The sequence below is a fragment of the Saccharopolyspora soli genome, assembly GCF_022678645.1.
In the GTDB taxonomy this organism is placed as follows: domain Bacteria; phylum Actinomycetota; class Actinomycetes; order Mycobacteriales; family Pseudonocardiaceae; genus Saccharopolyspora; species Saccharopolyspora soli.
The window spans coordinates 56,765-112,789 of the sequence record NZ_JALBWV010000020.1; the positions used below are offsets into that span (position 1 = coordinate 56,765).

General features: G+C 69.1%; 59 protein-coding genes (2 of these 59 only partly in view). 13 read left to right on the plus strand and 46 right to left on the minus strand.

Features of this window, described 5'->3' with window-relative positions; all coding sequences use genetic code 11:
- The 5 genes from MOQ72_RS17125 to dxr all read right to left on the minus strand — a co-directional run.
- Nucleotides 1-686, minus strand: the start of a protein-coding gene (locus MOQ72_RS17125; protein ID WP_242184701.1) for a penicillin-binding transpeptidase domain-containing protein. The gene continues 1,102 nt to the left of window position 1, outside the view; only the first 686 of its 1,788 coding nucleotides appear in the window; it begins with the start codon at nucleotides 684-686; the stop codon falls past the left edge of the window.
- A 110-nt stretch (nucleotides 687-796) separates the two neighbouring features.
- A complete protein-coding gene (locus MOQ72_RS17130; RefSeq protein WP_242184702.1) occupies nucleotides 797-1,633 on the minus strand; it encodes a GNAT family N-acetyltransferase in 837 nt (278 codons plus the stop codon).
- 193 nt (nucleotides 1,634-1,826) lie between these two features.
- Entirely contained in the window at nucleotides 1,827-2,981 is a 1,155-nt protein-coding gene (gene ispG / locus MOQ72_RS17135; RefSeq protein WP_242184703.1) for a flavodoxin-dependent (E)-4-hydroxy-3-methylbut-2-enyl-diphosphate synthase, read from the minus strand.
- Nucleotides 2,982-3,540: 559 nt separating this feature from the next.
- Nucleotides 3,541-4,824 (minus strand): M50 family metallopeptidase, encoded by a 1,284-nt coding sequence (locus MOQ72_RS17140; RefSeq protein ID WP_242184704.1) that lies wholly within the window; start codon nucleotides 4,822-4,824, stop codon nucleotides 3,541-3,543.
- Nucleotides 4,825-6,066 carry a 1-deoxy-D-xylulose-5-phosphate reductoisomerase gene (gene dxr, locus MOQ72_RS17145; protein ID WP_443706317.1) on the minus strand — a complete coding sequence of 414 codons (1,242 nt, stop codon included), beginning with the start codon at nucleotides 6,064-6,066 and terminating at the stop codon, nucleotides 4,825-4,827. It lies immediately after the preceding gene.
- Nucleotides 6,067-6,191: 125 nt separating this feature from the next.
- Between dxr and MOQ72_RS17150 the strand changes: the two genes are divergently transcribed.
- Nucleotides 6,192-6,467: a GlsB/YeaQ/YmgE family stress response membrane protein gene (locus MOQ72_RS17150; RefSeq protein WP_242184705.1), complete on the plus strand. Its 276-nt coding sequence runs from the start codon at nucleotides 6,192-6,194 to the stop codon at nucleotides 6,465-6,467.
- A gap of 180 nt (nucleotides 6,468-6,647) precedes the next feature.
- Entirely contained in the window at nucleotides 6,648-6,932 is a 285-nt protein-coding gene (locus MOQ72_RS17155) for a DUF2631 domain-containing protein (RefSeq protein ID WP_242184706.1), read from the plus strand.
- A gap of 64 nt (nucleotides 6,933-6,996) precedes the next feature.
- Here MOQ72_RS17155 and MOQ72_RS17160 read toward each other — a convergent pair whose 3' ends face one another.
- The 7 genes from MOQ72_RS17160 to MOQ72_RS17190 form a co-directional block, all read right to left on the minus strand.
- Nucleotides 6,997-8,430 carry an aldehyde dehydrogenase family protein gene (locus MOQ72_RS17160; RefSeq protein WP_242184709.1) on the minus strand — a complete coding sequence of 478 codons (1,434 nt, stop codon included), beginning with the start codon at nucleotides 8,428-8,430 and terminating at the stop codon, nucleotides 6,997-6,999.
- 12 nt (nucleotides 8,431-8,442) lie between these two features.
- On the minus strand, nucleotides 8,443-8,817 hold the full coding sequence (locus MOQ72_RS17165) for an arginase family protein (RefSeq protein WP_242184711.1): 375 nt from the start codon (nucleotides 8,815-8,817) through the stop codon (nucleotides 8,443-8,445).
- Between the two features lie 67 nt (nucleotides 8,818-8,884).
- Nucleotides 8,885-9,826, minus strand: coding sequence for an agmatinase (gene speB, locus MOQ72_RS17170; RefSeq protein WP_242184712.1), 942 nt, complete (start codon nucleotides 9,824-9,826; stop codon nucleotides 8,885-8,887).
- 57 nt (nucleotides 9,827-9,883) lie between these two features.
- On the minus strand, nucleotides 9,884-11,182 hold the full coding sequence (locus MOQ72_RS17175; protein WP_242184713.1) for a flavin monoamine oxidase family protein: 1,299 nt from the start codon (nucleotides 11,180-11,182) through the stop codon (nucleotides 9,884-9,886).
- A gap of 28 nt (nucleotides 11,183-11,210) precedes the next feature.
- Entirely contained in the window at nucleotides 11,211-12,665 is a 1,455-nt protein-coding gene (locus MOQ72_RS17180; protein WP_242184714.1) for a purine-cytosine permease family protein, read from the minus strand.
- 181 nt (nucleotides 12,666-12,846) lie between these two features.
- On the minus strand, nucleotides 12,847-14,259 hold the full coding sequence (locus MOQ72_RS17185; protein WP_242184715.1) for a PucR family transcriptional regulator: 1,413 nt from the start codon (nucleotides 14,257-14,259) through the stop codon (nucleotides 12,847-12,849).
- A 13-nt stretch (nucleotides 14,260-14,272) separates the two neighbouring features.
- Nucleotides 14,273-15,733, minus strand: coding sequence for a PucR family transcriptional regulator (locus MOQ72_RS17190; RefSeq protein WP_242184716.1), 1,461 nt, complete (start codon nucleotides 15,731-15,733; stop codon nucleotides 14,273-14,275).
- Between the two features lie 121 nt (nucleotides 15,734-15,854).
- Here MOQ72_RS17190 and gabT point away from each other — a divergent pair, with 121 nt between their 5' ends.
- Nucleotides 15,855-17,192 carry a 4-aminobutyrate--2-oxoglutarate transaminase gene (gene gabT, locus MOQ72_RS17195; RefSeq protein WP_242184717.1) on the plus strand — a complete coding sequence of 446 codons (1,338 nt, stop codon included), beginning with the start codon at nucleotides 15,855-15,857 and terminating at the stop codon, nucleotides 17,190-17,192.
- A gap of 87 nt (nucleotides 17,193-17,279) precedes the next feature.
- On the opposite strand, the gene MOQ72_RS17200 is transcribed toward gabT, so the two are convergent.
- The gene (locus MOQ72_RS17200; RefSeq protein ID WP_242184718.1) at nucleotides 17,280-17,840 is read right to left on the minus strand and encodes an SRPBCC family protein; all 561 of its coding nucleotides are present in this window, start codon (nucleotides 17,838-17,840) and stop codon (nucleotides 17,280-17,282) included.
- Between the two features lie 168 nt (nucleotides 17,841-18,008).
- Here MOQ72_RS17200 and MOQ72_RS17205 point away from each other — a divergent pair, with 168 nt between their 5' ends.
- Together MOQ72_RS17205 and MOQ72_RS17210 are read left to right on the plus strand one after the other, a co-directional pair.
- Nucleotides 18,009-18,536 (plus strand): MarR family winged helix-turn-helix transcriptional regulator, encoded by a 528-nt coding sequence (locus tag MOQ72_RS17205; RefSeq protein WP_242184720.1) that lies wholly within the window; start codon nucleotides 18,009-18,011, stop codon nucleotides 18,534-18,536.
- Nucleotides 18,533-19,804 (plus strand): MFS transporter, encoded by a 1,272-nt coding sequence (locus tag MOQ72_RS17210; RefSeq protein ID WP_242184722.1) that lies wholly within the window; start codon nucleotides 18,533-18,535, stop codon nucleotides 19,802-19,804. Before MOQ72_RS17205 ends, MOQ72_RS17210 begins: the two co-directional genes overlap by 4 nt.
- A 140-nt stretch (nucleotides 19,805-19,944) precedes the next feature.
- Here the strand turns inward: MOQ72_RS17210 and MOQ72_RS17215 are convergent, their stop codons facing one another.
- The gene (locus MOQ72_RS17215) at nucleotides 19,945-20,934 is read right to left on the minus strand and encodes a CE1 family esterase (RefSeq protein WP_372495428.1); all 990 of its coding nucleotides are present in this window, start codon (nucleotides 20,932-20,934) and stop codon (nucleotides 19,945-19,947) included.
- 173 nt (nucleotides 20,935-21,107) lie between these two features.
- The gene (gene rlmN, locus MOQ72_RS17220; RefSeq protein ID WP_242184724.1) at nucleotides 21,108-22,220 is read right to left on the minus strand and encodes a dual-specificity RNA methyltransferase RlmN; all 1,113 of its coding nucleotides are present in this window, start codon (nucleotides 22,218-22,220) and stop codon (nucleotides 21,108-21,110) included.
- A 218-nt stretch (nucleotides 22,221-22,438) separates the two neighbouring features.
- Here rlmN and MOQ72_RS17225 point away from each other — a divergent pair, with 218 nt between their 5' ends.
- A complete protein-coding gene (locus MOQ72_RS17225; protein WP_372495438.1) occupies nucleotides 22,439-23,116 on the plus strand; it encodes a metal-dependent transcriptional regulator in 678 nt (225 codons plus the stop codon).
- Here MOQ72_RS17225 and MOQ72_RS17230 read toward each other — a convergent pair.
- On the minus strand, nucleotides 23,093-23,581 hold the full coding sequence (locus tag MOQ72_RS17230) for a hypothetical protein (protein WP_242184727.1): 489 nt from the start codon (nucleotides 23,579-23,581) through the stop codon (nucleotides 23,093-23,095). The genes MOQ72_RS17225 and MOQ72_RS17230 overlap by 24 nt on opposite strands.
- Before the next feature lie 337 nt (nucleotides 23,582-23,918).
- On the opposite strand from MOQ72_RS17230, the gene MOQ72_RS17235 reads away from it, so the two are divergent.
- The 3 genes from MOQ72_RS17235 to MOQ72_RS17245 are packed head-to-tail and all read left to right on the plus strand — an operon-like array spanning nucleotide 23,919 to nucleotide 26,414.
- Nucleotides 23,919-24,683 carry a VOC family protein gene (locus tag MOQ72_RS17235; protein WP_242184728.1) on the plus strand — a complete coding sequence of 255 codons (765 nt, stop codon included), beginning with the start codon at nucleotides 23,919-23,921 and terminating at the stop codon, nucleotides 24,681-24,683.
- Nucleotides 24,684-24,728: 45 nt separating this feature from the next.
- Entirely contained in the window at nucleotides 24,729-25,196 is a 468-nt protein-coding gene (locus tag MOQ72_RS17240; RefSeq protein ID WP_242184729.1) for an RrF2 family transcriptional regulator, read from the plus strand.
- Nucleotides 25,197-25,244: 48 nt separating this feature from the next.
- Nucleotides 25,245-26,414: an MFS transporter gene (locus MOQ72_RS17245; RefSeq protein ID WP_242184730.1), complete on the plus strand. Its 1,170-nt coding sequence runs from the start codon at nucleotides 25,245-25,247 to the stop codon at nucleotides 26,412-26,414.
- A gap of 16 nt (nucleotides 26,415-26,430) precedes the next feature.
- Here the strand turns inward: MOQ72_RS17245 and MOQ72_RS17250 are convergent, their stop codons facing one another.
- Entirely contained in the window at nucleotides 26,431-26,583 is a 153-nt protein-coding gene (locus MOQ72_RS17250; protein WP_242184731.1) for a hypothetical protein, read from the minus strand.
- Between the two features lie 4 nt (nucleotides 26,584-26,587).
- Nucleotides 26,588-26,926 carry a Scr1 family TA system antitoxin-like transcriptional regulator gene (locus MOQ72_RS45580; protein WP_372495431.1) on the minus strand — a complete coding sequence of 113 codons (339 nt, stop codon included), beginning with the start codon at nucleotides 26,924-26,926 and terminating at the stop codon, nucleotides 26,588-26,590.
- A 57-nt stretch (nucleotides 26,927-26,983) separates the two neighbouring features.
- Between MOQ72_RS45580 and MOQ72_RS45585 the strand changes: the two genes are divergently transcribed.
- Entirely contained in the window at nucleotides 26,984-27,184 is a 201-nt protein-coding gene (locus MOQ72_RS45585) for a hypothetical protein (protein ID WP_372495432.1), read from the plus strand.
- A gap of 3 nt (nucleotides 27,185-27,187) precedes the next feature.
- Here MOQ72_RS45585 and MOQ72_RS17260 read toward each other — a convergent pair whose 3' ends face one another.
- Together MOQ72_RS17260 and MOQ72_RS17265 are read right to left on the minus strand one after the other, a co-directional pair.
- On the minus strand, nucleotides 27,188-27,703 hold the full coding sequence (locus tag MOQ72_RS17260; protein WP_242184734.1) for a CGNR zinc finger domain-containing protein: 516 nt from the start codon (nucleotides 27,701-27,703) through the stop codon (nucleotides 27,188-27,190).
- Nucleotides 27,704-27,995: 292 nt separating this feature from the next.
- Entirely contained in the window at nucleotides 27,996-28,532 is a 537-nt protein-coding gene (locus MOQ72_RS17265) for a winged helix-turn-helix transcriptional regulator (RefSeq protein ID WP_242184735.1), read from the minus strand.
- A 61-nt stretch (nucleotides 28,533-28,593) separates the two neighbouring features.
- Between MOQ72_RS17265 and MOQ72_RS17270 the strand changes: the two genes are divergently transcribed.
- The gene (locus tag MOQ72_RS17270; protein WP_242184736.1) at nucleotides 28,594-29,997 is read left to right on the plus strand and encodes an MFS transporter; all 1,404 of its coding nucleotides are present in this window, start codon (nucleotides 28,594-28,596) and stop codon (nucleotides 29,995-29,997) included.
- 87 nt (nucleotides 29,998-30,084) lie between these two features.
- On the opposite strand, the gene MOQ72_RS17275 is transcribed toward MOQ72_RS17270, so the two are convergent.
- Nucleotides 30,085-30,558, minus strand: a complete 474-nt coding sequence (locus MOQ72_RS17275; protein WP_242184737.1) for a pyridoxamine 5'-phosphate oxidase family protein — start codon at nucleotides 30,556-30,558, stop codon at nucleotides 30,085-30,087.
- Between the two features lie 774 nt (nucleotides 30,559-31,332).
- Between MOQ72_RS17275 and MOQ72_RS17280 the strand changes: the two genes are divergently transcribed.
- Nucleotides 31,333-31,938: a dihydrofolate reductase family protein gene (locus MOQ72_RS17280; RefSeq protein ID WP_242184738.1), complete on the plus strand. Its 606-nt coding sequence runs from the start codon at nucleotides 31,333-31,335 to the stop codon at nucleotides 31,936-31,938.
- Between the two features lie 123 nt (nucleotides 31,939-32,061).
- Here MOQ72_RS17280 and MOQ72_RS17285 read toward each other — a convergent pair whose 3' ends face one another.
- From MOQ72_RS17285 to rpsB, 6 genes are all read right to left on the minus strand, one after another.
- Nucleotides 32,062-32,793 (minus strand): class I SAM-dependent methyltransferase, encoded by a 732-nt coding sequence (locus MOQ72_RS17285; protein ID WP_242184739.1) that lies wholly within the window; start codon nucleotides 32,791-32,793, stop codon nucleotides 32,062-32,064.
- The gene (locus MOQ72_RS17290) at nucleotides 32,793-33,635 is read right to left on the minus strand and encodes a phosphatidate cytidylyltransferase (RefSeq protein WP_242184740.1); all 843 of its coding nucleotides are present in this window, start codon (nucleotides 33,633-33,635) and stop codon (nucleotides 32,793-32,795) included. The genes MOQ72_RS17285 and MOQ72_RS17290 overlap by 1 nt, the downstream gene beginning before the upstream one ends.
- Nucleotides 33,636-33,671: 36 nt before the next feature.
- Nucleotides 33,672-34,229 (minus strand): ribosome recycling factor, encoded by a 558-nt coding sequence (gene frr / locus MOQ72_RS17295; protein ID WP_242184741.1) that lies wholly within the window; start codon nucleotides 34,227-34,229, stop codon nucleotides 33,672-33,674.
- Between the two features lie 100 nt (nucleotides 34,230-34,329).
- Complete coding sequence (gene pyrH / locus MOQ72_RS17300) at nucleotides 34,330-35,079, minus strand: UMP kinase (RefSeq protein ID WP_242184742.1); 750 nt, start codon at nucleotides 35,077-35,079, stop codon at nucleotides 34,330-34,332.
- Between the two features lie 264 nt (nucleotides 35,080-35,343).
- On the minus strand, nucleotides 35,344-36,159 hold the full coding sequence (tsf, locus tag MOQ72_RS17305) for a translation elongation factor Ts (RefSeq protein ID WP_242184743.1): 816 nt from the start codon (nucleotides 36,157-36,159) through the stop codon (nucleotides 35,344-35,346).
- Nucleotides 36,160-36,350: 191 nt separating this feature from the next.
- Complete coding sequence (gene rpsB, locus MOQ72_RS17310; RefSeq protein WP_242184744.1) at nucleotides 36,351-37,169, minus strand: 30S ribosomal protein S2; 819 nt, start codon at nucleotides 37,167-37,169, stop codon at nucleotides 36,351-36,353.
- Nucleotides 37,170-37,575: 406 nt separating this feature from the next.
- Between rpsB and MOQ72_RS17315 the strand changes: the two genes are divergently transcribed.
- On the plus strand, nucleotides 37,576-38,118 hold the full coding sequence (locus MOQ72_RS17315) for a M23 family metallopeptidase (protein ID WP_242184745.1): 543 nt from the start codon (nucleotides 37,576-37,578) through the stop codon (nucleotides 38,116-38,118).
- Between the two features lie 325 nt (nucleotides 38,119-38,443).
- Here the strand turns inward: MOQ72_RS17315 and whiG are convergent, their stop codons facing one another.
- The 19 genes from whiG to MOQ72_RS17410 form a co-directional block, all read right to left on the minus strand.
- Nucleotides 38,444-39,397: an RNA polymerase sigma factor WhiG gene (gene whiG / locus MOQ72_RS17320; RefSeq protein WP_242184746.1), complete on the minus strand. Its 954-nt coding sequence runs from the start codon at nucleotides 39,395-39,397 to the stop codon at nucleotides 38,444-38,446.
- On the minus strand, nucleotides 39,372-40,346 hold the full coding sequence (locus MOQ72_RS17325) for a tyrosine recombinase XerC (protein WP_242184747.1): 975 nt from the start codon (nucleotides 40,344-40,346) through the stop codon (nucleotides 39,372-39,374). The genes whiG and MOQ72_RS17325 overlap by 26 nt, the downstream gene beginning before the upstream one ends.
- A 169-nt stretch (nucleotides 40,347-40,515) precedes the next feature.
- The gene (dprA, locus tag MOQ72_RS17330; RefSeq protein WP_242184748.1) at nucleotides 40,516-41,673 is read right to left on the minus strand and encodes a DNA-processing protein DprA; all 1,158 of its coding nucleotides are present in this window, start codon (nucleotides 41,671-41,673) and stop codon (nucleotides 40,516-40,518) included.
- Nucleotides 41,673-43,190: a YifB family Mg chelatase-like AAA ATPase gene (locus MOQ72_RS17335; protein ID WP_242184749.1), complete on the minus strand. Its 1,518-nt coding sequence runs from the start codon at nucleotides 43,188-43,190 to the stop codon at nucleotides 41,673-41,675. The genes dprA and MOQ72_RS17335 overlap by 1 nt, the downstream gene beginning before the upstream one ends.
- Nucleotides 43,191-43,592: a YraN family protein gene (locus tag MOQ72_RS17340; RefSeq protein WP_242184750.1), complete on the minus strand. Its 402-nt coding sequence runs from the start codon at nucleotides 43,590-43,592 to the stop codon at nucleotides 43,191-43,193. It abuts the gene before it with no gap.
- Nucleotides 43,593-43,929: 337 nt separating this feature from the next.
- On the minus strand, nucleotides 43,930-44,253 hold the full coding sequence (locus MOQ72_RS17345; protein ID WP_010305976.1) for a DUF2469 domain-containing protein: 324 nt from the start codon (nucleotides 44,251-44,253) through the stop codon (nucleotides 43,930-43,932).
- Nucleotides 44,254-44,286: 33 nt separating this feature from the next.
- Entirely contained in the window at nucleotides 44,287-45,039 is a 753-nt protein-coding gene (locus tag MOQ72_RS17350) for a ribonuclease HII (protein WP_242184751.1), read from the minus strand.
- A gap of 7 nt (nucleotides 45,040-45,046) precedes the next feature.
- On the minus strand, nucleotides 45,047-45,961 hold the full coding sequence (gene lepB / locus MOQ72_RS17355) for a signal peptidase I (RefSeq protein ID WP_242184752.1): 915 nt from the start codon (nucleotides 45,959-45,961) through the stop codon (nucleotides 45,047-45,049).
- Nucleotides 45,962-46,209: 248 nt separating this feature from the next.
- The gene (gene rplS, locus MOQ72_RS17360; RefSeq protein ID WP_242184753.1) at nucleotides 46,210-46,569 is read right to left on the minus strand and encodes a 50S ribosomal protein L19; all 360 of its coding nucleotides are present in this window, start codon (nucleotides 46,567-46,569) and stop codon (nucleotides 46,210-46,212) included.
- A gap of 190 nt (nucleotides 46,570-46,759) precedes the next feature.
- Nucleotides 46,760-47,554, minus strand: a complete 795-nt coding sequence (gene trmD / locus MOQ72_RS17365) for a tRNA (guanosine(37)-N1)-methyltransferase TrmD (protein ID WP_242184754.1) — start codon at nucleotides 47,552-47,554, stop codon at nucleotides 46,760-46,762.
- A gap of 145 nt (nucleotides 47,555-47,699) precedes the next feature.
- Nucleotides 47,700-48,233 (minus strand): ribosome maturation factor RimM, encoded by a 534-nt coding sequence (gene rimM, locus MOQ72_RS17370; RefSeq protein ID WP_242184756.1) that lies wholly within the window; start codon nucleotides 48,231-48,233, stop codon nucleotides 47,700-47,702.
- 9 nt (nucleotides 48,234-48,242) lie between these two features.
- A complete protein-coding gene (locus tag MOQ72_RS17375) occupies nucleotides 48,243-48,482 on the minus strand; it encodes an RNA-binding protein (RefSeq protein WP_010305954.1) in 240 nt (79 codons plus the stop codon).
- Entirely contained in the window at nucleotides 48,479-48,922 is a 444-nt protein-coding gene (rpsP, locus tag MOQ72_RS17380; protein WP_242184758.1) for a 30S ribosomal protein S16, read from the minus strand. Before rpsP ends, MOQ72_RS17375 begins: the two co-directional genes overlap by 4 nt.
- Before the next feature lie 310 nt (nucleotides 48,923-49,232).
- Complete coding sequence (locus tag MOQ72_RS17385) at nucleotides 49,233-49,973, minus strand: CPBP family intramembrane glutamic endopeptidase (RefSeq protein ID WP_242184759.1); 741 nt, start codon at nucleotides 49,971-49,973, stop codon at nucleotides 49,233-49,235.
- 111 nt (nucleotides 49,974-50,084) lie between these two features.
- A complete protein-coding gene (locus MOQ72_RS17390) occupies nucleotides 50,085-50,906 on the minus strand; it encodes a CPBP family intramembrane glutamic endopeptidase (RefSeq protein WP_308197897.1) in 822 nt (273 codons plus the stop codon).
- Nucleotides 50,907-51,030: 124 nt separating this feature from the next.
- Nucleotides 51,031-52,104, minus strand: a complete 1,074-nt coding sequence (locus tag MOQ72_RS17395; RefSeq protein ID WP_242184761.1) for an amidohydrolase family protein — start codon at nucleotides 52,102-52,104, stop codon at nucleotides 51,031-51,033.
- Nucleotides 52,101-53,645, minus strand: a complete 1,545-nt coding sequence (ffh, locus tag MOQ72_RS17400; RefSeq protein WP_242184762.1) for a signal recognition particle protein — start codon at nucleotides 53,643-53,645, stop codon at nucleotides 52,101-52,103. Before ffh ends, MOQ72_RS17395 begins: the two co-directional genes overlap by 4 nt.
- A gap of 123 nt (nucleotides 53,646-53,768) precedes the next feature.
- Nucleotides 53,769-55,499, minus strand: coding sequence for a DEAD/DEAH box helicase (locus MOQ72_RS17405; protein WP_242184763.1), 1,731 nt, complete (start codon nucleotides 55,497-55,499; stop codon nucleotides 53,769-53,771).
- Between the two features lie 301 nt (nucleotides 55,500-55,800).
- On the minus strand, nucleotides 55,801-56,025 hold the 3' end of the coding sequence (locus MOQ72_RS17410) for an AAA family ATPase (RefSeq protein WP_242184764.1). The gene runs 312 nt beyond the window's last position; the window shows 225 of its 537 coding nt (coding positions 313-537); its start codon lies beyond the right edge, outside the window; it ends in the stop codon at nucleotides 55,801-55,803.

Here is a 56,025-nt window from a genome sequence, read left to right on the forward strand (position 1 = left end):
ATCCGGGATTTGACCTGTTCGTAGTCGCTCTGCCGAAGGGTGACCACCGCGTACGGCTGGCCCGGCGGCGTCCTCCCCGCGCCGTCCAAAATGGACTGCTGGGTGATGCCGGGGTCGACGGTGCTCAGCGCACCGGCCAGCGACGCCGCCACGCCCGGCACATCCCCGGCTTCCGACGGGCTAAGGCTCACGGTGACCAACTGCTCCGGCCCCATCAGCTGCTTGCCGTCGCGGTCCAACACCGGCGCCGGGTCGGGCCGTTGTTCCTGGAAGGACAGGGTCTGCCCGGCACCCAGCTGCGGCTGCAGCACCGACGGTGCCCAGCGGACCTTCCAGCCCTGCTCCTGCTCGACGAGCTTCAACTCGTTCGGGTAGTTCCAGACCTTGCCGTTGCCGAAGTCCCAGGACATGTCGAATCGGGCGGTCGGCACGCCCTGGGCGTCCTCGGCCACCTCCCGAACCGTCGCGTGCACAGCCGTCGGCGAAAGATTGCGGCGCGCGGCCTCCAGCACCTGCCTGGCCTGCTGCGGCTGATCCGTCTGGTTCGCCGCACCCGCCGCGTCCCCGGCCGCCACGGCGTTCACGAAGGACCTGGCCACATCCTCCTCCGAAGGCCCACTGCTGCACCCAGCCAACGGCACCAGCACCAACACGGCCAACCCGACGAAGATCCGCAACGAACCCATGCCCGCGAGTATGCCGTCAGCTCACGGGTGAAGGGCACCTTTTGCCAAACAACTTGGTAAAAGGTGCCCTTCACCCGTCACACGTGCGGGTGACCATCCACTGTGGGGGGTCAGAGCAGAACCGTGCCGAACGATCCGACGCGGCGGAAACCGACCTTGCGGTAGGCCAGCCGGGCCGCGATGTTGTAGTCGTTGACGTACAAGCTCGCGGTCCGGCCCAGCCCGCGCACCAGCCGGTCGGCGACCGCGGCGGTCCCCGCGGTGCCCAGTCCGGTGCTGCGCCGATCCGGATGCACCCAAACCCCCTGGATCTGGCCCACGGTGCGGGAAATCGCACCGATCTCGGCCTTGAACACCACCTGGCCGCCTTCGAAGCGGGCGAACGCCCGGCCACCGGCGATCAGGTCCGCGACCCGCGCCCGGTAGGCGGCCGCGCCGCCGTCGCTGGACGGGTCCACCCCGACTTCCTCGGTGAACATCGCGACCGCCGCGGGCAAGTAGCGGTCCAGCTCGTCCGGGCGCACCGGGCGCACCAGCGGATCCGGGGTCATCCGGGGCCGCTCGGAAAGCACCATGAGCGGCTGTTCCGCGCGGATCTCCCGCGCCGGGCCCCACTGCGCCGCGACCTCGTTCCACAGCGCTAACACCTGTTCGGCCGGGCCGACCAGCGACGAGCACACGCGGCGGCGGCGCAGCGCCCGATCCGCGAAAGCGCGCATCGCATCGGCCCCGCCGCGCAGCGGAATCAGGTTCGCGCCGGAGAAGCACATACCGGCGAGCTTGTCGCCATAACCCCAGAGTTCGCCGCCGAGGCGCAGCGGATGGATCCCGGCCTCCTCGACGCGAGCGGCCACCATGCAGGCCGCTACCGGGGCGGAATCCAACACGGAACGGACCAGCAGCGCGTCCCGTTCCTCCAGTAGCCGTGCACCGGCGAGCTTGAGCACCTGCCAAGACTGCCAGAAACCCCGGGCAGCGAGCCTCCTCGGCCGAGATGCACCACACCGACCCGACCCGCACTCACCCGTTCGGAGTAGCTCAGTCGGCGGTATCCGGCGAATTCAGCGAGTCGCCCCACGCTCAAGCCGATGCTGCGGCGCAACCGGCCGCCCCGAAACGGGGACGGCCGGTCGGGCAAGATCAGCTGACGGTGACCATCGGGGCGGCGGTCCCGGCCTCCACCGGTTCCATGTCCTCGGCGATGCGCATGGCTTCTTCGATCAGGGTCTCGACGATCTGGTGCTCGGGCACGGTCTTGATCACTTCGCCCTTGACGAAGATCTGCCCCTTGCCGTTGCCCGAGGCGACGCCGAGGTCGGCCTCGCGGGCCTCGCCCGGCCCGTTGACCACGCAGCCCATCACGGCCACCCGCAGCGGCACCTCCATGCCCTCCAGCCCGGCGGTGACCTCCTCGGCGAGCTTGTAGACGTCGACCTGCGCGCGACCGCACGACGGGCACGACACGATCTCCAGTTTCCGCGGCCGCAGGTTCAACGACTGCAGGATCTGCGTGCCGACCTTGATCTCCTCGACCGGCGGCGCCGACAACGACACCCGGATCGTGTCGCCGATGCCCTGCCGCAGCAGCGCGCCGAAGGCCACCGCGGACTTGATCGTGCCCTGGAACGCCGGGCCCGCCTCGGTGACCCCGAGGTGCAGCGGGTAGTCGCACTGCTCGGCGAGGATCTCGTAGGCGCGCACCATCACGACCGGGTCGTTGTGCTTCACCGAGATCTTCAGGTCGTGGAAGTCGTGCTCGGCGAACAGGCTCGCCTCCCACAACGCCGACTCCGCCAGCGCCTCCGGGGTGGCCTTGCCGTACTTCTGCAGCAACCGCGGGTCCAGCGAACCGGCGTTGACCCCGATCCGGATCGGGGTGCCGTGGTCCCTGGCGGCCTGCGCGATCTCCTTGACCTTGTCGTCGAACTTCTTGATGTTGCCGGGGTTCACCCGCACCGCCGCGCACCCGGCCTCGATCGCCGCGAAGACGTACTTCGGCTGGAAGTGGATGTCGGCGATGACCGGGATCTTCGACTTCTGCGCGATGGCCGGTAGTGCTTCCGCGTCATCGGCGCTCGGACACGCCACCCGGACGATGTCGCAGCCCGCCGCGGTCAACTCCGCGATCTGCTGCAGCGTGCCGTTGATGTCCGCGGTGTTCGTCGTCGTCATCGACTGCACCGAGACGGGGTACTCACTACCGACACCGACCGCCCCGACCTGCAACTGGCGGGTCTTGCGCCGCTCCGCCAACACCGGAGCTGGCGCCGCGGGCATGCCCAGATCGACGGTCATCGATACCTCTCCACCTCTTCTGGTGTGCTTCGGACGGCTCGCGCCGCCCGCGTTCCACGATACCGGCGACGGTTCAGCCAGCCGGTCCCTGCGGTGGCCGGTCGGATCACGTCGCGTGATCGTCCCCGCCCGTTCACTTCTCGTTCGGCCCAGCGCCGCGCTGCGCCCAACACCCCATCAGACCAGCCGATGCGGCGCACCCCGAAGCCTCCTCATCGCGGCCGAGCCCGCTTCTGCCTCGTCGCAAGCCGTCCACCCCGCGAGTGAAATTCCCATTGCTCGCTGTGCGGAACGGCCACGGATCCTAGTCCGCTCTTTGTTCTTGTTTTGAAGCGGCGCAGCCGCTTGGCCCACCTAAGCAACTCGCACCGCCGCGGGTTCACGGTGCCCACCCCTCCGGGGTCCTCCCCGCGAGGACAGCCCCGACGCCGCGTATCGGACATGCAGAAGTCGGGGATCCCGGTGTCGAGAAAGCCCGGGGTGCGGGGTGTCCCCGCATAGCACTGTTGAGGTTCCGCTACCCGCACCGCAAAGCAAAACGAGTTTGGAACACAGCTTTCTAGAACAACTGCACCGGGTTCACGATGTCGGCCACCAGCACCAGCAGCGAGTACGCGATGAAGATCAGGCTCACCCCGTACGCCAGCGGCATCAGCCGCGCCGTGTCGAACGGTCCGGGATCCGGCCGCCGCACCAGCTTGGCGAACCTGCGGCGGATCGACTCCCACAGCGCACCCGCGACGTGCCCGCCGTCCAGCGGCAGGATCGGCAGCAGGTTGAACACGAACAGCGACAGGTTCACCCCGGCCAGCAGGTTGAACATCAGGATGATCCGGTCGTCCACGCCGAATTGGTCCGAGGACAGCACCTCGCCGCCCAACCGGCTCGCGCCGACTATGCCCACCGGCGAGTCCAGGTCTCGCTGCCCGCCGAAGATCGCGCTGACCAGGTCGGGTACCCGCTGCGGCAGCTCGACGACCTTCTGCACGGTGAGGTTCACGAAGCCGCCGATGGTGTGCACCACGCCGCCCACGTCCTGCTTGACCAGCACCTGGGTCGGGGTGAGGCCGAGGAAGCCGACCTTCTCGAACTCGCTGGTCGAGTTCAGCTTCGGCATCTCGTTCTGCATCAGGGTCGGCTGCAGGGGCACCCGCTGACCGTCGCGTTCGACGACCACCGGCACCGGACCGCTGGACTCGCGGATGGCCAGCTGCAACTGGTCCCACGAGGTGTAGGGCCTGCCGTTGAACTCCACGATCCGGTCGCCGGGCCGGAAGCCAGCCGCCGCGGCCGGGGACGGCGGGGCGCCAGCCGGGCATTGTTCGGTGTTCTCGACGTTGGCGGGCACCACGCACGCGCTGACCGATTGGACCGTCGTGGTCGGGGTCAGCAGGCCGTGGCCCATCAGGATCGCGGTGAAGATGGCCACCGCCAGGATCAGGTTCATCACCGGCCCGGCCAGCATCACGATGACCCGCTTCCACGGGCTGCGCTGGTAGAACTGCCGGTGCTCGTCCTCTGGAGTGATTTCCTCGGCGGACATCTGCCGGGCGTCCTCGATCATCGTCCGCCACGGCGAAGACGACGCGGTGCGCCCGAACTTCTCGTCCTTGCCCGGCGGGAACATGCCGATCATCCGGATGTAGCCGCCGAACGGGATGAGCTTGACGCCGTACTCGGTGTCGCCCTTCTTCCGCGACCAGATGGTGCGGCCGAAGCCGACCATGTACTGGGTGACCTTGATCCCGAACAGCTTCGCGGTCGCCAGGTGACCCAGCTCGTGCCACGCGATGGAGAACAGCAGCCCGAGGAAGAAGATCACGATGCCCAGGACGACCAGCATCTATTCCGCCCTCCCCGCGAGCTCGCGCGCCCGAGCGCGTGCCCACTCCTCCGCCGCGAAGACTTCGTCCAAGCTCGCCGGATCGCTGCGCCACTGGTCAGCGTCGGCGAGCACCTCACCCACAGTTTGCACGATCTCGATGAAGCGCAGGCGGCCGTCGACGAACGCCGCCAGCGCCTCCTCGTTGGCCGCGTTGTAGATCGCGGGCAGGCAGCCGCCGCCGGTGCCCGCCGCGCGGGCCAGTTCGACGGCCGGGAAGGCTTCGCCGTCGAGCGGCTCGAAGGTCCATTCCTGGGCCTGCTCGAAGGTCAGCGCCGGGGCGGCCTTCGGCACCCGGCGCGGCCAGTCCATGCTCAGCGCGATCGGGATGCGCATGTTCGGCGGGCTCGCCTGGGCGATGGTGGCGCCGTCCACGAAGGTGATCATCGAATGCACGATCGACTGCGGGTGCACCACGACCTCGATGCGGTCGTAGCCGATGCCGAACAGCAGGTGCGCCTCGATCAGCTCCAGGCCCTTGTTCACCAGCGTCGCGGAGTTGATGGTGATCACGTTGCCCATCGACCAGGTCGGGTGGGCCAGCGCCTGCTGCACCGTGACATCGGCCAAGTCCTCGCGCTTGCGACCGCGGAACGGGCCGCCGGAGGCGGTCAGCACCAGGCGTTCGACCTCGTCGATGCGGCCGCCGAGCAGGCATTGCGCCAGCGCCGAGTGCTCGGAGTCGACCGGCACGATCTGGCCGGGCGCGGCCTTGCTGAGCACCAGCGAGCCACCGGCGATCAGCGACTCCTTGTTCGCCAGCGCCAGTTGGGCGCCGGTCGCGAGCGCGGCGAGGGTGGGTTTGAGCCCGCGCGAGCCGTCCACGCCGTTGAGCACCACGTCCGCCGGGACGGATTCGATGAGGTCGGCCACCGCATCCGGTCCGGCCAGCAGCCGGGGCAGGCGGAACTCACCGGCGGCGTAGCCGCGCCGCTGGGCCTCCGCGTAGAGGGCGAGCTGGACGTCTTCGACTGCGGTGCCCTTGGCGACCGCGACGGCCGGGACGTCGAACTCCAGCGCCTGCGCCGCCAAGGTCTGCGGGTCGCTGCCGCCCGCCGCCAGTCCGGCGACCCGGAACCGGTCGGGGTTGTGCCGGATCACGTCCAGGGCCTGGGTGCCGATGGAACCGGTCGAGCCGAGCACCAGGACGGTGCGCGGACCGGTATCGCTCGGAGTGCGCTTTTTCGGGGTGTCGGCGTGCATCACGGCCATTGTCCCCGAAGCAGGTGAGCAGCGGTCGCTCGCGGTGCGCAAACCGCCATCGAGGTCCACGATCGGGTGGTAAGCCATGTGGCCCGGTGCACCGGGGGGACGTGAGGAGGCCAACCATGGGCATCATCGGATGGATCGTTCTCGGGCTGATCGTGGGTGCCATCGCCAAGCTGATCATGCCCGGCAAGGACCCGGGCGGGATCCTGGTCACCCTGCTGCTCGGCGTGGTCGGCGCGTTCGTCGGCGGGCTGATCGGCAACTGGATCTTCGGGATCGGCATCGAACGGTTCTGGTCGCTGAGCACCTGGCTCCTGGCCATCGTCGGCTCGGTCATCGTGCTGGGCATCTACCGGGTTATCGCCGCCCGCCGCCGGGCGGTGCGCGGCGGATAGCCGCCGGAGTGTTGCGGAAGTCGCTTCCGCAACACCCTTTTCGCTGCTCGGGCGCGAGCAGCCGGGCGTCCGGGTGCCAACGCCGTGTGCGAGGATGAGGGCAATGCGGATCGCCGGATGGTGATCCGCGGTCAACGATGTCGTCCGGTCCGCGTGGCCGGTGTGGCGCAGGAGGGGAACGTGGCGAGCACCGAGCTGGAGAAGAAGCCCAGCCAGGCCATCGACCCGGCCGAGGAACCGTCGGTCGAGTGGGGCTGGCACGGCGGTTTCCCGAAGGGCACCCAGATCGCCGGTTGGTTCTCCGTCGTCGCGGTCCTGGCCATGCTCATCGGCAACCACCAGGGCATCCTCAGCGGCGGCGGGCACTTCAAGACCGAGGACGCCTACCTGGTCTTGACCGCGGTGATTCTGGTCGTCGGCCTGCTCATCGACCTGCGCAAGAAGCGGACGGCGTGGCGCCGCTGACCCCGCACTGCTGAAACGCCGCCTCCGGACCATCGGAGGCGGCGTTGTCGTTTCGGGGACTCGGTCACACGGTGATGCCGGTGAGCACCGTGACACGTTCCTCGGTGAGGTCGGTCATCGCGGCTTGCACGCCTTCGCGACCGAAGCCGGAGTCCTTGACCCCGCCGTAGGGCATCTGGTCGGCGCGGAAGCTCGGCACATCACCAATGATCACGCCACCGACCTCCAGTTCCGCGGACGCCCGGAAGGCCAACTGCAGATCGTGGGTGAACACCCCGGCCTGCAGGCCGAAGCGGGAGGCGTTGACCTTCTCGAACGCTTCGTCCATCGAATCGACCGGTGCGATGGTCAGCACCGGCGCGAAGACCTCCTCGCTGGAAACCTTCGCGTCCTCCGGAACATCGACCAGCACCGTCGGCGCGTACGTCGTGCCTTCGCGGGTGCCCCCGGTGAGCACGCGGGCGCCCGCGGCGCCTGCTTCGCCGACCCACTGCTCGATTCGCTCGGCGGCTGCTGCGTCGATCACCGGTCCGACCTTGGTAGCCGGGTCCTTCGGGTCGCCGGTGCCCTGTGCCTCGACCGCCTTGACCACCCGATCAACGAGGTCGTCGTAGCTGTCCCGGTGGACGTAGACGCGCTGCACCGAGATGCACGACTGACCCGCCTGGAACGTCGCGAAGGTCGCGATCCGGTCCGCCGCGTAGTCCAGGTCGGACCAGTCCGAGTTGACGATCGCCGCAGCGTTGCCGCCGAGTTCTAGGACGACGTGCTTGCGCGGCACCGCTTCGCGAATGCTCCAGCCGACCGGCACGGAACCGGTGAACGACACCACCGGCAGCCGCGGATCGGCGACGAGATCGGCGGCCCTGTCGTTGGGCGTGATCAGCACCGACCAGGAACCGGCGGGCAGGTCCGTCTCGGCGAGGATTTCGCCGAGCAACAGCGCGGACAGCGGTGTCTTCGGGGAGGGCTTCACCACGATCGGTGCGCCGACCGCCAGCGCCGGAGCCACTTTGTGCGCCACCAGGTTGATCGGGAAGTTGAACGGCGAGATGCCCAGCACCGGCCCGCGCGCAACCCTGCGGACCAGCGCCATCCGACCGGTCGCGCCCGCGTCGGTGTCCAGCCGCTGCAACTCGCCGGAGAAGCGGCGGGCTTCTTCGGCGCCCCAGCGGAAGGTCGAGATGGCACGCGTGACCTCGACGCGCGCCCAGACGATCGGTTTGCCGCTCTCCGCGGTGATCAGCTGCGCGAGCTCTTCGGCCCGCTCGGCGAGGCGTCGGCTGACGTGGTCCAGCGCCGCCGCACGCGCGTGCGCGGGCAGCGAAGCGAACTCGTGCCGAACCGCGTGCGCCGCGGCCACGGCGCGCTCGACATCGGCGTCGGTGGCGTAGCACGTGGTGGCGACCGATGACCCGTCGAAGGGGTGCCGCACCTCGAACGTCACATCGCTGGTGCGCGACTCGCCAGCAACCCAGTACCCGGTGACCGAAGACATCGGTCCCTCCTATCAACGTCGTTCCTGCCCCGACCCTACGGGCCCGCACCTGCCGCCCGGAGTGGCAATCCGTCCATCAGCACCACTACCGACTCGACGGATTGGCACTGCGGTCACGGCTTTTGGGCGGATTGCGGTGTCGCAGTCGTCAAGCGCGATCCGGGACGCCTCGGTCAGCACCTCGTCGAGCCCGCGTGCGACGACCTCGGTCATCTCGAACGACCGCATCCGCTGTTGCGCCATCCAACGCAGCGTCTCCGGCTCCGGCCAGTAGCCGCGCAGGCCGATCTGCAAGAACCGGTCGCCGCGGCAGGCGCCGGACTCCAGCAGCCGCCGCATCGGCGTGCCGTGACCGTAGAGCTCGCCGTGGTGGTGGGTGAGGGGCACCTGTGACCCAGTTACTTGGTCACAGGTGCCCCTCACCTCGGAAAAATCACCGGCAAGTTCTGGCGCATCAGTGTCCTCCGGGCAGGATGCACAGCAGGTCGTAGATCACGTGCGCGGCCGCTATGCCGGTGATCTCGGCGTGGTCGTAGGCCGGGGCCACCTCCACCAGATCGGCGCCGACCACGTTCAGGTCGGCCAGGCCCCGCACCAGCTCCAGCAGTTCGCGGCTGGACAGTCCGCCCGCCTCGGGCGTTCCGGTGCCGGGCGCGAAGGCCGGGTCCAGCACGTCGATGTCGATGGACAGGTAGACCGGACGCGAGCCGAGCCGGGCGCGGATGCGGTCGATGATGGTGTCCAGCGGCGTGCGGGCGAACTCGCGGCAGTGCAAGGCCGCGAACCCGAGCCGCTCGCTCTCGCCCAGGTCCAGCTTCGAGTACAGCGGCCCGCGCAGGCCGACGTGCATCGAGTGCTCGAAGTCGATCAGCCCTTCCTCCGCCGCGCGCCGGAACGGGGTGCCGTGCGTGTAGGGCGCGCCGAAGTAGGTGTCCCAGGTGTCCAGGTGGGCGTCGAAGTGCAGCACCGCGATCGGCCCGTGCCGCTCGTGCTGCACCCGCAGCAGCGGCAGCGCGATGGTGTGGTCGCCGCCGACGGTGACCAGCGTGCGCCGGGTCCCGGACAGCTCCCGCGCCCCGACCTCGATGGCGTCGATGGCCTCCTTGATGTCGAACGGGTTCACCCCGAGGTCCCCGGCGTCGGCGACCTGCCGCAACGCGAACGGTTCGGTGTCGTTGGCGGGGTTGTAGGGCCGCAGCAGGCGCGAGCTCTGCCGGACGTGGTTGGGGCCGAACCGCGCGCCGGGCCGGTAGCTGACGCCCGTGTCGAACGGCACGCCCCAGATCAGCACGTCCGCATCGGGCACGTCGGCCAGCCGGGGCAGCCGGGCGAACGTGGTGTCCCCGGCGTATCGCGGCACCTGCCTGCCGTCCACTGGACCGATCGGGTCGTTCATGGTGCTCCTCCCCTTGTGCTCGTGAGTGCTCAACCGGGCTGGAACCCGGTTGTGCACTCACGACTCCTTGGCCGCAGTCAGGATTTCCGCTGCGGCGCACTTGCCGGATTCGATCGCGCCGTCGATGAAAGTGCGCCAGCGGCGCGCGGTGTGCGAGCCGCTGAAGTGCACTCTTCCCTCGGGACGCCCCACGCACAGCTCGTACTTGGCGAACTGCCCGGCGCGGAACGTCGCCCACAGCCCCTTGGAGAACTCGTCGTGCACCCAGTCGTGCGATCGGGCGTCGACAACGTCGGCCTCCGGGGCGAACTCGCGGACCGCGCGCTGCACGTCGGCGAGGTCCCCGGCGTCCACGCGGTCGTGTTCCGGGGCGAAGCAGACCAGCACCACGCCCCGCTCGGTGGTCTCCATCGCGCCCACGTAGTCGAAGCTGGTGCCCCAGCCGAAACCGCTGATGTCGTCCGGGACGTTGCGGGCCAGCGCCCAGATCTTCTGGCCCTGCCCGGCGTGGTTCTCCTTCGACATCGCGAGTTTGTCCGCGGGCAGCGCCGGGGCGAACTCGATGTCCTGCCACACACCGACCGGCGTCGTCATCAGCACGCGGTCGCCGCGCACCACTCCGCCGTCGTAGATCACCGTGACGCCCTCGGCGTCTGCGTCGACCCTTCGGACCGGGCTGGACAGCCGCAGGTCGGCACCGCCGTCGGCCAGGATCGCCTGCGCCAGCGACGCGGTGCCGTTGACGAAGGTGAAGCCCAGCACGCTGGCCTGCACCATGCCCCACAGCGAGTTGTCCATCGACGCGCACCAGCGGATCGCATCCAACGCCGAGCCGATGTCCTCGTTGGCGTTCGCGCAGCCGCAGAACCAGGAGATCATCAGCTCCCTGGCGTTGCCGGTCAGCCCGACGTCGTCGGCCCACTGGCGGATCGGGACGTCGAGATCGGCGACGTCCTGCTCGGACAGCGGGCGCAGCGGGTCGAACCGGGAAGCCGCCTCGATCAGCGACCGGACCGCGTGCTCCAACTGCCCGTACTCCTGCGGCGGGACGGGCAGCAGGCTCTCCAGCACCTTGCCGTGGTCGGACCAGGTCATCCGGCTGGGCAGCGCGCTGTCCTTGATCGGGACGCCGTATCGCTGCACCTCGGCCCAGACGTGGGTCTGCTGCGGCACGATCCAGGTGCCGCCCATCTCCAACCCGTAGCCGTCGAAGGCGTCCGGCTGGTACCAGGTGGAGCCGCCGATGCGGTCGCGGGCCTCCAGGACAAGCACGTGCTGACCAGCCGCGCGCAGTTCGCGCGCGGCGGTCAGCCCGGCGAAACCCGCGCCGATGACCACGACGTCGTAACGATCCATTTCGTGCGCTTCCTTGATCGGTGGGAGTTCAGACGTTCGCGACGACCCGAACGTCGGGTTCGCGGGGCATCGGCTGCGGACTGCCGATGTTCAGCAACAGGTAGGCGGCGGCGGTCACCGCGGCGGCCAGCAGGAAGCTCAGGTCGATCCCGCCCGTGAGCGCCAGCAGCGGCCCCTTGTACAACGCGGTGTCCACTGCGGACAGACCCACGACCGAGCCGAGCGCCCACGCGGCCGCCGCGCGCAGGTTCCAGCCGCCGGTGTACCAGTAGATCCCGCCACGGGATCGGCGGTTGTAGACCTGCAACGCGTCCGGGTCGTAGACACCTCGGCAGCGCGCGAACCCGATCAACGTGATCACCGCCCACGGCGTGCCCACTGCGGTGAGCAGCAGCACGAACGCGGTCACGGCGTCCTGCGCGTCCCAGACGAAGTAGCCGAGGAACACCAGCACCGTCGCCAGCACCGAGGTCAGCACGGTCGCCTTGACCCTGGACAGCGGCGGCACGATCGCGTCCAGGTCCAGCCCCATGCTGTAGATCAGCACACCGGAGTTGCCGATCGTGCCGAATACCCCGTTGAGCAGCAGCGGCAGCAGGAACCACAGCGGCGCGGCGGCCACCAGCGGGCCGACGTAGTCGTCGGCGGCGCGAGCGGCGTACGCGGTGAAGGAGCCGAACAGCTGCGGGATCAGCAGCCCGAAGACCATGCCCACGCAGGTCGCCGCGAACACCTGCCAAGCCGAGTACCGGCGCGGCGAGACGTAGCGGCTGTAGTCCCCGAGCAGTGTGATGAACGCGATCGGCCCGCTGAGCCCGGCCGCCACAGTGGACAGTGCCCACGTCGTCCAGAAATCCCCGAGCAGGTATCCCGCGTCGGTGACCGGCCCGGTCTGGAACTGGTCGGCGAAGCCGACCACGCCCGCCGCCATGAGCACCACGGTGCCCAGCGCCACCCACTTGCTCATCCGCGTCAGCAGGTGGTACCCGAAGATCGCGACCAGCACAGAAAGCACGGCCAGCAACGCGTAGGTGACGCTGTAGCTGACGCCGCCGTCGGGCAGCCCGAACAGCCGGTGCAGCGGGCCGACCACCGCAGCTCCGCCGGTCCAAACGGTCAGCGCGGCGTAGCCCAGCGACAGCAGCAGTCCGATCACCGAGCCGATCAGCCGACCGCGCACGCCGAAGTGGCCGCCGCTGCTGGTCGACAGGTTCGTGCCGGTCTTCAGCGACACCAGGGCCAACGGCGCGACCAGCACCGTGCCCAGCAGCGTCCCGGCGATCATGGAGGTGACGGCTGGCCAGAACTCCAATCCGAACGAAGCGGGCAGCCAGCCGAAGATGACCACGCCGAGGCACATGTTCGAACCGAGCAGGATGCCGACGACATCGCGCGGCCGACCGGTGCGGTCGGCGTCGGGGATCGTGTCGACGCCGTGCGCCTCGATGCCGACGCGCGCGGCCGGTGACGGATCCGGGGGCATGCGGTGACCTCCTTGTCGGCGCCGCGGAAGGGGGAGTTCGGCAGCACCGACAAAGAGTGGTCCTGGTCACCAGCGGGAACTAGTCACCGATCCTCCGAAGTCCCCCACCGCTGTTGGACGATCGCACAACGCCGGAGGACGATCCCCCGGAACGATGAGGGGATTCCGATTGGTGGAAAGGTTAGGGCTGGTGGAGGGCTCGGAGGGCTAGGTAGAGGTCCACCCGGTCCGGGGTGCTGAACAGGCTGCGGCCGGTGAGGTCTTCGACCCGGCTCATCCGGTGCCGCAGGGTGTTGATGTGCACGTGGAGGCGTTGCGCCGCCTCCTGCCAGCGGCCTCCCGCGTCGAGGAACACCGCCAACGACGGCAGCAGGTCGCTACCCCGCCGTTCGTCGTGGTCGAGCACCGGTCCGAGCAAGGCGCGCGACGTGGCCGCCAGCAGTTCCGGATCCTGCGCCGAAAGCAACAGCGCCGGGCTGCTCAGCTGCTCGTGCGTCATCCAGCCGCTCTCCGCCCGCGACGACACCGCCTCGGCGGCGTGCGCCGCCTGCAACAGGCTGACGCGCAGCTCCGCAGCAGTGCCGGGCTGCCCGACGCCGATGTGCACCACTCCGCTGGCCAACGCCTCATGGATCCGCCGCGCCAGCCCCACGACGCCGTCCCGCACCCGCGCGAACGCGACGACCTCGCTGCCGCGCTGCGCCACGACGCCCTCCGTGCCCAGCAGGTCGCCCAACCGCACGGAGTCCGCGTCGGGACTCGACGTGCGCAGCACGACTGCGGCCAGCGGCCCATCCGGCGGCAGGCCCAGCGAGTGCAGCCGGGTGCGCACCGTCTCGATCCCGGCCGTTCCACTGTGGACCCATTCGAAGAGCTCCCACGCGTAGCGCAGTTCCGTCGCCCGCACCGCTCGGGTGCGCTCGATCTCCAATGCGATGAACGGCATCGCCTGCACCACGGACGCGTGCTGCTCCACGTCGAGTTCCGCCAGCGGTCGGGGCAGCAGCAGTTCCGCTTCGGCCAGCCCCTCGCCCACCAGCGGAAGCGGCTGGTTCGGCTGCGGTGCGACACCCGCCACCAGACCACCGGAGACCCGCACCGCGACCGGCTCGCCGAGTTGCTTGGCCAGCGTGTCCAGCACGGTCTCGACGCCGCGATTCACCCGCAGCGCCGCGACGATCGCGTCGTGCTGCGCGACGTGCCGACGCAGCGGGCGTTCCCACTCCGCCCGCTTGGTGTTGACGAATGCCTCCACGATCTGCAGGAACGCGACCTCGACCGGCACCACGAAACAGGTCAGGCCGTGCTCGCGCGCCGCGTCGACGAACTCCTCCGGAACCCGCGTTTCCGGTGGCACCAAGCCGAATCCGACCGCAGCGACGTCGGCGGCGACCAGATCGGCGATGAACGCCTCCGCGGTGATCCCCGCGGTGCGCCACACCCCGGCGGTGAGCACGACCTCACCACCGCGCAGGAATCGGCCGGGCGCCTGGATTTCGATGGTGTGCACCCAGCGGATCGGCCGGTCCACCTGGCCGCGCACCCGCACCCGCAACGCGAGTTCCGGCAGGTTCAGCAGATCTTCGACGAGCACCGCGCCACCTCCCTCACTCGCCAGGCCGATCGATGACCTGCAGGGCCAGCCACAGTTCCGCGCGCACGCCGGGCTGGTCGAGGCTGCGCCCGAGCAGTTCCTCCACCTTCCGCACCCGGTTTCGCAAGGTGTGCCGGTGCACGCCCAACCGGCTCGCCGCCGGATCCCACTGCCCGTGGTGCGCCAACCAGGTCCGCAACGACTCGACGAGCACGTCCTGTCCGCGCAGCGGCGCGAGGACGGCATCCGCGAACGCCCGCGCATCATCCACTGGAACCAGGTTCAGCAGGCCGTACCCGGCGAGGTCGCGGAAGTGCACGACGGTGTCGGCGCGTTTCGCCGCACGCGCCGCCTGCTGAGCCTGCCGCAGACCTTCGGCGAGCCCGGCGATCCCGGACGGCTCGGACACCCCGATGGCCACGCCGGGTTGACCGGTGAGCCACGGCAGTCCGCCGTCCCCGACGAGCCCCACCACCACGTCGTCGTGTTCGGCCAGGTAAACCGGGGCGCTCGGGAGATCCGCCGCCAGCCGGGACAGCAGCTCGTCGCGGTCTCGGGCACCGGCCAGCGCCACGACCCGGAACGGCTCGGGCGGCAGCTCCGCGTGCAGGTCGGCGAGCACGTCCCGCACCGGCTCGCCGCGCAGCATCAGCTCCAGGAACCCCGACCGCAGCCGACGCCGCGCGGCACCGAGCGCCTCGACCTGCTCCAGGGCCAGGGTGAGCAGCGACGCCGCCGAGTTGATCACGTGGTGGTCGGTGGTGGCGAACGGTCCGCGGCGACCGACCACCAGGAATCCGCGCGCCCGGCCGCCCAGCGCCTGCATGCTCACTTCCTGGTCACCGAGCGAGAACCCGGCCGCGGCAAGACCCCGCTTGGCCCGCATCTTGTCCACTTCGGACTCAAGTTGTCCCAGCCGGGCGCTGGCGGCAGCGGGCGCGCTGTGCAGCAGTCGACCGCCCGCGTCGAGCAGCAGCACCCAGACGTCCAGCAGCCTCGCGAGTTTGCGGACCAAGGCGGCCAGTCCGTTGCTGGTGCCTGCCGCTTGCGCGAGTTCGTGCTGCGCCCGGCTGGTGCGGCGCAAACTCGCGTACTCGTCGGCGGCGACGGCCCGCGAAACCGCCTTGCTGATCGCGATGAACGGGGTCGGCCGGGGCACTTCGAGCAGCGGCAGCGCGGCTCGTTCCGCGGCCGCGACGAGTTCGGGCGGGATCCTCCGGTGGCTCAACCCGACGCCGAATCCGAGACCGGCAACCCCGACCGCGGTCAGCCGCTCGACGAGTTCTCGGCTGTCCTCGGCGCGCAGCGCCAGGCCGGTGCTCAGCAGCAGCTCGCCGCCTTCCAGGAACGGCGTCGGATCCGCCAGCTCACTGGTGTGCACCCAGGAAACGGGCCGGTCGAGAGCCTGCGCCCCGGCCCGCGCGACGAGCCCCAGCCCGGCATCCGCTACCAGGTCCCGCAACGTCAACGGCACCGGCCGCCTCCTGACATTGTGTCGAATCCTGGCAACCGAGTTAACCAGATCGTCCACTGTTCGGATACCGGCGGCCAGCACGAGTCTGGTCACAGCGCTACCCGACCAGGAGGACCGCATCGTGACAGCTTCCCCACCGCAGGCACCTACGGCGCGCGTGCTGCGCACCGAAATCCCCGGCCCGCACTCCCGCGAACTGCACCGCCGCCGCGCCGCGACGGTGGCCAGCGGAGTGGCCAGCGTGCTGCCGGTCTACATCGCCGAAGCCGCCGGTGGTCTGCTGCACGACGTCGACGGGAACTCGCTGATCGACCTGGGTTCGGGCATCGCGGTCACCAACGTCGGCAATGCCGCGCCGGAGGTCGTCGAGCCGGTGCGCCGCCAGGTCGCCGAGTTCACCCACACCTGCTTCATGGTGACGCCGTACGAGAACTACCTGCAGGTCTGCGAAGAACTCGCGGCGCTGACCCCAGGCGAGCACGAGAAGCGCAGCGCGCTGTTCAACTCGGGCGCGGAAGCGGTGGAGAACGCGGTCAAGATCGCACGACGGGCCACCGGACGACAGGCGATCGTGGTGTTCGACCACGCCTACCACGGGCGCACCAACCTCACCATGGCGCTGACCGCGAAGTCCGTGCCGTACAAGCACGGATTCGGCCCGTTCGCACCGGAGATCTACCGGGTGCCGATGTCCTACCCGGCGCGGGACGCGCGCACCGGAGCGCAGGTGGCGCGGGAGGCGATCGAAAGGATCGAGAAGCAGCTGGGCGCCGACTCGGTGGCGGCCGTGCTGATCGAACCGATCCAGGGCGAAGGCGGATTCATCGAGCCCGCAACGGGATTCCTGCCTGCCATCGCGCAGTGGTGCACCGACAACGGCGTGCTGTTCATCGCCGACGAGATCCAGACCGGCTTCTGCCGGACCGGCGAGTGGTTCGCCTGCGAGCACGAGGACGTGGTGCCCGACCTGATCACCACGGCAAAGGGCATCGCCGGTGGACTGCCGCTGGCCGCGGTGACCGGCCGCGCGGAACTGATGGACGCGATGCCGCCGAGCAGCCTGGGCGGCACCTACGGCGGCAACCCGGTCGCGTGCGCGGGTGCGCTCGGCGCGATCCGCGCGATGCGCGAGCGGGATCTGGCCCGCGCCGCACGAGCCATCGGCGACCTGATGCTGCCGAGGCTGCGGGCGCTCGCGGCGAGCAGCGACGCGATCCTGGACGTGCGCGGCCGTGGCGCCATGATCGGCATCGAGTTCGTCAAACCGGGCACCTCCGAACCGGACCCCGAGGTGACCTCGCGGATCGCCGGGACCTGCCACGCCCAAGGCGTCGTGATCCTCACCTGCGGCACCTACGGCAACGTCATCCGCCTGCTACCGCCGCTGGTCATCGAGCAAAGCGTCCTCGACGAAGGTCTGGCCGTCCTCGAAGCAGCCATCCGCGAGCACACCAGCTGACCAACCGTGCCGCGGGCGGCTGCCAGGAATCCACCACCCGCGGCACGACACACGGGAAACGCCCGAATTCAGGGAGAGTTGGCGAGTTCAGGACTCCAGGTGATCTGGCCATCCGGTGTTGGGCAGGCCGAGCTTGTCCGCGTACGCGGTGTGCAGCTCCTCCCACCCGTAGTTGCGCGCGTCCGCGCCGCGAATCGGACTGATCGGCTGCCCATCGAGGAGGTGCTCGGCGACGACCAGGCAGAGGTGCCAACCCGCGGCCACCGCGGCCACCCAATCCTGGCCGTCGACCGTGTGCCGCAGGGTCAGCCTCGTCCCGGTCCCGGTAGCGGCGAGTTCCCAGCGCAGCACGTCGGTGCCCCACGAGTACTCCAGCAGCGTCGGGGGCTCGGCGCGGTGCACCGCCCCGGCCAAGTCCTGCGCGACGTCACCGTCGATCATCGTCAGCGTCGCGTCGCCAGTGCTGCCGAGGTCGCGGTTCGCGGTGTAGGGAGCCCACTCGCGCAGCTGGGCCGGATCGGTCAGCGCCGCCCAGACCTTTTCCGGCGGGTGCCGCAGCTCGCGGACGAGCACCAGTGCCCATCGGTCGTCCGCGGCGAGGCAGTCAGCCTCGAACAGCGGCCCCGGCTCGAAGCGCGAGTCGTTCATGCCTGCTCCAAATGGTCGAAGACGAACATCCCGACCGACAATATTCCCCATCAATCATATTCCTGTCAAGGCATATTATCGAGCCAGACCGGAAGGTCAGCGGACCGAAGCGGCGGTGACTGACTTTGAAACAACAGTGCTTATATAAGTGCTGTTATAGTGACGCTGGTGATCACTCCGGATCCATCGCGCCACGGCACCGGGACGCCCGGCTCGGACCCGACTGAGCAGGCAAGCGTCTGGCAGCCGCTCCGACACTTGTTGACCGCGCTGGACGACGACATCGCCCGCCTGTACCGGGAGCGCGATATCGCTGGCGTCCGACCGCGGTTCGTCATGCCGCTCATCAGGCTCGGGCGGCGCGGCGCCATGACCATTCAGGAGCTCGCCGCCTGTCTGGAAGTGACCCACTCGGCGATGAGCCAAACCGTGAGCGCGCTGCGCCGCGAGGGTTTGGTGCGCAGCGTTGCGGGCTCCGATGCACGAACCCGCCAGGTGACGTTGACCAAGCAGGCCCGCGCGGTACTGCCCTTCCTGGAGGCGGAGTGGCGAGCCACCGAGCAGGCGGTCCAAGAGCTGGAATCCGAGATCCCGTATGCACTGAGCCAGGTCGTCAGGGACCTGGAGGCGGCGTTGGCGCGCCGCTCGTTCCGCGACCGGATCGCCCAGCACCTGGACGCGTTGCCGGAACCATGACGCGCCTCGATCGGCTGATCGATATCCGGCCGCTGCGTTCCAGCGCTGCTTTCCGCAGGTTGTGGTGGGGCAACGCGCTGTCAACCCTGGGCGGGCAGGTGACGGTGGTCGCAGTGCTCTACCAGATGTGGGAGCTGACCAGCAGTCCCATCGCGGTGGGCGCCATTGGCCTCGCCAACGCCGTGCCGATGGTCCTGTTCGGGCTGGCCGGTGGTGCGCTGGCCGACGCAGTCGATCGCCGACGGTTGGTGCTTCTCACCACGGCAGGCCAGCTCCTCTCGGTCAGCCTGTTGGCCGTCCAAGCGGTTGCCGGTGCGGGATCGATGTGGCTCCTGCTCGGGCTCACGGCGCTGCAAGCGGCCAGCAGCGGGCTCGGTGCTCCCGCACGCAGGACGTTCGTGGCGCGCCTGTTGCCGAACGAACAGGTCGGCGCGGGCATTGCCCTGACCAACCTCAGCTTTCAGGCAGCCTTGCTGGTCGGTCCTGCCGTCGCGGGTGTGCTCGCGGCGCGATGGGGCGTGGCCTCCTGCTATCTGCTCGACGCGCTGAGCTTCTGCGCCGCGCTCTACGGAGTGCTGCGACTGCCCTCGATGCGCCCCATCGGGGAAACCGGTTGGCGGGGAATCGGTGCCATTTGGTCGGGCTGGCGCTTCATCCGCCGCGAGCCGGTGCTCAGCGGCGCCTTCTTCAGCGATGTCCTGGCGACTGTCACGGCCTTTCCCGTCGGGCTCTTCCCGGTGATCAACGAAGAACGCTTCGACGGCAATCCCGAGACGTTCGGACTGTTCCTCTCCGCGATCGCTGTCGGCGGGATCGCGGCGGGCTGCGTGTCCGGAACAGTGACGCGAGCCCAGCGCCCAGGTGTCATCATGCTGGCCGCAGCAGCCATCTGGGGTCTGGGACTGGTGGGATTCGGCCTGGCGCAGCCGCTGTGGCTCGTGCTCGGTTGCCTCGCCATCGCTGGGGCAGCCGACACCATCTCGGTGATCACACGCGGGTCGATCGTGCAGTTGGCGACCCCCGACTCCCACCGCGGCCGAGTCAGCGCCGTCGAACACATCGTTGGCATCTCCGGCCCTGATCTCGGCAACTTCCGCGGCGGACTGGTCAGCGGCATGACATCAGCAACATTCGCCGCCGTCTCCGGTGGCGCACTCTGCGTTCTCAGCATCGCCGCGCTCGCGCTGGCGAGCACTTCGCTACGCAGCTTCCGAACGACGACCTCGGTACTCGACGACCACGCACCCACGAGCCAACCCGAGATCTAGCGGTGGCGGAACCTCATGACTTGCACCGCCGGGCTGGAAATGCTCGGTCGGTGCGCGCCTTCCGGGGGATTCATCGGCGCGCACCGACCGGGCTCGGATCGAAGTCCACTCTGGACACGGCTTCGATCCCGTCGGTTGGCTCAGCGGAGTCGGTGCTGGGCGAAGAACTGCATGATGATCGGCGTCGCGTCGAGGACCGCGGGTTGGTCGGAGTCCGGATTCGGTTGGGTGCTCGGCCAGTCGTGCCCGAGCCCGTCGATCCGGTAATGCACCACGTCGCTGCCCCGGTCGCAGCCGAGCCATCGGCTGACCTGCACCCCGTTGGCCTCGTCGCGGACCACCGGCTGGTCAGCGCAGTGGTTGCGCTCCGCCCAGCCCGCCATCCAGTCCGGAAGCGGCGGCAGGCCCTTCTCCGGATTTCCGTCGTAGGGGATCGTGGTGTCCGCTGTTCCGTGGAAGTCCAGGATCGGCGCTGGCCGCTGGGGTTCGCACGCGCCGCCTTCGGGGTAGAAGGCGCCGGACACCGGTGCGAAGGCAGCGATCCGACCGCTGAGCTGGCAGGCGAGCACCCCGGTGAAGCCACCGCCGTTGGACTTCCCGGCCGCGTAGATCCGCGTGGGGTCGACGCAGAACTCCCGCTGCAGTTCGTTCAGCAGATCGCTGGTGAACAGCACGTCGTCGGCCGCAGCCGAGTACGGCGCGCCCTGCCAGGCGGTTTCGCCGTCCGTGCCGACGAGTCCCAGCGGGTAGACCGCAACGGCGTCAGTGGCCGAGAAGCCGGACAGCTCCTCCTGGTACTCCGAAGTCCGCCCGTGCCCGTGGAAGGACAGCACCAGCGAAGTCGGCTTGAGTGGCCGGTAGTCCTGCGGCACGTGCAAAAGGTAGCTGCGGGTGATCCCGCCGGAGACGATCGTGCGCGTCTGCGACGTGCCCGGCGGCACCGGCGCGGACCGCACGCAGCCGACGGACGGTATCGGATGGTCGATCACTTGAGCCGGTTCGGCCTGCGCGGGCATCCCGCCCAACGCCACGGCCGCGCCGACCGCGGCGAACACGGCCACCGACCGTCCTTTTCGGACTGGTCGGAAAAAGCGGTGGGCGAACCCACGAATTGCACGGTAAGGCACCATTGCCTCCCAGCTCGGTCACCTTTCGAGTGCAAAGATCATGAGCCAGCAGCGGCTACCGGTCACCTTTTTGTTCATTGCGTTCACGAAAACCGTCACCACCACCGATGGGGTGACGAGTGAAGGGCACCTTCGACCGAGTAAGCCGGTCAAAGGTGCCCTTCACTCCGAACGGTTCAGCCTTCGGCGGCGAGTTGGCCGCAGGCCGCGGCGATTTCCTGACCTCGGGTGTCCCGGACCGTGCAGGGCACGCCCGCTTCGCGGACCCGGCGGACGAACTCCTGCTGCACCGGCTTCGGGCTGGCGTCCCACTTGCTGCCCGGAGTCGGGTTCAGCGGGATCAGGTTGACGTGCGCGAACTGGCCGAGGTGGCGGTGCAGCACCTTGCCGAGGAGATCCGCGCGCCACGGCTGGTCGTTGATGTCGCGGATCAGCGCGTACTCGATCGACACCCGCCGTCCGGTGTGGTCGGCGTAGCCGCGCGCCGCCTCCAGCACCTCGGCGACCTTCCATCGGTTGTTCACCGGCACCAACGTGTCGCGCAGTTCGTCGTCCGGGGTGTGCAGCGACACCGCCAGCGTCACGTGCAGGTCCTCCGCGGTCATCTTCTTGATCGCGGGCACCAGTCCGACCGTCGAAACGGTGACCGACCGCTGCGAGAGGCCCAGTCCGTCCGGAGCCGGGTCGCAGATCCGGTGCACCGCGTTGATCACCCGCCGGTAGTTGGCCAGCGGCTCGCCCATGCCCATGAACACGACGTTGGACAGCCGACCGGGCCCGCCGGGGACCTCGCCGTCGCGCATCATCGCCGCCGCCGAACGGACCTGGTCGACGATCTCGGCGGTCGACAGGTTGCGCTGCAGCCCGCCTTGGCCCGTGGCGCAGAACGGGCACGCCATCCCGCACCCGGCCTGGCTGGAAATGCACACCGTGGCGCGATCCGGGTAGCGCATCAGCACGCTCTCCAGCAGCGTGCCGTCGTGCGCGCGCCAGAGCGTCTTGCGGGTCGTGCCCTCGTCGGTGTCGAGGTGCCGAACCGCGCTCAGCAGCGGCGGCAGCAGCTGCTCGGCCAGCTTCGCGCGGCTGGCCGCCGGGATGTCGGTCATCGCCGCCACGTCGGCGTTGAGCCGACCGAAGTAGTGGTGTGCGAGCTGCTTGGCGCGGAACGGCTTCTCCCCCAGCTCGGTCACCGCGGCCCGCCGTTCGTCGGCGGAGAGGTCGGCGAGGTGCCGTGGCGGCATGCCACGGCGCGGGGCGTCGAAGACGAGCGGAAGGGAAGTCGCAGACATAGCGCCGACCAGTGTCCCACGAGCCGAAACGACCTTGGAGTCCGCCGTCCGGCCCGAGCTTCGACGCGGACACTTCGACCGGCGGCATGATCGTGGTTCGCCGGACCGCCGTGTTCCCTCGCGGCACCAGGTCAGGCGGGCACGGCGCCGCCGAGCAGTGGTCAACGGCCACTCGCCCGTCGGCTCGTCGCCGCCCGTATCGTGAAAGTATGACGAGTATGGCCGAGCGCCCCTCGCCGTCTGTGGAGGATTACCTCCGGGCGATCTACGGGCTCAGCGAACGGGGCGTGCCCGTCACGAACGCCACCCTGACGCAGCGGCTCGGCCTGAGCCCGTCCTCGGTGTCCGGGATGATCAACAAACTCGCCCAGCTCGGCCTGGTCACGCACGTCCGCTACCGCAGCGTCGAACTAACCCCGGAGGGCCGCCGGTTGGCCTGCGACGTGCTGCGTCGGCACCGGCTCATCGAGCTGTTCCTGGTCGAGGAGCTCAACTACAGCTGGGACGAGGTGCACCGGGAGGCCGACGCGCTGGAGCACGCGGTGTCCGACGAGTTGGTCGAACACATCGCCGCCAAGCTCGGCAACCCCACCCACGACCCGCACGGCGACCCGATCCCGACCGTCGAAGGCAACGTGGAGAAACCCGCGACGCTGCTGCTGGACACGGTCGAGCCCGGCACGGTCGGCACCATCGCACGGGTGTGGGACACCGATTCGGAGCTGCTGCGCTACCTGACCGAGCACGGCATGACGTTGGGCTCGCGGATCGAGATCGTGGAGCGCAAACCCTTCGGCGGGCCGCTGGTGGTGCGCGTCGGCGAGCCGCCGGAGGACGAAACCCACTTCGTGGGCAATGAGATCGCGGCCGCGCTATCGATCAGCGTGCACCGGTGAGCCAGCCGTTTCATCGACGAGCCGGGGGCTGCCCGGGCGCGGTGCGACGACCGGCGCGGACGGCCGCTCCAGCGGATCGGCGGGCGAATCCTCGCCGTAGACCTGCTCGGTCACCAGGCGCCCGTGCAACTCGTCGGTGCGATGCGCACCCAACACCGCCAGCAGCAGGTCGAACCGGCTGTCCGTGAGCGCCACCGCGACGTAGCCGAACCCGGCGAGGCCGGTGAACACCAAGCCGGAGACCCACCACACGGATGCGCCTTCGACGAGGACCATCACCGCGATGGCGAGCACCAGACCGGATGCGAAGGCCGTCGCGCGTGCGATCGTCACCTGCCGGAGCAACGACCGGAACGCCGGGTACTGGTGGCACAGCTGCCGGATTATCTCGGCGCGCTCGCGCCGGTCCAGTTGAGCAAGCCGACTCAGGCCCGCGGTGACCGGCTTCGCCGCGCGGTTGGCCATGGCTGCTCCTGTAACCCTGGTGTTTGCGTCGATCGGGTCCCCTGGCGCGCGATTAAGCACACTGAGTGACCACTATTAGTCGATCACGAGGATGGTCCGGGAGCAAGGCGTCATTCGGGGGCGTTCGGATTGCGGAAAAGGCACCGATCCGTAACGTCACCGAGCGGGCGCCGCGGGCTTGATCGGCCACGCGGGTTTTCCCGGCCGGGGGTCCGGTCACCCTGGGGTATCCGAGGTTCGGGACAAACCGGATGCCGGGACGGACCGAGGCGGCGTCTGGGGTTCCGCCAGGCGCTCAGTCTCGCGAACCAACCCACGCACTCGCCGAGGAGGAGCGATGGCCATCGCAGTTGGTGAACCTGCCTGGGTGGATCTGGCCACCCACGACGTCGCCGACGCCAGGGACTTCTACACCGGACTGCTCGGCTGGCACTGGATCCAGCGCCCGGATTACAACATCGCGTTGAAGGAGCACAAGCCGGTCGCCGGACTGCTGTTGCCGGAGACCGACGCGCCGACCGCCTGGACCCTCTACCTGGAGTGCGGCTCGGCCCGCCGGGCGGTGGAACGCATCCGCGCGCTCGGCGGGAAAGTGCTGGTCCCGCCGACGGAAACACCCGCAGACGAGACGTTCCTGGTCGCCGAAGACCCCTCCGGCGCGATCATCGGCCTGTGGGAGGCACCGCCGAGCGGCACGTTCGGCCGCGACCACGCGGGGATGCTCTGCTGGGCCGAACTGCACACCCGCGACGGTTCGTCGGCCGATCCGTTCTACGCCGAACTGCTGGGCTACCGGCAGGAGCAGATCGGCGAGCCGGGAGACGGCTTCGACTACACGGTCTGGTACGTCGACGACCTGCCGACCGTGGGCCGCTTCGAGACCAGCTCGGCGCTGCCCGAGGACGTGCCCGCGCACTGGCAGCTGTACTTCCAGGTCAACCCGGACCACGACACCGACACCGCAGCGGAGAAGGCGGTGCAACTGGGCGGAAAGGTGCTGCGCGAACCGTCGGACTCCCCGCACGGAAGGCTCGCGCTGCTCCAGGACGTCGTCGGAGCCACGTTCTTCATCATCGACACCGCCCAGCGCACCGGGGAATGAGGCTCGCGGTTCCGCGGCTAAACCTGGACGGCTAGTATCCAGATCATGCGGATGGGCGAAGGTGTCGAGTGGGGCTTGCACTGCTGCCTCGCGTTGGCGTGGCTGGACGAACCCGTGCCGACGGCACGCCTCGCCGCCCAGTTCGACCTGCCCCCGGCATACCTGAACAAGCGCCTGCAAGCACTGGTCAAGGCCGAGATCCTCACTTCCACGCCGGGGGTTCGCGGCGGTTTCCGGCTGGCCCGGCCGCCGGAGAAGATCACGCTGATGGACGTCGTCGCCGCGCTCGAAGGTCCCGAGGACGCGTTCCGCTGCGCCGAGATCCGCCAGCGCGGCGCCGGGGCTGACGCACCGACCAGCGAGTTCCGCAAGCGCTGCGGTGTCGATGTCGCCATGCGCAAGGCCGAGTTGGCCTGGCGCCGCGAACTGGCGGCGCAGACGATCGCCGACCTTATGGCGGCGGCGCCGCGCCGCGCCGCAGACCGAGTACGGCGCTGGCACTCGGTCGGCTGATCTCGACAACACCCTGCTGACCAGGGTCGACCTGTCTGGAGAATCTGGATGTCTGATGTCCTGATTTCAACCCGCCACCGCGGCCTGGCGGCCACCCTGGTGCTGGCGCTGGGCACCTTCGCGGTCGGCACAGACGCGTTCGTCGTCGCCGGATTCCTGCCATCGATGGCCGAATCCCTGCACACGACCACAGCCGCCGCCGGACAGTCGGTGACGGTCTTCGCGGTGGCCTACGCGGTCCTCGCCCCGGTCCTGGCGACCGCGACCGCCCGCGTCCCGCGCCGGACCCTGCTGGTCGCCGCGCTCGCGGTGCTGGGCATCGCCAACATCGGCTCGGCCATCGCCCCGAACCTGGCAGTGCTGATCGCCAGCCGGGTGCTCGCTGCGGCCGGTGCCGCCGTGTACACGCCGGGCGCGGGAGCGGTCAGCGCGGCACTGGTGCCACCGGAGCTCCGCGGGCGGGCGCTGTCCGTGGTCGTCGGCGGACTCACGATCGCCACCGCACTGGGAGTGCCGCTCGGGGATGTGGCCGGTGCATGGCTCGGCTGGCGCGCAGCCCTCGGCCTGGTTGCTGCACTGTGCCTGCTCGTCGGCCTCGGTGTGTACCTGATCATGCCCGCCTTGCCGGGCGGAGCTCGCGTGCCACTGCGCAACCGGCTCGCCCTGCTGCGCCGGCGCAGCGTGCTGGCGGTGCTACCGCTGACCGTGCTCGGCATGGGCGCGAGTTACACGATCTACGCCTTCAGCGTCCCGGCGCTGAAAGCCGTCGGCGTCGCGGAGAACGCGACGACGCTGATGCTGTTCCTGTACGGACTCGGTGCGGTGGTGGGCAATTTCCTGTCCGGCTACACAACGGACCGCTGGGGGCCGACCCGAATCCTCGCGGTCGGCTACCTGAGCATGGCGCTAGCGCTGGCGCTGCTCGGCTGGTTCGCCTGGACCGGCTCGACGGCGCAGCCGGTGGTGGCGTTCCTGGTGCTGGTCTGGGGCGCGAGCACCTGGACCCAAACGCCGCCGCAGCAAACCCGACTCATAGACGCGGCACCGAGCGAAGCATCAGTCGTGGTGTCCCTGAACGCCTCGGCGATCTACCTCGGCATAGGAACCGGAACCCTCCTCGGCGGCCTCCTGATAACAACGAGCCCAACCCTCGTCTACGCGGCAGCAACCACCATCGCCACCCTCGCCGCGGGCTACCTGTTCGCCACGCGGGGATGATCGGGGCCTCCGCTGATCACCTGAATGTGCGGGCGGCCCGCGCCAATATCGCCCGCGCTTCATCGCCTTCGGCGGCAACGCTCCACAACCGATCGGTCAACTTCCGGTAGATGCCGACCTGATCAGGATCTGTGATGCGGAGTTCTGCGGTGATGTTCTCGACCAGCACTTGATCATCGAGGATCCAGTACCCCCGCAACACGACGTGCGGGACTTGATGGGGACATGGGCAACAGGCCGATGCGGACGTTGGGCAGCCCAATCGCCATCCCCAACCGATCGGCCTGCGCCGCCATGACTTCACGAGGTGCGACCGGATGCAGCAACGCGGCCTCGGAGATCAGGATGTCGATCTCTTTGTCCGGGCTGTAAAGCACTTCCTGCCGCCGAAGCCGCTCCCGAACCGCCTCATCCAAATCCCGCGGAACATCGAACAGATCCGCTTGACTCGCGAACGTGGCACGAGCGTAGTCAGCTGTCTGCAACAGGCCGGGAACCACGGCCAGACTCACACCGCGAATCGCGGTGGCCTGTTGTTCCAAACCGCCGATGTGCGCCTGTTTGGCACCGTGCCCGCTGCGAAGCTGGCTCCCGTCGGCCGACGATTGAGCGACGCGGCGCAACTGGCCATCGTCCTGCGCCAGGCGCAATGGGACATCGACAACCTGGCCTTCGAACTGCCGACCGACCAGGCCGGTACAGCGGAATGTCGCAAACTGGCCGATGAACTCACCGAACTCGCCACCCTGCTGCGCCGCTACCCCGGTTGACCATCAGCGGTGCTTTGCCCTGTGGCGGGCCACCGCGTCGTTGTTCGCGCAGCGCAATGAGCAGTACGTTCTCCGGCCGTTTCGGGACGTGTCCACGAACGCTCGGTCGCATGCTTCGCGCGCGCATCGGCCGAGGCGGTCGGCTCCCGCGAAGCAGACCACGTAGGCGAGTCCGGCCGCTGTGATCGCTCGAATGCGCGCCGCCGCGTCCGCGTCCGGCGAACTGTAGTGCAGGTGTGGATGGCCGTCGTGCAACGAGATGTACGGCTGGCTCGCGGCATCGGCGAGCATTCGGTTGATCACTTCGCACCGCTGTCGCAGATCTCGCCGGTCGAAGCAGTCGGCCAGCCTCTCGCACCAGCGTGTCAACTCTTCGACGTGCTCGGGCGCCAACGAGGATTCCGCCACGCCGTGGGCCGACAGGATCGACTCCACCTGCGCGGACGTGAGCGGCCCGGTCGCATTGACGAGATCCGCCGCCAGGCGGGCCGCTTCGCCGCCGTAGTCGTTGAACCGCACCTCGTCACCTCCCAGGCGATCCGGTCACAGGACCCTCAGCTCGCGACCGTCGAGGAAGATGCCGATACGTCCGCAGCCGCACCTCCGGTAGGTGACCTCGCCCTGAGACGTCCAGTGCCGAGACAGCACCTGCCACCTCGCCCGGTCCGCCGGACATTTCCGAGATCCCTCGTTCGCACGGGTAGCAGGCATGGCTACAGCCTGGTGTCAGGGGCTAATGCACTTCAACCATTACATCGACACGACCCAGGCGGCCGAGGTGCCGTTCGCACCGAGTTCGAGCAGGTGCCGTTTACCCGGCGGTCGAGTCGGCCGTGGCACTGATCGGCGTCAGCATCCGGTGGGGGTTCTCAAGGGCGCGGGCGACGCGGTCGCTGCGGCGCATCGCGTTTGCGCCAGGGCCGAGGCTGACGACGAGGTCGTCGGGGCCCGGCGTCTTGCCGCACGCGCGGCATCGCCCGGAGTCGTCGACGTCGGTGTCGCATGCCGCGTGGCTGAAGATCCGGGAGGGGTGCGGTCCGCTCGTGTAGCGCTCGCCCCATTTGGACAGCGAGAAGATCGTGGGCCACAGCGCCAGGCCAGCCTCGGTGAGCAGGTACTCCGGATGCCCACCCGAGTCCTCCCTGGTCAGCACACCGGCTCCGACGAGGGTATCGAGCCGATCGGTGAGCACGGCTCGGGAAATGTCGAGGTGCTCGCGCAGGTCCGTGAAGCGGCGCACCCCGTAGAAGCAGTCGCGCAGGATCAGCAGGGTCCAGCGCTCTCCGACCACTTCGAGCGCGCGGGCGAGGAAACAGCCCTGCTGGTCATATCCGGTTCCCAGTGCCACGTCGCCATCGTACCGATGGCATGGTCTGTTCACCAGACCATGCCTATGCAAGGATGGTCTGGTGAACAGACTGAGTGTGGGCGAAACGACGAACCAGCGCGTCGAAGGTGCACGTGGGTCTTTTCCGGCGGCGCTTGCGCTGACGTCGCTGAGCACGTTCGCAGCCATGCTGGCCTACGCGGGTCCGTTGGGAAACGCAGCGACGATCACCGCCGCGCTGAGCGCCGCATCGGGAGCCACCATGTGGATCCTGAGCTCGATGAGCACCGGCCTTGCGGTGAGCCTGCTGACTGCGGGCGCGCTGGCCGACCAGTCCGGTCGCCGAAGGGTTTTCGAACTCGGCGCGTGGGTGTTCGTGGCCGGTTCCGCGGTGTGCGCCACCGCGACCACGGCGGCGCAATTCGTCATCGGACGACTCGTCGAAGGTGTTGGTGCGGCCGGTGTTATCGCGACCGGGTTGGGACTCGTGGCCGCGGTGAACAGCGGCGCCGCAGCCCGGTCGGTTTCCGCCAGTTGGTGGGGCGCCAGCATGGGCCTGGGCATCGCGCTCGGCCCGCTGCTGACCGGTCTGTTCGACCTCGCGGACCTGTGGCGCGCACCGTACTGGCTGCTCGCCGCGGCTGGGGCGAGCATCGCCATCGCCGCGCGATGGTGCTTCCCCGAGACGGCGGTGATTCCAGGCAGGCGTCTGGACCTGGTCGGCGCCGCGTTGATGACCGGCGGGCTGGGGCTGCTGCTCGTCGCGCTGATCGAAGCGCGCCAAGGTGGTCTCGCCCTGGCCCTGCTCTGCGCCGGTGTTGCAGTGGCCGCGTTGGTGGCTTTCGCGATCAGCCAACTCCGGAGCCGGTCGCCGATGGTAGAGCTGGCGCTGTTTCACCGAGGCGACTTCGTGGCCGCCACGGTGGCGGCGACGGTCACCGGTGCCGGTGTGATCGCGCTGATGTCGTTCGCCTGCACGTTCCTCGTCACCAGCATGGGGATGAGCACCTTCGGAGCTGGCGCCGCACTCGGGCTGTGGTCCGGCGCCAGCGCCGTCTCCGCCGTGCTCAGCCGTCGGCTGGCCGCGCGGCTGACCGGGACGGCGCAGCTGGCGATCGGCCTCGCAGCCACGGGCGCCGGCCTGTTGCTGCTTACCGGACTGGAGCCCGGTTCGACCATCGGACGGCTGCTGCCCGGCCTTCTCGTGGCAGGCGTCGCCACCGGCGTGCTCAACGCCGGTCTGGGACGGCAGGCGACTGCCACCGTCCCGCCTGACCGCGCCGCAGTGGGCGTCGGGATGAACAACACCACCCGCTACGTCGGCGCCTCGATCGGGGTCACCGTCGTCGGTGTCCTCGCCGCCGCCCCACGTGACGACATCGCCGCCCAGTTGTCCGGCTGGAATCACGTCGCCGTGCTCACCGGCATCATCTCCCTCGCCGGGGCCGCCGCCGTGCTGGCGCTGCACCGACGCCAGCGAAGATGAAAGACACTCCACTGTAGACAAGGAACCGCAGGACATACCGGAGCGCGGGCATCGTGGCGAGCAACGAATTCCGCCGTAGGGTCAGGACTAGCGGGAGAAGTCCGCGGTCAGCCAGCGGTCCGGTCGGATCTCGACGTATTCCGGCCCGCCATTGCCGTTTCCACCGCTGAGTTCCCACTCGGCCCACTCGTCGACCGCGTCCGCGGGCAGGTACCGGCGGCCGATGCTGGCGAGTTCTTCCTTCGTCGGCGGTTCCTGCCTGACGACTGTCCCCTCAACGGTGACGTACTTGTACGGCACCTCCGGATGTTGCACCGAGAAGGACAGCTTGCCCGCTCGCCTGATGAGCCGTGATTTGCGCTTGCCCTGCCTGGTGACGACGGCGATGTTGCCGCCCGGCTGGTACGCGTACCAGGTGGGTAGCGTCGCTGGCGGGCGATCGTCGTCGCTGATCACGCTCAACACGCCGACGCGGGGTTCCGCCAGGAACTGCTCGCGTTCCTCCTGGCTCAACTTTCGCGACCGACCCAAGTTCTCGTCCAACTGCCTCTCCTCGGACATCCACCCTCCTGAAACTCCTGGCTGCTGATGACGATGTCCAACCGGTGCGCCGCGCCACTATTCCAGCCGCTCGTCGGGGAGTCCCACCTCATGGGACGAGGGTCATCGGCGCAGGCCGTTGAGCACGGCTCGGGCGACCGGAGTTGGGTGTTCCTCTTCGAGGTCGAGGGGCTGCCTGGCGTTACAGCGGGGGTTGCGCCATGAAGCGCGGCGTTCGTCGGCGATGCGGCTGAGCGGCGTGCACGAGGAAGGGGTGGCGAAGGTAGACGTCCCCGAGCGTGCCCGTCGCCAGCGACGTCCGAGAACAGGAAGAGCATCAGCAGCGCGCGTACCCGAGACCGGAGGTTGAGCCTGCCCTCCCCCTGCGGTCCGGCATAGCTGGCCTCGACGTGCCATCCGTCGTCGCCGGGCTCTCGGGGACTCGGGAAGCGGACCGGGAAGGAGCCGAGGCCGACGCGCGGCACCCAGCACCCCTCGCCGACCAGCTGATCGAACGCCTCATGCAACACGGGTGTGGTCGCGGCCGCCTGAAACGGCGGTGTGGCGAAGCCGCGCACGAGCACCTACGGTCCGAGCCGCTGCCGCGTCGTGAGTGGTTGTGGCCGCCATGACGGCGATTACCACTCACGACCCCGAGGCGAGCCCCAATCCTCTATCTGTGGGCCGACGGTGCACGTCAAATCCGGCTCGTCTTGACGATTGCTCAGTGACCGCCGCCGATGAGTTCTGCGCACTTCTTGGGTCTACCGGACAACAGACCCTGGAGGAGTGAGCATGAGCAAGGTGATCGCTGACATCTCGATGTCGCTGGACGGATACGTCACCGCACGCGGCGTGGACCAGGAGCACGGCCTCGGCATCGGCGGCGAGGCGATCCACGCATGGGTGCTCGAAGAGCCCCGCTCCCCCGTCGATGAAGCGGTGCTGGCGCACAGCTTCGAGAGGACCGGCGCCGTGGTGATGGGGCGGCGGCTGTACGACATCGTGGACGGCCCGAACGGCTGGAACGACGACATCGGGTACGGACACGACCAGAACCAGTCGGCCGCACCGCCGTGCTACGTCGTCACCCACGAACCGCCCGCCCAGGTGCGGCTCGCGTCCAGGTTCCGGTTCGTGACCGAGGGAATAGCGGAGGCCATCGACCAGGCCCGGACGGCTGCAGGCGACAAGGACGTCGTCGTCATGGGCGGCGCGAACGTCATCGACCAGAGCCTCGCGGCGAGGTTGGTCGACGAGCTCCGCATCCACCTGTCACCACTGGTGCTCGGCGACGGCACGCGGCTGTTCGACCTCGTCGGCCCGACGACGCTGGTCCAGCGGGAGGTCATCGAGTCACCGCGCGCGACGCACCTCACCTACGAGGTCGTCAGGGACTAAGGGGCCAACCCGAAGCCGCTAAAAGATCTTCATCCACAGGTCTCCTGACAATTGCTCAAGCTGCGAGCGTCGGAGGGAAGCGGCTCACGACCACCTCCGGTCACGCCCAGTCCGCACGAATTCTCAGGCGCGTAGCAGGCCGGTTGGTTTTCGGCGGGTGCGCACGCGGTAGCCGACCGGGATCGTGCAGCCAGGCGTCTCGTGGGTCGCGCGGGCGGCGGTCTTCGCCGAGAACTCGATGCCCAGCACCGCTTGGAGACTCTCCCGATCGTCGAAGCGCCACAGGGTGTCCACCGAGACGCTGTCGAAGTCGTGGCGCTGGAAGAACGCCTCGATCGCGTCCGGGTCGAGCTGCGGCGCATCCGCCCGCATCCAGTCGCCGTACGGCGCGCGGGATGCGTCGAGGTCGACGATCGCGATCATGCCGCCGGGTCGCAGCACCCGCTCCGCCTCGGCCAGTCCGGGTTCGCAGCCGGGGCCGAAGAAGTACGCCGTGCGGGCGTGCACCAGGTCGGCGCTGGCGTCCGCGAGCGGTAGCTGCTGGGCAGGCGCGATCCGCACGTCAGCACCGGGCGTCGCGGCCAGCCGGTGGCGGGCCCGCTCGGCCAGCGGCGGATGCGGCTCGATGCCGATCACAGTGCGGGCTGTCGCGGCGAACAGCGGCAGGTGGAAGCCGTCACCGCAACCGATGTCGACCACGTCGAGCCCGGCCCAGTCGCAACGCTCCCGCAGCGCCCGCCACAACGCGCCGGTGCAGTCCTGGGCGCGGTTCTCGGTCTCGTAGACCTCCGGCCAGTGCCAGATGTTCGGGCTCGGGGTGACCTGCGGCCGGGCCGGTTTCCGCCAGGTGCGCATCAGGTCGGGATCAGCCAGAACAGCATCATCCAGGCGACCGCGGCGGAGGGCAGCAGGGAATCCATCCGGTCCATCAGACCGCCGTGGCCGGGCAGCAGGTTGCCCATGTCCTTGATGCCGAGGTCGCGTTTGATCAGCGACTCCATCAGGTCGCCCAGCGTCGCGCTGCACACCAGCGCTGCGCCGAACAGCGCGCCCTGCCACCACTGGCCGTCCAGCAGCAGCGTCACCGACAGGACCCCGGCCACCACCCCGACCAGCATCGATCCGCCGAAGCCCTCCCAGGACTTCTTCGGGCTGACCTTCGGCGCCATCGGATGCCGTCCGAGCAGCACGCCGAAGGCATATCCGCCGGTGTCCGAGGCGACCACCCCGATCATGAAGCACAGCGCCCGGAACGCACCGTCCTCCGGCCGCACCAACATCGCCGCGAACGAGGCGAACAGCGGCACGTAGGCGGCGGTGAACACCGAGGCGCTCACGTCCCGCAGATAACCGTCGACCCCGTCGCGGAACCGCCACGCCAGGCACGCCAACACGGTGATCGCGTAGGCGACCAGGATGCCGCGCAACCCCAGCCAGGACAGCCAGACCATCGCCTGCCCACCGACGAGGACCGGGATCAGCGAAACCCGGATCCCGGCGCCGCGCTTGAGCGCGCTGGCCAGTTCGACGGTTGAAACGGCAACCGCCGCCGCGACGATACCGATGAAGACGAACCGCACCATCAGCAGCGAAAGGATGATGGCGGCACCGAGCACTATCCCGACGCCGACGGCGGCGCGGAGATCGCGTCCGGCCCGAGAAGGACGCGAGGGCGGGTCCGGGGTGTCAGCGGACATCCCGGACTCCCCTTCGCACTGGCCGGCCGTCACCACTCAGACCTCTAGCAGTTCTGCTTCCTTGTGCTTGACCAGCTCGTCGATCTGGGCGACGTAGCGGTGCGTGAGGTTCTCCAATTCCTTCTCACCGCGGGTGCCCTCGTCTTCGCCAGCCTCGCCGTCCTTGACGATCCGGTCGATCTCTTCCTTGACCTTGCGCCGGATGCCCCGGACGGTGATCTTGCCTTCCTCGCCCTTGTGCTTGGCGAGCTTGACCATCTCCTTGCGGCGCTCCTCGGTCATCTGCGGGATCGACACCCGGATCAACTGGCCGTCGTTGGACGGGTTGACCCCGAGGTCGGAGTCCCGGATGGCCTTCTCCATCGCCGCCAGCTGGCTGGCGTCGTAGGGCTTGATGACCACCAGCCGCGCCTCCGGCACGGAGACACTGGCCAGCTGGTTCAACGGCGTCGGCGAACCGTAGTAGTCGACGACGATGCCGGAGAACATCGCGGGGTTCGCGCGGCCGGTGCGAACGGTGGCCAGGTCGTCCTTGGCGACCTCCACCGCCTTTTGCATCTTCTCCTCGCCTTCGAGAAGAGCTTCGTCGATCACGGCTGCTCCTTAAGTCTGCCGACCGGTGGACATTGCAAGTGTCGCCTGCTGCGCGGCGCGGCCCCAGCGCGGGCCCGCTCCAGATCAGGATCCAGCACGCTCAGGCCGACGAGGCGGCCGGGGTGCTGACCAGCGTGCCGATCTTCTCACCGCTGACCGCGCGGGCGATGTTGCCTTCTTCCAGCAGGTTGAACACCAGGATCGGCATGTGGTTGTCCATGCAGAGGCTGAAGGCGGTCGCGTCGGCGACCTTCAGACCGCGTTCCAGCACCTCGCGGTGCGTGATGTAGTCGAACAGCTTCGCGTCCGGCGTGGTCTTCGGGTCGGCGGTGTAGACCCCGTCGACGGCCTTGGCCATCAGCACCACCTCGCAGCCGATCTCCAGTGCGCGCTGCGCCGCGGTGGTGTCGGTGGAGAAGTACGGCATCCCGGTACCCGCGCCGAAGATGACCACCCGGCCCTTCTCCATGTGCCGCACGGCGCGCCGCGGGATGTAGGGCTCGGCGACCTGGCCCATGGTGATCGCGGTCATCACGCGGGTGTCGATGCCGTGCTCGCGCTCCAGGAAGTCCTGCAGGGCCAGGCAGTTCATCACGGTACCCAACATCGCCATGTAGTCACCGCGCGCGCGTTCCATGCCGCGCTGCTGCAGTTCGGCACCGCGGAAGAAGTTGCCGCCGCCGATCACGATGGCCACCTCCACGCCATCGGCGACGATCTCGGCGATCTGCCTGGCGACCGTGCCGACCACATCCGGATCGATCCCGACGCTGCCCCCGCCGAACATTTCGCCGCCCAGTTTGAGCAGCACTCGGGTATAACCACGCTGCGCTGGGCCGTCGTCGGTCACTGGTTCCTCCCACGAGATTCGGTAGGACTGGTTGGAGGTGTGCGGGTTGGCGCTGCTCCCGGTGGGGAACAGCGCTGGAAATGCGGTGCGGATCGGTCTGCTCGCCGACGGCGCCACGACCTTGCGAAAGCGCCCCGCCTTGCGAATCAAGGCGGGGCGCCGATGCCGTATCCCATGGCCGTCGACCGACCGGTCCACCGCGCCCGGTGGACCGACGACACACTACCCACCGGCCCACCCGGCCTGCCGCCGGAGCGCGGGCGGTCAGGCTTGGCCGACCTCGAACCGGGCGAAGCCGGTGACCGTCACGCCAGCCTCGTCCAGCAGCGCCTTGACGGTCTTCTTGTTGTCCTGCACGGACGGCTGGTCCAGCAGCGCGTTCTCCTTGAAGAACCCGTTCAGGCGACCCTCGACGATCTTCGGCAGCGCCTTCTCCGGCTTGCCCTCGGCCTTCGCGGTCTCCTCGGCGATGCGCCGCTCGTTGGCGACGATGTCCGCCGGGACGTCGTCGCGGCTGAGGTACTTCGGCTTGAGCGCGGCGACCTGCATGGCGGCACCGCGCGCGGCCTCCTGGGCGGGGCCGGTGTACTGGACCAGCACGCCGACCGCCGGGGGCAGGTCCGCGGAGCGGCGGTGCAGGTAGGTGGCCACCTCGCCGTCGAACTTGGCGACCCGGCGCAGCTCCAGCTTCTCGCCGATCTTGGCGGACAGCTCCTGGATGACCTCGGCGACGGTCTTGCCGTCCAGCGGGGCCGCCAGGGCGGCCTGCAGGTCAGCGGCACCGGCGGCCTTGACCGCGGCGACGACCTTGTTGGCCAGCTCGATGAACTCGTCGTTCTTGGCGACGAAGTCGGTCTCGCTGTTCAGCTCGATCAGCACGCCGCCGTCGGCGGCGACCAAGCCCTCGGCGGTGGCGCGCTCGGCGCGCTTGCCCACGTCCTTCGCGCCCTTGATGCGCAGGCTCTCGACGGCCTTGTCGAAGTCGCCGTCGGCCTGCTCAAGAGCCTTCTTGCAGTCCATCATTCCGGCGCCGGTCAGCTCGCGAAGACGCTTGACGTCGGCCGCACTGAAGTTCGCCATCGTGCGTTTTCCGTCCCTCATTAGTTACGCAGCTTCGAAGGTCTTGCAGACATCGGCCGGGCCGCGCCCCTGGCGTTCGACCAGCTCAGCGGGGATGCGTGCCCGGCACGGGGTGGCATCTGCCAGTGTGCCCGGCAGACAACGAGACCGCGCTGCGCGCCCGCCGTGCGACGGGCGCGCAGCGGGCGGACTCAGGACTGCGCGGCCTGCTCGCCGCCCTCCGCGGCCTGACCGGAGCCAGCCAGCAGCTCCTTCTCCCACTCGGCCAGCGGCTCGCCGCCAGCGGGCTTCTCCTCGCCCTCCGGCGCACCGTTGGTGCGACCGCTGCGGGCCATCAGCCCTTCGGCGACACCGTCGGCGACCACGCGGGTCAGCAGCGCGGCGGACCGGATCGCGTCGTCGTTGCCCGGAATCGGGTAGTCGACCTCGTCCGGATCGCAGTTGGTGTCCAGGATCGCCACGACCGGGATGCCCAGCTTTCGGGCCTCGCCCACGGCGATGTGCTCCTTCTTGGTGTCCACGATCCACACGGCGCTGGGCACCTTGCTCATGTCGCGGATACCACCGAGGGTCTTTTCGAGCTTGTCCTTCTCGCGGGTCAGCATCAAGATCTCCTTCTTGGTGCGACCCTCGAAACCCCCGGTCTGCTCCATGGTCTCAAGTTCCTTGAGCCGCTGCAGACGCTTGTGGACGGTCTGGAAGTTGGTGAGCATGCCACCGAGCCAGCGCTGGTTGACGAACGGCATGCCGACCCGCAGGGCCTGCTCGGCGATCGCTTCCTGCGCCTGCTTCTTGGTGCCGACGAACAGGATCGTTCCGCCGTGCGCGACCGTCTGCTTGACGAAGTCGAAAGCCCCGTCGATGTAGGTCAGTGTCTGCTGCAGGTCGATGATGTAGATGCCGTTGCGCTCGGTGAAGATGTAGCGCTTCATCTTCGGGTTCCAGCGGCGGGTCTGGTGCCCGAAGTGCACGCCGCTGTCGAGCAGCTGTTTCATGGTGACGACGGCCATGGCCTGATTCGCACCTCGTGAGTCGGGCGCGCTGGTGGGGCGCGCGATTTGGTTGCCGCGACGAACCGGGTGGTCCGTCGCCCTGGTACCCGCCCGGCGACCCCCGCCCGGGTTCGGCGAAGAACTCGGGACCGCGAGGGCACCGGCACCCTGCTGGGAGCAGCAGCGTCCGAGGTGTCGAACTCGGTACTGTGCCACCTGGTGGCCGACCATGACGGTCGAGCCACCTGCGCAGGCATGCGGGCACGCGAAGTCGGTCCGTGCGGACACGAAACCGCGAGAACAGTGTACTGGACGCCCAGGCTGCCCCGATCGTGGCGTACGAGTTGTCCACAGCCTCCTGGTTTGTCCACAGATTTCGATTTCCCCCTGTTCACCGGTGGTCGTCCGCGGCCACCGTGGAGCCATGCGCCTGTTGATCTCCACTTTGCTCTGCTGCGGGTTGACCGCCGGTTCGATAGGGCTCGCCGCGGCACTCGCCGAGCCGCCCGGCCGGGCTGTCGCGCGGCCTGCCGCATCGGTGCCGGACTCGCGGTTCGGTTGGCCGCTGGCGCCGCCACCTGCGGTCGCGCGGCCGTTCGAGGCGCCGGAGCACGAGTACGGGCCGGGGCACCGCGGCGTCGACCTGGTCGGCGAGGTCAGCCAGCCGGTGTTGGCGGCCGGGGACGGCCTGGTCGTCTACGCGGGCTGGATGGTGGACCGCAACCTGGTGTCGATCGAGCACGTCGACGGGCTGCGCACCACCTACGAGCCGATCGCCCCGGTGGTCGCGGTCGGCGACCAGGTCACCCGCGGACAACCGATCGGCCACCTGGAGCCCGGTCATCCGCAGTGCACCGCCGAGCCACCCGGCACCTGCCTGCACTGGGGCGCCCGGCGGCGACTCGACTACCTCGACCCGCTGCGCCTGCTCGGCTTCGGCCACGTCCGCCTGCTGCCCTGGACCTAATGCCGCCGCGGTTGTCCTGTCTTCCAACTCGTTTTGCACAGCGGTGCCGGTGTCAGAAGCCTTCTCGGTCCGGGATCCCCGACATCATGTATGCGCAATACACCACGTCGAGGCTGTCCTCCCGAGATAGCTCGGGGTGCGGGGTGTCCCCGCACGGCACCGCCTGAGAACCCGCCGCAGTGCCAGTGCCGTAGGTGGGTCAAGCGGCTTCGCCGCTTAAAAGCAAGATCAAGGACAGGCACTGAAACTGACCCCTCATGAGGACCGGGCAAGCGGTCAGTTTTAGGCAGTGACCGGCCGTTGTTCAGGACGGGGTTCGGATCGCTCAGTTCTGCTCGGTGAGTTTGGTGCGCAGGCGGAGGACCGCTCGGGTGTGCAGTTGGCAGACTCGGGATTCGGTCACCCCGAGCACCTTGCCGATCTCGGCGAGCGTCAGGTTTTCGAAGTAGTAGAGCGTGACCACCACGCGGTCCCGTTCGCTGAGCCGCTCCACCGCCTCGGCCAGCTGGCGTCGGCTGTCCCGGTCCACCAGCGCCGCCACCGGGTCCTCGGCCCGGTCGTCGGGCAGCGTCTCGGCCAGCGACGCCTGCGCCGGTCCGGCGCCGATCAGGTCGTCCAGCGCGATCACGCTGGTCATCTGCAACTGCGCGAACAGTTCGCGCAGTTCCTCCACCGACAGTTCCAGTTCGGAGGCCAGTTCGGCGTCCGTCGCGGTGCGCTGCAACTTCGCTTCGAGACGTTCCAACGCGCGTTCCACGTCGCGGGCCCGGCTGCGCACCGACCTCGGCACCCAGTCCTGGGCGCGCAGGTCGTCGAGGATCGCGCCGCGGATGCGCTGCATCGCATACGTCTCGAACTTCAGCCCGCGTTCCGGTTCGAACTTCTCGATCGCGTCGACCAGGCCGAAGATCCCGGACTGGATCAGGTCCGAGACCTCGACGTGCGACGGCAACCCGGTGCCCACCCGGCCCGCCACGTACTTGACCAGCGGCGCGTAGTGCAGCACCAGACGGTCCCGCAGTTCCTGGTCGCGGCGCTGCCCGAACGCCTGCCAAAGCGCGACGATGCCAGCTTCGATCTCGTCGGCGGTGCGCTGGTCCGCTCCGGCAGCCGGTTCAGCGGTCGCCAGGGACAACCCGCGCCGCCGCACGTAGTCGTGGACATGGCCGTTGGCCGGGCCGCCTTGATCACGCGCGGTCACCGGTACCGAGGTCGATCTCGCGGCCGCCGTGTCGGCGCCGCCCCCGGCGTGGTCAGGAACGGGGGTGGGTTCGGTCATGGATCGCCTTCAACCGTTCAACGGTCACGTGGGTATAAAGCTGGGTCGTTGCGAGCGTAGCGTGACCAAGCAACTCCTGAACGCTACGGAGGTCCGCACCGCCCTCCAGCAAATGGGTCGCAGCCGAATGCCGCAGTCCGTGCGGGCCGACACCCGGGGCGCCGGAAACCGCTCCGACCGCGTCGTGCACGACTCGCCGCACCGCACGCGGGTCGAGCCGTCCACCTCGGACACCCAGGAACAATGCGGCATCCGAGGATTCTCGAACCAGTTTCGACCGACCAGCTGAGAGCCATCGACTGATCGACTGATCAGCTGGTAGGCCGAACGGCACAACGCGTTCCTTGTCACCTTTACCGATTACGCGGATCAGCCGGTGCTCGCGGTCGACGTCGTCCACGTCCAGCCCGCAGAGTTCGGCGACGCGGACTCCGGTGGCATACAGGAGTTCGAGCACGGCGTGATCCCGCAGTGCCACCGGATCTCCTTGTTCCGCGCCCATCGCCGAAGCTCGCATCGCCGCACCTGCCTGGTCAGCGCGCAGCACGGCAGGCAGTTTCCGCTGCTTCGACGGCACCGCAAGCCGCGGACCAGGGTCGATCGACAACAGCCCGGCGCGGAACGCCCAGCCGGTGAAGGTGCGCGCCGACGCCGCCCGGCGGGCGAGCGTCGCTCGACTCACACCGTGCGCATGTTGCGCGGACAACCATTCCCGCAAGATGGAAATGTCCAACACAGCAAGGACAGCGTCGTCCGCCGAGTCCACCAGGTGGCCCAGCATTGAGACGACGTCGCCGACGTATCCGCGAACGGTGTGCGCGGACAACCCGCGTTCCGCCGCGAGGTGTCGTTCGAACGCGTCGACCGCGGCACCGAGCGATTCGGGCAGTTTCGAGCGAGCCACCCGGAAGTCCGGTCTTCGCGATTCGGCGGAACCTTTGTGGGCCATGCCTCGACGCTCGCCGCTGTACCGGCGTCGGTCAAGCATCGCCACGCCGTTTCATGATCATTTTCGATCTTCGCTGAACCTGTTTCCGGTGGCGGCGCTGGTAGCGGAACCTCAGCGGCGTCTCGACGGCACCGATCCTCGACATCTCGCACTTCCGGCTCGCGCATCGTCATGCCCTCGCCGACCACCCCCGTTCGGACCGCGCCACGAATCCGGCCAACTCCAATTCCGGCAGCAGCGCCCGGACTTTGCCCAGCGGCAGCCCCGAATCCCTGGCCAGCTCGTCCGCGCTGGCGCAGTCCATGCCGGTCAGCGAATCGTGCAAGCGCTTCGCGTGCGGATGCAGCCCGTCGGTTCGGCGGGCCTGGCCGGGGATTTCGACCGACGGTCGGGCGCCGAGCGGGCTCAGCGCTTCGAGGATCTCCTCGGTGCGCGTGACCAGCACGGCTTGACCGGACCGCACCATCCCATGGCATCCCACCGAGTTCTTCGAGGTCACCGGCCCAGGCACGGCCAATACCGGTCGCCCCAACGCATCGGCGGTGTTCGCGGTGTTGGCGGCGCCACTGCGCGACCCCGCTTCGACCACCACGGTGGCGCGACCGGCCGCCGCGATCAGCCTGTTCCGAACCAGGAAACGGTGCTTTCGCGGCGGCGTGCCCAGCGGGTACTCGCTCACCACAGCACCTTGTTCGGCGATGGCGCGCAGCAATCTGCTGTGCCCGGCCGGGTAGTCGACGTCGACACCGCAGGCCAGGAACGCCACTGTCAGGCCACCCGCGGCGAGCGCGCCACGGTGCGCAGCCCCGTCGATGCCGTACGCCGCCCCGGAAACGACGGTGAATCCCGCCCTCGCCAGTCCGTGCCCGAACTCCGCCGCCACGTGCTCGCCGTAGCCCGACGCGGCTCTGGCGCCGACGACCGCCACCGTCTGCCGCATCGCTTCGGCCAGTGGCACCTCACCGCGGACCCACAACGCGATTGGCTCGGCCATGCCCGGCAGGTCGACCGATCGCGCCCCGGACAGACTGGCGAACACCTCGTGCGGCCATTCGCCATCCTCCGGCACCACGAGGCGAGCACCGGCAGCCTCGGCGGCCACCAGCATCTTCTCGCCCGAGACGTGCTCTCGCCGCGCCTCGACCTCCGCGGTGACCGCCGGAGGCGCTTTGTCCTGCTGGATGATGCCAACCGCCCGGCACGGGCCGTGTTCCGCGACGAACCCCGCCAACGCCGGGGCGGGCGGTTCGGCAACGCCCACCAGAAAGGCCCGTGCCAGAAGCAACTCGCGCTTCGCCTTGGCGGTCCTCCTTTCGCATCCGGTCATCACGCCGCCCTCCGATCCCGGAACTCCAAGGCCGCCGCCACGTGCTCGGTGTCCGGTTGGGCCCGCCCGTCGAGGTCGGCCAGCGTCCAGGCGACCCGCAGGCACCGATCGGCACCCCGAGCCGTGATCGCACCGACCTCCAGCCCGCGATCGAGCAGGGCCGTCGTCTCGGTGGGCAACGCGAAGTCACGGCGCAGCACCGGGCCCGGCACCTCGGTGTTGGTCTGCCAACCGTGCTCCGACCACCGCTGCCGGGCGGCGTCCCGCGCGGCCTCCACCCGTTTGCGCACCACTGCGGTGCTCTCCGGTTCGGCACCACTGTGGACGGTCATCGCGGTGATCGGCCGCATCCGGACCCGCAGGTCCACCCGGTCCAGCAGCGGTCCGGACAGCTTGCCGAGGTAGCGCCGCCGGACCTGCGGCGGGCACTGGCAGTCCAGGTCCCGAGCCGGTGCGCACGGACACGGATTCGTCGCCAGGACCAGCTGGAACCGCGCTGGGTAGCGCAACGTTCCGTCGCGCCGGGCCAGCCGGACCTCGCCCTCCTCCAATGCGGTTCGCAACGCCTCCAATCGTTTCGGGCCCAGTTCGCAGGCTTCGTCCAACAGCAGCACGCCGCGATGCGCACGACTGACCGCGCCCGGCCGAGCCAAGCCGGTACCACCGCCGATCAACGCCGGGATCGACAGCGACGAGTGCGGCGCGACGAACGGCGGGGTGCGAATCAGCGCAGCCGACTCGGTGAGGTCCCCGGCCACCGAGCGGATCGCGGTGACCTCCAGCGCCTCCGGCCCGGTCAGGCTCGGCAACAGCCCGCACAGGCGCTTGGCCAGCATCGTCTTGCCGGTACCCGGTGGACCGACCATCAGCAGGTGGTGACCGCCTGCCGCCGCGACCTCCAGCGCCCACCGCGCCTCCGGCTGGCCGAGCACATCAGCGAGATCCGGCAGGTCAGCGGCCGGTGGCGCATCTACCGGCGGCGGATAGCGGTCGAGCTCGGCGAGCTCGCGCAGCCAGGCCACCACGTCCCGCAGATGCCCGGCGCCCAGCACCTCGATGCCGTCCACCAGGTGCGCTTCGGCCAGCCCGTCCGCAGGCACCACAGCACGGCGCATACCCGCCTTGCGGGCCGTCAGCAGCGCTGGCAGCAACCCGCGAACGGGCCTGATCCGCCCGTCCAGCGCGAGTTCGCCGAACAACACCGTGCCCGCCAACCGGTGCGGGGGGACCAGCTCCGCACCCGCGAGCACCGCGCACGCCAGCGCCAGGTCGTACGACGTGCCGGTCTTGGGCAGCGCGGCCGGGGACAACGCCAGCGTCACGCAGGTCGCTGGCCAGTCCTCCCGGCAGTTCTGGATCGCCGCGCGCACCCGGTTCTTCGATTCCTGCAGGGCGGTGTCGGGCAGCCCGAGCAACTGCACCGATGGCAGGCCGCCCTTTCGGACATCCGCTTCGATCTCGACCAGCACACCGTCCACACCGAACAGCGCGACCGCCCAGGTTCGCCGCAGTGCCATCTAGAACACCCCCTCAAGGTGCTTGATGCACGCCCGCTCGCCCGGCGGCCACAGCACCGACACGACGTCGAAGCGCACCCGGCAACCAACCAGCTGGCGCGCGGCCAGCCAGGCCCGCGCCACGTTCCGGATCCGGTTGATCTTCTCCGGCGCGACCGCGTAGAGCGGGCCGCCGTAGTCGACGCCGGAGCGGGCCTTCACCTCGCAGCACACCACGGTGTCTCCGTCGGTGGCGACGATGTCGAGTTCTCCTTGCGGGCACCGCCAATTCCGGTCCAGCACGGTCAGCCCGCGGCGCTCCAAGTGCGTGGCCGCCAGCCGCTCCCCTTCGACGCCCAACGCATGTCTGCGGCCCTTGCTGTCGTAATCGGACAACGGACCCACGATCTTTTTCCGGCGCACGACTTTCCTCCTCGATACGGCATTTCGGATTTCCGCGCCGGTCTCCGAGGGTTTCGTGAGCGGATTTCACCCAGTGCGCCAACAGATCCGAGCACGGTCGATGCATCCAACGTGCCCGGATTCAGCGCCGATCACCAGTACCAGTTGGAAATCTGTGGATAAACCAGTCCCCTGTGGACAACTCGGATCACTCGGATGAGTGGGGATAGTTCGGTGTCCGGCCGAAGAATTCAACCGCGCCGTAGCGGCAGGCACCCGTTTTCCGCCAATCGCGCGAAACCTTCGAAAACAAAAAGCTCGGGCGGTCGCAATGACCGCCCGAGCGTTGTCGCTTGCCTCAGGAACCGAACGGGCCGCTCTCCGGCAGCCGGAGATCCGGTTTGTCCAGTTCCTCCACATTGACGTCCTTGAACGTGATCACCCGCACGTTCTTGACAAAACGCGCTGGTCGGTACATGTCCCACACCCACGCGTCCGACATCGCCACCTCGAAGTAGACCTCCGAATCGGAGTTGCGCACCTGCACGTCCACCACGTTGGCCAGGTAGAAGCGCCGCTCGGTCTCCACGACATAGGTGAACTGCCCGACGATGTCGCGGTACTCCTTGTAGAGCTGCAGCTCCATCTCGGTCTCGTACTTTTCGAGATCCTCGGCGCTCATCGCTGTGCGAGCCCTTCTGAGTTGCCGTTGCGACTACAACACCTCATTGTCCACCACATCCCCGTCAGAAGCATCGAACAAACCGGGTTTGCTGGTCACGGTTCGCGGCGAGCGCATCCCGTGCCGCTGGGCCGCAGCCACCACGTTCGCGAACGACCACCGGTGCTCGGCACACGGGCCGAACCGCGTCAGCCGCGCCGAGTGCACCGGGGTGCTGTACCCCTTGTGCTCGTCGAACCCGTAGTCCGGGAAGCCGATGTGCAACCGCTCGGACATGAACCTGTCGCGGGTCACTTTCGCCAGCACCGACGCCGCAGCCACACAGGCCGCTACCAGATCGCCCTTCACCACGGCCACACTGGGCGAGGCCAGCCCCTGCACCCGGAATCCGTCGGTCAACACGTAGCCGGGGTGCAGGCTCAGCTGCGCGACCGCGCGCCGCATGCCCTCCAGGTTCGCCACGTGGATGCCCAGCGCATCGACCTCCTCCGCGGAGATCACGATGGTGGACCAGCCCAGCGCCCGCGCGGTGATGCGCTCGTACAGCCGCTCCCGGTCGGCTTCCGAGAGCACCTTCGAGTCCGTCAGGCCGTCGAAGCTGCGCGCGTCACCGGGCTTGAGCACGCACGCGGCCACCACCAGCGGGCCCGCGCACGCGCCGCGCCCGGCCTCGTCCACACCTGCCACCGGTCCGAGTCCCCGGCGGTCCAACGCGCTCTGGAGAGCCCAGTTGCCACTGCTGCGCCGGATCACCGACCTCGGCGGCCGGAACTCCGTCACCGCCACGTCGAATTCACTCCGGCGACCGTCGCTTGCGCACCACACCGACGAGCCTACGACTCGCCCATACCGTCGGGAATGCCGCGGCGAACCCCGCGCCCAGCGGCATCCCGGCCTGCCAGCCGGGCGCACCCAGCGCGGTGGACTGCGGGTTCGGTTCCGGAATGCTCTGCCAGCGGGTCGGCGGCAGCACGATCACCTGGGCCTTGCCGATCACGTTCTCCACCGGCACGGCACCGTTGGTGCCACCACCGCCCTGGACCCGCGAGTCCGCCGAGTCGTTGCGGTTGTCGCCCATCACCCACAGATGTCCGGGCGGGACCGTCACCGGCTTGAACTCGTCCTGACCGACCCCCCGCCCCGGCTCCCAGTACAGGTAGGGCTCGTTGAGCGGCTTGCCGTCGACCAGCACCCGGTTCTGCGCGTCGCAGCACTCCACGGTCTGACCGCCGACGGCGATCACCCGCTTGACGAAGTCCTTCTCGTCCGGTGCGCCGAAGCCCAGCAGCGACGCCGCGCCCTGCAGGGCTCGGGCGACGGGGTTGGTGGTCTCCTCGGTCTCGAACTCGTTCTGCACCCAGGGCTGCGGGCCGCGGAACACGACCACATCGCCCGGCTCCGGATCGCTGAACCGGTAGCTGACCTTGTCCACCAGCACCCGGTCGTTGTTGCAGCCGGTGCACCCGTGCAGGGTCTGTTCCATCGACTGCGACGGGATCACGTACACCCTGGCCAGAAAAGCCTGGATGAGGACCGTCAGCACCAGCGCGGTGATGACCAGGATGGGCAGCTCGCGCCAGAACGAGCCCTTCTTCTTGCCCTTGGGCTTGCGGCGGCGGGAACCGGCCCCGGACTCGTCCGGAGCACCGCTTCGGTGCTCCGCGTCGTGTGGGTCTTCCGCTGATCCGCTGCGCATGACGTCGGCCACCCGGCCAGGCTACTGGAACCCTGCCGGGCGTCGACGCGCTCCCCCGACACGCGTAACGGACTGGGCCACCCCGCAGGGCCGCTTTGACGTGCTCTTTTCCAGTACACCCAGTTCAGCTGGGCGGTCCGCCGCCGATCAGGTCCACCAGTGATCACTCGAAGGTGGAACCGCGCGCTCGCTGAGCTCCGGGAATGCGACTGGTCCAGGTGCATGCACCTGGACCAGCCACGTACTCAGTCAAGCGTTGATCAGGAAGCCGACGCGGTTTCGCGCTTCTCCTTGATCTTCGCGGCCTTGCCGCGCCGGTCGCGCAGGTAGTACAGCTTGGCCCGCCGAACATCACCGCGCGCCGCGACCTCGATCTGCGCGATGTTCGGGGTGTGCACCGGGAAGGTCCGCTCCACACCGACACCGAAGGAAACCTTGCGCACGGTGAAGGTCTCCCGGAGACCATCGCCGTGACGACGGATGACCACGCCCTGGAAGACCTGGATCCGCTCGCGCGAACCCTCGATGACGCGGACGTGAACCTTCAGCGTGTCACCAGGCCGGAAGGCCGGAATGTCGGAACGCAACGACTGGGCGTCCAGCGCATCCAGGGTGTTCATCGGTGGTCCGTCCTCATCCGTGTCGAAGGCACCCGTGTTCTCGCATGTCGATGACCCGACCCATTGGTGGGCACCGCCTGACACGGGGTGAACTAGCTTGTGAGCGGGCCGAACACATTTGTTCGGCCGCATCAACCGTTCCAGTGTGCCAGATCCGCTTTTCGGTGTCTGAACCGACCCCGCCGACGCATCAGCGCGGCGCGTCTCCGGCATCCCGGGACTCGTCGGAATGCTCCGACTCGCGCAGCTTATCGAGTTGCGCGCGGTCGGCCGCGTCCAGGGTCCCGTCCGCCAGCGCGGCCAGCAGTTCGGGACGACGCCGGTAGGTCCGGGCCAGTGCCTGATCGCGGCGCCAGCGGGCGATCGCGGCGTGGTTCCCGGAGCGCAGCACGTCCGGAACCGCATGCCCGCGCCACACCTCGGGCCGGGTGTAGCAGGGCCCTTCGAGCAGCCCGTCGGAGAACGAGTCCTGCTCGGCCGACAGCGGGTTGCCCAGCACGCCGGGCAGCAGCCGGGCCACCGCCTCGATCATGACCAGCGCGGCGACCTCGCCACCGACCAGCACGTAGTCGCCGATGGAGACCTCTTCGACCGGCATCCGCGTCGCGGCGTCGTCGATCACCCGCTGATCGATGCCCTCGTAGCGGCCGCAGGCGAACACCAACCACGGCTCGGCGGCCCAGCGGATCGCGGTGCGCTGGTCGAAGGGCCGCCCCGCCGGGGTCGGCACCACCAGCCGCGGCATCGGCTCCGCGCCGGTGCCGCAGACGGCATCCAGGGCTTCACCCCAGACCTGCGGTTTCATCACCATGCCGGGACCGCCGCCGTAGGGGCTGTCGTCCACCGCCCGGTGCACGTCGTGCGTCCAGTTCCGCAGGTCGTGCACGTCGACCACGATCCGCTCGCGCTCGATGGCCTTGCCCAGCAAGGCTTCCCGCAGCGGGTTCAGGTAGTCGGGAAAGATGGTGATGACGTCGATGCGCATTGGGGCCCTCAGAACTCGTCCTCGAACCTGTCGCCGCGAGTCGAGTCTCGCACCACGAGCGGCGATCACTGCTGCGAAGCAGGCTGTCGGACGGAAAGCCCCCGCCCGATGGCGAGGGCGGTTTGCTCGGTCCTACCGGTCCGCGTCAGTCGAACAGGCCTTCCGGCGGATCCACCACGAGGCGACCGGCCGCGAGATCGACCGAGGGGACGATCTCAGCCACGAACGGCACCAGGACTTCCCGGTCTTCGGCGGTGCGCACGGCCAGCAACTCGCCAGCCGGGGTGTGCACCACCTCGTGGACCGTACCCACCTCGACGCCCGAGACCCGTACGACCCGCAGCCCGGTCAGCTCGTGGTCGTGGAACTCGTCCGGGTCATCGGTGGGTTCGAGGGCGTCCGAGGTGACCGTGAGCACTGCGCCGCGCAGGTCCTCGGCGGCCTCCCGACCTTCGACGCCCTCCGCGCGCATGAGCAGCCGCCCGGCATGCTGCCGAGCGGCTGCCACCGTCAGGTTCTGCGCACTGACCACGCCACGGCGCTGGACGCCGAGCACCGAGCCAGGAGCGAACCGCAACTCGGGGCTGTCGGTGAGCACCTCGACGACGAGCTCCCCTCGCACGCCGTGCGGCCGGACGATGCGGCCGACGGCGAGGGTTTGCACCTCGGGCTCGCTCATGATCGTGCTTCAGCGGTCGGTGTCGACCACATCGACCCGGATGCCGCGGCCGCCGATGCCGGACATCACGGTCCGCAAGGCGGTCGCGGTGCGCCCACCGCGACCGATGACCTTGCCCAGGTCGTCCGGGTTCACGTGCACCTCAAGGGTGCGACCGCGTCGGGTCGTGAGCAGCTGCACGCGGACATCGTCGGGGTTGTCGACGATGCCGCGCACCAGGTGCTCAAGTGCGTCCGCCAGGACTGTCACGCCTGACCTTCTTCGGACTTCTGCTCTTCGGCCTTGTCCTCGGCCTTCTTGCCGCCCCGCTGCTTCTTCGGGGTGGTGGCCTCGGTCGTCGGCTCGTCGCCAGCGGCCGCCAGCGCGGCCTCGAACAGTTCCTGCTTGGTCGGCTTCGGCTCGGCGACCTTCAGCCGACCCTCGGCGCCCGGCAGACCCTTGAACTTCTGCCAGTCACCGGTGATCTCCAGCAGATTGCGCACCGGGTCGGTCGGCTGCGCCCCGACACCCAGCCAGTACTGCACCCGCTCCGAGTTGACGATGATGCCGCTCGGGTTCTCCTTCGGGTGGTACTGCCCGATCGTCTCGATGGCCCGGCCGTTGCGACGGGTCCGGGCGTCGGCGACGACGATGCGGTAGTGCGGCTCCCGGATCTTGCCGATCCGCGCGAGCTTGATCTTCACAGCCACGGGTGCTGGTGCTCCTCAGACTCTCGTTGGTGCTCCGGTGAGCACACCGAAACCGCGTGGGGCAGCGGATTGGAATGCTCGTAGGTCAATCGGCCACGAGCGGTGAGAGGGACCGTTCGCGGCGAACAGCATCCCATTCTGCCAGATGCGTCCGAACCTGCTGCTACCGGACCTCCGCTCAGCAGCGCCGCGAAGCGCTCCGAGCCTGTTCTCGGTCTTGTCTTGAAGCGGCGCGGCCGCTTGGCCCACGTACCCAGCTGGCACCGCCGCGGGTTCTCAGACCGTTCCCGCTGGCGTTCGAAGACAGATTTCAGGCCGGGAGGAGGCCGAGGGAGATCAACAGCAGGCCCAGCGCGGGCAGGAAGTTGTTCACCTGGTGCGCGACCACGCTCGCGGTCAGTCGGCCGGTGACCATCCTGGCGACGCCGATCGGGATCGCGATCACCAGCAGCAACGCGGTGCGCTCCGGCTCCAGGTGGCCGATCGCGAAGACCGCGGTGCTGAGCACGAACACGTTCAACTGGCTCCAGCGCAACCGCTCCATCGCACCCCAGAGCAGGCCGCGGTAGAGCAGTTCCTCGCACAGCGGGGCGACCAGCCAGACGTGCAGGAAGATCACCACCGCCAGCATCGGGGGCAGCCGCACGCCGTCGAGCAGGCTGCTCACCGTGGACTGCGCGTTGTTCGGTCCCACCCACTGCATCCACAGCATCGACGCGATGGTGGTGGTGACCACGCCGACACCGCCGATCGCGAGCCCGGTGGTCACGTCCGACCAGTGCCACTCCAGGCCGAAGTCGAGCCGCGGGCCGTTGCCGCGCACCACGGTGATCATCACGGCCACCGCGCCAGCCAACACCGTCGGCAGCACCAGCATCACGACCAGCGTCACGGCGTCCGGACTGCCCAACGCGGCCGCGAGCGTCACCGACACCAGCACGAAGATCGCTTGGACGAAGAAGAACGCACCGAGCCCCCAGCGATGGTTGCGAACCGGTGGGGGCAGTGGGGGCGCGTTCCCTGCGGGGTCTGGCTGCTGCGGTGTGTTCACGGGCGCCTCCGTGTTGCCGATCGGCGGCCGGGCTCGCCTGGCGATGTCGGCGTGTCGGGCACCGGCGGAGTCGCCAGGTTACCTCCGGCGACGCTGGCGCGGGACCGATTTTCACCCGGCGACGGCGAACAGCAGCAGCGCGGGCAGGAAGTTGTTCGTCGCGTGGGCGATCATGCTGGCCGCCACCCGACCAGTGATCATCCGCGCCATGCCGATGGCCAGGCCGCCGACGAACAGCACCGGGGTACGCCACACTTCTTGGTGAATCAGCGCGAAGATCAACGCGGTCAGGATCAAGATCGCGTATCGCGGGATGCGGTAGTGCTCCAGGGCACCCCAGAGCGCGCCGCGCATGAGCAGTTCCTCGGTCAGCGGCGCGCCCAGGAAGGCGAACAGCGCGAACAGGAACAGCCAAACGGTCCGTTCGCCCGACATCAGCCGGGCCAGATCGGTCTCCGGCGGCGGCCCGTAGATCGCGATGATCACCAATGTCAGCATCCAGGAACCGAGCAGCGCGATGCCCCCGCAGGCCAGGCCCACCTTGAGATCGCGCAGCTTCGGCAGGATGCCGAAATCCGAGCGCAATCCCCGGCCCCGCCACCAGGAGAACACCGCGGGCACCAGGCCCAGCAGGATGTTCGGCGCGAAGGCCAACAGCAGCAGCGGGCCGGTTTGCGGCGGCGCGGTCGGGTCGAATCCGTTGGCCCGCTCCGGCCGGACCGCGTTGAGGATCAGCACGGCCAGGTAGTAGCCGCCGTAGCCGATGAAGAAGGCGGCCAAACCCCAGGCCAGCGAGCCGCGGCGGGCCGCTTCCAGCTGTGCTTCCCAGAACCTCGGGTGCAGGTTCTCGTCGGTGGTGTCCTGCGCTGGTCCCATGGATTGCGCGAACGGCACCACCGGTTCCGGAGCCGGTTGTTCGTGTGGCTTCCCCACCGGGAACTCCGGACGTTCCCGCTCGGGCTGCTCCCCCACGTTCGCTCCCCTCGACAAGGCCCACCTTAGAGCCTGCGCGTGGTCGCGTTCGGCATTGCGGTGCAGATGGGCAACGCGGGATCGATCAGGACATGACGTTGCCGCGCAGGATGATGCGCTGCGGGTGGCGGAGGGCCATCAGGTCCTTGCGCGGGTCTGCGTCGTAGCAGACCAGGTCGGCCGGGGCGCCGTGCACCAGCCCGGACCAGCCGAGCCACTCGCGGGCCGCCCACGACGCCGCACCGAGAGCCTGCTCGGTCGACATCCCGACCCGGTGCAGCGCGAGCACCTCATCGGCCAGCGCGCCGTGTTCGATGCCGCCGCCCGCGTCGGTGCCCGCGTACACCGGGATGCCCGCCTCGATCGCCTTGGCGACCGTTCGATCGGCCCGTTCGTACAGGTCCGTGATGTGCGCGGCGTAGGCCGGGTACTTGCTCGCGGCGGCCGCGAAGGACGGGAAGTTCTCGACGTTGACCAGGGTCGGGACCAGTGCCGTGCCGTGCTGGGCCATCAGCTCGACCGTGTCGTCGGTGAGCCCGGTGCCGTGTTCGACGCAGTCGATCCCGGCCGCGATCAGGCTGGGCAGCGCAGCCTCGCCGAAGACGTGCGCGGTGACGCGGGCGCCCATCCGGTGCGCCGTCGAGATCGCCTCGACGAGCACGTCATCGCTCCACAGCGGTGCCAGGTCGCCCGCCGACCGGTCGATCCAGTCGCCGACGAGCTTGATCCAGCCGTCGCCGTTGGCGACCTGCTCGGCGACCGCGGCGGGCAGCTGCTCCTCGTGCTCCAACTGGTCGGCCAGGTACGGGATGTAGCGCTTGGGCCGCGCGAGGTGCTTGCCCGCCCGGATGATCCTCGGCAGGTCCTCGCGCTGCTGCAGCGGTCGGGTGTCGATCGGCGCACCGCAGTCGCGGATCAGCAGCGTCCCGGCGTCGCGATCGATCGCCGCCTGCGCCGCGGCTTCGGCGAGCTCAACCGGTCCTTCGGAGCCGATGCCGACGTGGCAGTGCGCGTCGACCAAACCGGGCAGCACGTAGCCGTCGTCGAACACCGTCGTTGCTCCGGGCACCGGTTCCAGGCTGATCCGCCCGTCGTGGACCCACAGCTCCCGCTGCGCACCGTCGGGCAACACGACGGCGCGCAGGTGCAGCGCGGTCACTTCTTCTTGCCGAAGTTCAGCTTCGAGGGATCGAATCCGGGAGGCAGGTCGTTCATGCTGCCGCCCAGCTTGGACAGGTCCGGGCCCGCGCCCGGCATGCCCGCGCCGCCAGGCGGCAGACCGGGGAAGCCGCCGGGCATGCCGCGCATGCCCTTGGGCTGGGTCGGGCCGCGTCCTTTCTTGCCCTTCTTCCCCTTCTTGCCCTTGCGGCTCTTGCTGCCCCCACCGCCGCCGAAGCCGAAGCCGCCCGCCATCTGCTGCATCATCTTGCGGGCTTCGAAGAACCGGTTGACGAGGTCGTTGATCTCGCTGATGGCCACCCCGGAACCGCGGGCGATGCGCTGCCTGCGGGAGGCGTTGATGATCTTCGGGTCGGCCCGTTCGGCGGGCGTCATGCCCCGGATGATCGCCTGGATGCGGTCCAGGCTCTTCTCGTCGAAGTTGGCCAGTTGGTCCTTCATCTGGCCAGCACCGGGCAGCATGCCCAGCAGGTTCTGCAGCGGGCCCATCCGGCGGACCGCCTGCATCTGCTCCAGGAAGTCCTCCAGGGTCAGCTGGCCGCTGCCCAACTTCTGCGCGGCCTGCTCGGCCTGCTCCTGGTCGAATGCCTGCTCGGCCTGCTCGATGAGGGTGAGCAGGTCGCCCATGCCCAGGATCCGGTTGGCCATCCGGTCCGGGTGGAAGACGTCGAAGTCCTCCAGCTTCTCGCCGCTGGAGGCGAACATGATCGGTTGGCCGGTGACCTCGCGGACCGACAGGGCGGCACCACCGCGGGCGTCGCCGTCGAGCTTGGTCAGCACCACACCGGAGAACCCGACACCGTCGCGGAACGCCTCGGCGGTGTTCACCGCGTCCTGACCGATCATCGCGTCCAGCACGAACAGGATCTCGTCCGGGGTGATCGCGTCCCGGATGTCGGCGGCCTGCTTCATCATCTCTTCGTCGATGCCCAGCCGACCGGCGGTGTCGACGATGACGATGTCGTGCTGCGCGCGGCGGGCCTCGTCGAGGCTGCGGCGGGACACCTCGACCGGGTCGCCGACGCCGTTGCCGGGCTCCGGCGCGAACACCGGCACCCCGGCGCGCTCCCCGACCACCTGCAGCTGGTTCACCGCGTTCGGGCGCTGCAGGTCGGCGGCCACCAGCAGCGGGGTGTGGCCCTGCCCGGCGAGCCATTTGGCGAGCTTGCCCGCCAGCGTGGTCTTACCGGAACCCTGCAGACCGGCCAGCATGATCACGGTCGGCGGCGTCTTCGCGTAATCCAACCGACGGGTCTCGCCGCCGAGGATGGTGACCAGTTCCTCGTTGACGATCTTGATGACCTGCTGGGCCGGGTTCAGCGCCTGCGAGACCTCGGCGCCCTTCGCACGCTCCTTGACACCGCTGATGAAGCCGCGCACCACGGGAAGCGCCACGTCGGCTTCGAGCAGGGCGATGCGGATCTCCCGCGCGGTCGCGTCGATGTCGGCCTCGGACAGCCGCCCCTTGCCGCGCAGGTTCGTCAGGACCGAGGTGAGCCGGTCGGAAAGAGTGTCGAACACGGGTTCACGGGCTCCAGAGTCGATGGATGTACCTGGGTACCTATGCGAGGGTAACCGGCCGGGTATACCGCCTGGCGTCGGCTAGGGGGCGCAATTTCACGAGAAATTGCGCCCCCTCCCGGCTCAACTGCGCGAGAAGTCCTCCCGACGCTTGCCCGCCGCGGAACGGTGCTGCGGGGAGTGCTGGCCCTTGCGGTACGGACGCGGCTTGTCCCGGTCCCTGCCGGGACGGCGCGGGCGGCGGCTGATGAACTCGCCGTCGGCCCGGCTGATCCGCAGGCCCCGCCCGGCCACCTGGGTGGTGCGCAGCTTGCTCAGCAGCTCGTCCGGCAGGTCGGCGGGCAGTTCGATCAGGGTGTGCTCGTTGCGGATGTCGATGTGCCCGATGTACTTGCTGGGCACGCCGCCCTCGTTGGCCAGTGCCCCGACCAGCGCCCGCGGGGTGACCCGGTTGCGGCGGCCGACCTCGACGCGGTAGGTCTCGGTCTCCGAGGTGCCCGGTTCGAAGGATTGACCCGCGCGGTGCGGTACCGGCGCCTCGACCGGCTCCGGATCCAGCAGCAGCGGCCGGTCGCCCTGCGCCATGCTGGCCAGCGCCGCCGCGATCTCCACGGCTGGCACGTCGTGGGTGCGCTCGTACTCCGCCACCAGGTCCTGGAACACCTCCAGGCCCCCCTTGGCCAGGGTGTCGGTGATGCTCTGCGCGAACTTCGCCAGCCGCCGGTCGTTGACCGCCTCGATGCTGGGCAGCTCCATCTGCGTGATCTGCTGCCGGGTGGCCTTCTCGATGGCGCGCAGCAGGTGCCGTTCGCGCGGCGAGACGAACAGGATCGCCTCCCCGCTGCGCCCGGCCCGCCCGGTGCGGCCGACGCGGTGCACGTAGGACTCGGTGTCGTGCGGGATGTCGTAGTTCAGCACGTGCGAGATGCGCTCGACGTCCAGGCCGCGGGCGGCGACGTCGGTGGCCACCAGGATGTCGATCCGGCCGTCCCGGAGGTGGCCGATGGTGCGCTCCCGCTGCGCCTGCGCGATGTCACCGTTGATCGCCGCCGCGCTGAAGCCGCGGGCCTGCAACTTCTCGGCGAGTTCTTCGGTGAGCTGCTTGGTGCGCACGAACACGATCATCGAGTCGAACGGCTCGACCTCCAGGATGCGGGTCAGCGCGTCCAGCTTGTTCGCGCCGCGCACCGGCACGTGCCGCTGGTTGATGTTGGTCGCGGTGCTGGTCTTGGTCTTGACCGAGATCTCGACCGGCTCGTTGAGGTAGGACTGGCTGATCTTGCGGATCGCGGTGGGCATCGTCGCCGAGAACAGCGCCACCTGCCGACTGGTCGGGACGGTCTGCAGGATCTTCTCGACGTCCTCGATGAAGCCCATCCGGAGCATCTCGTCGGCCTCGTCGAGCACTACGTGCTTGAGCCCGGTCAGGTCGAGCGAGCCCTTCTCCAAGTGGTCGATCAACCGGCCGGGGGTGCCGACGACGACGTGCGCGCCGCGACGCAGACCGGCCAGTTGCGGGCCGTAGCTGGTGCCGCCGTAGATGGGCAGCACGTGGAAGCCGGGCAGGTGCGCGGCGTAGCGCTGGAACGCCTCGGAGACCTGGATCGCCAGCTCGCGGGTGGGGGCGAGCACCAGGGCCTGCGGGCCGGTGGCGTTCAGCTCCAGCCGGGAGAGGATCGGCAGCGCGAACGCGGCCGTCTTGCCGGTGCCGGTCTGGGCCAGGCCCAGCACGTCCCGCCCCTCCAGCAGCAGCGGGATGGTCTTCTCCTGGATCGGTGACGGGGTCTCGTAACCGATCTCGCTGAGCGTCTCGCGGACGCGCGGGTCTAGCTCAAGTTCGTCGAAGGTCGGCATGCTGAACGCGGGTCTCCTCGGTGGGCTCGACAGGGGGCTGATGGAATGCGGAAACGGCCCGGCACTACCGCCCGGAGGTCCGGGGTGATCGGCGGCTGTCGGCTCGGAGCCCTGACGCCGCTGGGCGCCGCTTGCGCATTTCGAACCGCGCGTTCAGCTGGACGCACACCCTGTTGCCAGTCACCCGCAGCTCGATGATTCTTCAGCCTGGCGCGGCGGCATCCTGCCGCAGCACCAGATGTCCAGCGTAGCGATCGAGAACGACGGCTGGCTCAGCCCCCCTGCGCAAACGGGACGCAGGTCACGCCACGACATCCAGCCGCAGCCCGTCCTCGACCTGATCCCGGGTGAACAGGTGCACGCGGTGCCAGCCGTACGGCGTGCCGCCGCCGCGCAACTTCTGGTGCATCCGGTCGGCCCGTTGCACGTGCCGCAGGAACGACGTCGGGCGGATCAGCCGCCCGCGCTCCTGCTGCCCGGCCAGCGCCTCGCGCGGATCGGCGTGCAGCCACACCAGCACCCGTTG

Coding starts and splice junctions, on each gene's coding strand:
- ispG (WP_242184703.1), bottom strand. CDS start 2,981: ATGACCGTCGATCTGGGCATGCCCGCGGCGCCAGCTCCGGTGTTGGCG.
- MOQ72_RS17140 (WP_242184704.1), bottom strand. CDS start 4,824: ATGCTGGTCGTCCTGGGCATCGTGATCTTCTTCCTCGGGCTGCTGTTC.
- dxr (WP_443706317.1), bottom strand. CDS start 6,066: ATGCACGCCGACACCCCGAAAAAGCGCACTCCGAGCGATACCGGTCCG.
- MOQ72_RS17150 (WP_242184705.1), top strand. CDS start 6,192: ATGGGCATCATCGGATGGATCGTTCTCGGGCTGATCGTGGGTGCCATC.
- MOQ72_RS17160 (WP_242184709.1), bottom strand. CDS start 8,430: ATGTCTTCGGTCACCGGGTACTGGGTTGCTGGCGAGTCGCGCACCAGC.
- speB (WP_242184712.1), bottom strand. CDS start 9,826: ATGAACGACCCGATCGGTCCAGTGGACGGCAGGCAGGTGCCGCGATAC.
- MOQ72_RS17175 (WP_242184713.1), bottom strand. CDS start 11,182: ATGGATCGTTACGACGTCGTGGTCATCGGCGCGGGTTTCGCCGGGCTG.
- MOQ72_RS17180 (WP_242184714.1), bottom strand. CDS start 12,665: ATGCCCCCGGATCCGTCACCGGCCGCGCGCGTCGGCATCGAGGCGCAC.
- MOQ72_RS17200 (WP_242184718.1), bottom strand. CDS start 17,840: ATGAACGACTCGCGCTTCGAGCCGGGGCCGCTGTTCGAGGCTGACTGC.
- MOQ72_RS17210 (WP_242184722.1), top strand. CDS start 18,533: ATGACGCGCCTCGATCGGCTGATCGATATCCGGCCGCTGCGTTCCAGC.
- MOQ72_RS17215 (WP_372495428.1), bottom strand. CDS start 20,934: ATGGTGCCTTACCGTGCAATTCGTGGGTTCGCCCACCGCTTTTTCCGA.
- rlmN (WP_242184724.1), bottom strand. CDS start 22,220: ATGTCTGCGACTTCCCTTCCGCTCGTCTTCGACGCCCCGCGCCGTGGC.
- MOQ72_RS17225 (WP_372495438.1), top strand. CDS start 22,439: ATGGCCGAGCGCCCCTCGCCGTCTGTGGAGGATTACCTCCGGGCGATC.
- MOQ72_RS17230 (WP_242184727.1), bottom strand. CDS start 23,581: ATGGCCAACCGCGCGGCGAAGCCGGTCACCGCGGGCCTGAGTCGGCTT.
- MOQ72_RS17235 (WP_242184728.1), top strand. CDS start 23,919: ATGGCCATCGCAGTTGGTGAACCTGCCTGGGTGGATCTGGCCACCCAC.
- MOQ72_RS17240 (WP_242184729.1), top strand. CDS start 24,729: ATGCGGATGGGCGAAGGTGTCGAGTGGGGCTTGCACTGCTGCCTCGCG.
- MOQ72_RS17245 (WP_242184730.1), top strand. CDS start 25,245: ATGTCTGATGTCCTGATTTCAACCCGCCACCGCGGCCTGGCGGCCACC.
- MOQ72_RS17275 (WP_242184737.1), bottom strand. CDS start 30,558: ATGTCCGAGGAGAGGCAGTTGGACGAGAACTTGGGTCGGTCGCGAAAG.
- MOQ72_RS17280 (WP_242184738.1), top strand. CDS start 31,333: ATGAGCAAGGTGATCGCTGACATCTCGATGTCGCTGGACGGATACGTC.
- MOQ72_RS17285 (WP_242184739.1), bottom strand. CDS start 32,793: ATGCGCACCTGGCGGAAACCGGCCCGGCCGCAGGTCACCCCGAGCCCG.
- MOQ72_RS17290 (WP_242184740.1), bottom strand. CDS start 33,635: ATGTCCGCTGACACCCCGGACCCGCCCTCGCGTCCTTCTCGGGCCGGA.
- tsf (WP_242184743.1), bottom strand. CDS start 36,159: ATGGCGAACTTCAGTGCGGCCGACGTCAAGCGTCTTCGCGAGCTGACC.
- rpsB (WP_242184744.1), bottom strand. CDS start 37,169: ATGGCCGTCGTCACCATGAAACAGCTGCTCGACAGCGGCGTGCACTTC.
- MOQ72_RS17315 (WP_242184745.1), top strand. CDS start 37,576: ATGCGCCTGTTGATCTCCACTTTGCTCTGCTGCGGGTTGACCGCCGGT.
- whiG (WP_242184746.1), bottom strand. CDS start 39,397: ATGACCGAACCCACCCCCGTTCCTGACCACGCCGGGGGCGGCGCCGAC.
- MOQ72_RS17325 (WP_242184747.1), bottom strand. CDS start 40,346: ATGGCCCACAAAGGTTCCGCCGAATCGCGAAGACCGGACTTCCGGGTG.
- dprA (WP_242184748.1), bottom strand. CDS start 41,673: ATGACCGGATGCGAAAGGAGGACCGCCAAGGCGAAGCGCGAGTTGCTT.
- MOQ72_RS17335 (WP_242184749.1), bottom strand. CDS start 43,190: ATGGCACTGCGGCGAACCTGGGCGGTCGCGCTGTTCGGTGTGGACGGT.
- MOQ72_RS17345 (WP_010305976.1), bottom strand. CDS start 44,253: ATGAGCGCCGAGGATCTCGAAAAGTACGAGACCGAGATGGAGCTGCAG.
- rplS (WP_242184753.1), bottom strand. CDS start 46,569: ATGAACACCCTGGATGCGCTGGACGCCCAGTCGTTGCGTTCCGACATT.
- trmD (WP_242184754.1), bottom strand. CDS start 47,554: ATGCGCATCGACGTCATCACCATCTTTCCCGACTACCTGAACCCGCTG.
- rimM (WP_242184756.1), bottom strand. CDS start 48,233: ATGAGCGAGCCCGAGGTGCAAACCCTCGCCGTCGGCCGCATCGTCCGG.
- MOQ72_RS17405 (WP_242184763.1), bottom strand. CDS start 55,499: ATGCCGACCTTCGACGAACTTGAGCTAGACCCGCGCGTCCGCGAGACG.